The sequence below is a fragment of the Enterobacter cloacae complex sp. 370H10 genome (assembly GCF_050031535.1).
In the GTDB taxonomy this organism is placed as follows: Bacteria; Pseudomonadota; Gammaproteobacteria; order Enterobacterales; family Enterobacteriaceae; genus Enterobacter; species Enterobacter intestinihominis.
Map to the genome: position 1 here is coordinate 3,751,707 of NZ_JBLGWG010000001.1, position 57,671 is coordinate 3,809,377.

General features: G+C 56.0%; 44 protein-coding genes and 3 tRNA genes (2 of these 47 cut by a window edge). 17 read left to right on the forward strand and 30 right to left on the reverse strand.

Translation table 11 applies throughout. The features are described 5' to 3' along the window. Window positions 1-796: the 3' portion of an aminopeptidase gene (locus ACQG2Q_RS18485; protein WP_063849453.1), read on the forward strand. Its footprint begins 248 nt before the window's first position; 796 of the gene's 1,044 nt are visible here — the last part of the coding sequence; the start codon falls outside the window, past its left edge; its stop codon occupies window positions 794-796. A 93-nt stretch (window positions 797-889) separates the two neighbouring features. Here ACQG2Q_RS18485 and cysH read toward each other — a convergent pair whose 3' ends face one another. The 3 genes from cysH to cysJ all read right to left on the reverse strand — a co-directional run bounded on the left by cysH (window position 890) and on the right by cysJ (window position 5,241). After that, the gene (cysH, locus tag ACQG2Q_RS18490; protein ID WP_023298485.1) at window positions 890-1,624 is read right to left on the reverse strand and encodes a phosphoadenosine phosphosulfate reductase; all 735 of its coding nucleotides are present in this window, start codon (window positions 1,622-1,624) and stop codon (window positions 890-892) included. Window positions 1,625-1,723: 99 nt separating this feature from the next. Continuing rightward, on the reverse strand, window positions 1,724-3,436 hold the full coding sequence (gene cysI, locus ACQG2Q_RS18495) for an assimilatory sulfite reductase (NADPH) hemoprotein subunit (RefSeq protein WP_023306833.1): 1,713 nt from the start codon (window positions 3,434-3,436) through the stop codon (window positions 1,724-1,726). Beyond that, on the reverse strand, window positions 3,436-5,241 hold the full coding sequence (cysJ, locus tag ACQG2Q_RS18500; RefSeq protein ID WP_096216660.1) for an NADPH-dependent assimilatory sulfite reductase flavoprotein subunit: 1,806 nt from the start codon (window positions 5,239-5,241) through the stop codon (window positions 3,436-3,438). Before cysJ ends, cysI begins: the two co-directional genes overlap by 1 nt. Window positions 5,242-5,544: 303 nt before the next feature. Here cysJ and queD point away from each other — a divergent pair, with 303 nt between their 5' ends. Further along, window positions 5,545-5,910 (forward strand): 6-carboxytetrahydropterin synthase QueD, encoded by a 366-nt coding sequence (queD, locus tag ACQG2Q_RS18505; RefSeq protein ID WP_006811776.1) that lies wholly within the window; start codon window positions 5,545-5,547, stop codon window positions 5,908-5,910. On the opposite strand, the gene ACQG2Q_RS18510 is transcribed toward queD, so the two are convergent. Then, complete coding sequence (locus ACQG2Q_RS18510) at window positions 5,895-8,249, reverse strand: helix-turn-helix domain-containing protein (protein WP_426759254.1); 2,355 nt, start codon at window positions 8,247-8,249, stop codon at window positions 5,895-5,897. The two genes, queD and ACQG2Q_RS18510, sit on opposite strands and share 16 nt — an antisense overlap. 171 nt (window positions 8,250-8,420) lie before the next feature. Here ACQG2Q_RS18510 and ACQG2Q_RS18515 point away from each other — a divergent pair, with 171 nt between their 5' ends. After that, window positions 8,421-9,590: a M20 aminoacylase family protein gene (locus ACQG2Q_RS18515; RefSeq protein ID WP_063849456.1), complete on the forward strand. Its 1,170-nt coding sequence runs from the start codon at window positions 8,421-8,423 to the stop codon at window positions 9,588-9,590. 27 nt (window positions 9,591-9,617) lie between these two features. Beyond that, on the forward strand, window positions 9,618-11,015 hold the full coding sequence (locus ACQG2Q_RS18520) for an MFS transporter (RefSeq protein WP_032626005.1): 1,398 nt from the start codon (window positions 9,618-9,620) through the stop codon (window positions 11,013-11,015). Window positions 11,016-11,032: 17 nt separating this feature from the next. Here ACQG2Q_RS18520 and queE read toward each other — a convergent pair whose 3' ends face one another. From queE to ACQG2Q_RS18535, 3 genes are read right to left on the reverse strand one after another with little or no spacing between them, the layout of a single operon-like run. Further along, window positions 11,033-11,704 carry a 7-carboxy-7-deazaguanine synthase QueE gene (gene queE, locus ACQG2Q_RS18525; protein ID WP_006811780.1) on the reverse strand — a complete coding sequence of 224 codons (672 nt, stop codon included), beginning with the start codon at window positions 11,702-11,704 and terminating at the stop codon, window positions 11,033-11,035. Window positions 11,705-11,758: 54 nt separating this feature from the next. Continuing rightward, a complete protein-coding gene (locus tag ACQG2Q_RS18530; protein ID WP_063849457.1) occupies window positions 11,759-12,466 on the reverse strand; it encodes an N-acetylmannosamine-6-phosphate 2-epimerase in 708 nt (235 codons plus the stop codon). Next, a complete protein-coding gene (locus ACQG2Q_RS18535) occupies window positions 12,466-14,025 on the reverse strand; it encodes a maltose/glucose-specific PTS transporter subunit IIC (RefSeq protein WP_063849478.1) in 1,560 nt (519 codons plus the stop codon). The genes ACQG2Q_RS18530 and ACQG2Q_RS18535 overlap by 1 nt, the downstream gene beginning before the upstream one ends. 166 nt (window positions 14,026-14,191) lie before the next feature. Between ACQG2Q_RS18535 and ACQG2Q_RS18540 the strand changes: the two genes are divergently transcribed. Further along, window positions 14,192-15,016 carry a MurR/RpiR family transcriptional regulator gene (locus ACQG2Q_RS18540; protein WP_015571725.1) on the forward strand — a complete coding sequence of 275 codons (825 nt, stop codon included), beginning with the start codon at window positions 14,192-14,194 and terminating at the stop codon, window positions 15,014-15,016. 52 nt (window positions 15,017-15,068) lie between these two features. On the opposite strand, the gene eno is transcribed toward ACQG2Q_RS18540, so the two are convergent. The 5 genes from eno to rlmD all read right to left on the reverse strand — a co-directional run bounded on the left by eno (window position 15,069) and on the right by rlmD (window position 22,750). Next, window positions 15,069-16,367: a phosphopyruvate hydratase gene (eno, locus tag ACQG2Q_RS18545; RefSeq protein WP_022649201.1), complete on the reverse strand. Its 1,299-nt coding sequence runs from the start codon at window positions 16,365-16,367 to the stop codon at window positions 15,069-15,071. An 82-nt stretch (window positions 16,368-16,449) separates the two neighbouring features. After that, window positions 16,450-18,087, reverse strand: a complete 1,638-nt coding sequence (gene pyrG / locus ACQG2Q_RS18550) for a glutamine hydrolyzing CTP synthase (RefSeq protein ID WP_022649202.1) — start codon at window positions 18,085-18,087, stop codon at window positions 16,450-16,452. 223 nt (window positions 18,088-18,310) lie between these two features. After that, window positions 18,311-19,102, reverse strand: a complete 792-nt coding sequence (mazG, locus tag ACQG2Q_RS18555; protein ID WP_022649203.1) for a nucleoside triphosphate pyrophosphohydrolase — start codon at window positions 19,100-19,102, stop codon at window positions 18,311-18,313. A gap of 66 nt (window positions 19,103-19,168) precedes the next feature. Continuing rightward, complete coding sequence (relA, locus tag ACQG2Q_RS18560; RefSeq protein ID WP_063849458.1) at window positions 19,169-21,400, reverse strand: GTP diphosphokinase; 2,232 nt, start codon at window positions 21,398-21,400, stop codon at window positions 19,169-19,171. 51 nt (window positions 21,401-21,451) lie between these two features. Then, entirely contained in the window at window positions 21,452-22,750 is a 1,299-nt protein-coding gene (rlmD, locus tag ACQG2Q_RS18565; RefSeq protein WP_022649205.1) for a 23S rRNA (uracil(1939)-C(5))-methyltransferase RlmD, read from the reverse strand. A 57-nt stretch (window positions 22,751-22,807) separates the two neighbouring features. Here rlmD and barA point away from each other — a divergent pair, with 57 nt between their 5' ends. Beyond that, window positions 22,808-25,567 carry a two-component sensor histidine kinase BarA gene (gene barA / locus ACQG2Q_RS18570; RefSeq protein WP_032626010.1) on the forward strand — a complete coding sequence of 920 codons (2,760 nt, stop codon included), beginning with the start codon at window positions 22,808-22,810 and terminating at the stop codon, window positions 25,565-25,567. A 49-nt stretch (window positions 25,568-25,616) separates the two neighbouring features. Here the strand turns inward: barA and ACQG2Q_RS18575 are convergent, their stop codons facing one another. The 8 genes from ACQG2Q_RS18575 to syd form a co-directional block, all read right to left on the reverse strand. Then, entirely contained in the window at window positions 25,617-26,762 is a 1,146-nt protein-coding gene (locus ACQG2Q_RS18575; RefSeq protein WP_032626012.1) for a glycerate kinase, read from the reverse strand. Window positions 26,763-26,839: 77 nt separating this feature from the next. Next, window positions 26,840-28,177 carry a glucarate dehydratase gene (gene gudD, locus ACQG2Q_RS18580; protein ID WP_046618678.1) on the reverse strand — a complete coding sequence of 446 codons (1,338 nt, stop codon included), beginning with the start codon at window positions 28,175-28,177 and terminating at the stop codon, window positions 26,840-26,842. Window positions 28,178-28,192: 15 nt separating this feature from the next. Then, complete coding sequence (locus tag ACQG2Q_RS18585; RefSeq protein ID WP_023298498.1) at window positions 28,193-29,533, reverse strand: enolase C-terminal domain-like protein; 1,341 nt, start codon at window positions 29,531-29,533, stop codon at window positions 28,193-28,195. Next, a complete protein-coding gene (gene gudP / locus ACQG2Q_RS18590; RefSeq protein WP_003862734.1) occupies window positions 29,533-30,888 on the reverse strand; it encodes a galactarate/glucarate/glycerate transporter GudP in 1,356 nt (451 codons plus the stop codon). The genes ACQG2Q_RS18585 and gudP overlap by 1 nt, the downstream gene beginning before the upstream one ends. Window positions 30,889-31,196: 308 nt before the next feature. Continuing rightward, a complete protein-coding gene (locus ACQG2Q_RS18595; RefSeq protein ID WP_022649212.1) occupies window positions 31,197-31,646 on the reverse strand; it encodes a flavodoxin in 450 nt (149 codons plus the stop codon). Between the two features lie 15 nt (window positions 31,647-31,661). Next, a complete protein-coding gene (truC, locus tag ACQG2Q_RS18600) occupies window positions 31,662-32,447 on the reverse strand; it encodes a tRNA pseudouridine(65) synthase TruC (protein WP_058646255.1) in 786 nt (261 codons plus the stop codon). Beyond that, window positions 32,444-32,773: a YqcC family protein gene (locus tag ACQG2Q_RS18605; RefSeq protein ID WP_032626018.1), complete on the reverse strand. Its 330-nt coding sequence runs from the start codon at window positions 32,771-32,773 to the stop codon at window positions 32,444-32,446. The genes truC and ACQG2Q_RS18605 overlap by 4 nt, the downstream gene beginning before the upstream one ends. Before the next feature lie 622 nt (window positions 32,774-33,395). Continuing rightward, complete coding sequence (gene syd / locus ACQG2Q_RS18610) at window positions 33,396-33,941, reverse strand: SecY-interacting protein (protein WP_022649215.1); 546 nt, start codon at window positions 33,939-33,941, stop codon at window positions 33,396-33,398. A 69-nt stretch (window positions 33,942-34,010) separates the two neighbouring features. Between syd and queF the strand changes: the two genes are divergently transcribed. The 5 genes from queF (at window position 34,011) to xni (ending at window position 40,426) form a co-directional block, all read left to right on the forward strand. Continuing rightward, a complete protein-coding gene (queF, locus tag ACQG2Q_RS18615) occupies window positions 34,011-34,853 on the forward strand; it encodes an NADPH-dependent 7-cyano-7-deazaguanine reductase QueF (RefSeq protein WP_023298501.1) in 843 nt (280 codons plus the stop codon). Window positions 34,854-34,969: 116 nt separating this feature from the next. Beyond that, window positions 34,970-36,334: a nucleotide 5'-monophosphate nucleosidase PpnN gene (gene ppnN / locus ACQG2Q_RS18620; RefSeq protein ID WP_096216659.1), complete on the forward strand. Its 1,365-nt coding sequence runs from the start codon at window positions 34,970-34,972 to the stop codon at window positions 36,332-36,334. A 504-nt stretch (window positions 36,335-36,838) separates the two neighbouring features. Beyond that, window positions 36,839-38,128: an HAAAP family serine/threonine permease gene (locus tag ACQG2Q_RS18625; RefSeq protein ID WP_426759255.1), complete on the forward strand. Its 1,290-nt coding sequence runs from the start codon at window positions 36,839-36,841 to the stop codon at window positions 38,126-38,128. Between the two features lie 62 nt (window positions 38,129-38,190). Continuing rightward, a complete protein-coding gene (locus tag ACQG2Q_RS18630; protein WP_022649219.1) occupies window positions 38,191-39,558 on the forward strand; it encodes an L-serine ammonia-lyase in 1,368 nt (455 codons plus the stop codon). Between the two features lie 112 nt (window positions 39,559-39,670). Continuing rightward, window positions 39,671-40,426, forward strand: a complete 756-nt coding sequence (gene xni, locus ACQG2Q_RS18635; RefSeq protein ID WP_063147436.1) for a flap endonuclease Xni — start codon at window positions 39,671-39,673, stop codon at window positions 40,424-40,426. Window positions 40,427-40,483: 57 nt separating this feature from the next. Here xni and rlmM read toward each other — a convergent pair whose 3' ends face one another. The 4 genes from rlmM to ACQG2Q_RS18655 form a co-directional block, all read right to left on the reverse strand. Continuing rightward, a complete protein-coding gene (gene rlmM, locus ACQG2Q_RS18640; RefSeq protein WP_022649221.1) occupies window positions 40,484-41,584 on the reverse strand; it encodes a 23S rRNA (cytidine(2498)-2'-O)-methyltransferase RlmM in 1,101 nt (366 codons plus the stop codon). Continuing rightward, window positions 41,577-41,972 (reverse strand): DUF423 domain-containing protein, encoded by a 396-nt coding sequence (locus tag ACQG2Q_RS18645; RefSeq protein ID WP_003862756.1) that lies wholly within the window; start codon window positions 41,970-41,972, stop codon window positions 41,577-41,579. Before ACQG2Q_RS18645 ends, rlmM begins: the two co-directional genes overlap by 8 nt. A gap of 39 nt (window positions 41,973-42,011) precedes the next feature. After that, entirely contained in the window at window positions 42,012-42,929 is a 918-nt protein-coding gene (gene gcvA / locus ACQG2Q_RS18650) for a glycine cleavage system transcriptional regulator GcvA (RefSeq protein ID WP_022649222.1), read from the reverse strand. A gap of 350 nt (window positions 42,930-43,279) precedes the next feature. Next, complete coding sequence (locus ACQG2Q_RS18655; RefSeq protein WP_015571738.1) at window positions 43,280-43,507, reverse strand: YgdI/YgdR family lipoprotein; 228 nt, start codon at window positions 43,505-43,507, stop codon at window positions 43,280-43,282. Window positions 43,508-43,699: 192 nt separating this feature from the next. On the opposite strand from ACQG2Q_RS18655, the gene csdA reads away from it, so the two are divergent. Both csdA and csdE read left to right on the forward strand, forming a co-directional pair. Then, window positions 43,700-44,905 carry a cysteine desulfurase CsdA gene (csdA, locus tag ACQG2Q_RS18660; RefSeq protein ID WP_063849459.1) on the forward strand — a complete coding sequence of 402 codons (1,206 nt, stop codon included), beginning with the start codon at window positions 43,700-43,702 and terminating at the stop codon, window positions 44,903-44,905. Then, window positions 44,905-45,351, forward strand: coding sequence for a cysteine desulfurase sulfur acceptor subunit CsdE (csdE, locus tag ACQG2Q_RS18665; RefSeq protein ID WP_023298505.1), 447 nt, complete (start codon window positions 44,905-44,907; stop codon window positions 45,349-45,351). Before csdA ends, csdE begins: the two co-directional genes overlap by 1 nt. Here csdE and tcdA read toward each other — a convergent pair. Both tcdA and mltA read right to left on the reverse strand, forming a co-directional pair. Next, window positions 45,342-46,148 (reverse strand): tRNA cyclic N6-threonylcarbamoyladenosine(37) synthase TcdA, encoded by an 807-nt coding sequence (gene tcdA, locus ACQG2Q_RS18670; protein WP_006811804.1) that lies wholly within the window; start codon window positions 46,146-46,148, stop codon window positions 45,342-45,344. The two genes, csdE and tcdA, sit on opposite strands and share 10 nt — an antisense overlap. Before the next feature lie 75 nt (window positions 46,149-46,223). Then, window positions 46,224-47,321 carry a murein transglycosylase A gene (gene mltA / locus ACQG2Q_RS18675; RefSeq protein WP_022649225.1) on the reverse strand — a complete coding sequence of 366 codons (1,098 nt, stop codon included), beginning with the start codon at window positions 47,319-47,321 and terminating at the stop codon, window positions 46,224-46,226. 208 nt (window positions 47,322-47,529) lie between these two features. Between mltA and ACQG2Q_RS18680 the strand changes: the two genes are divergently transcribed. The 3 genes from ACQG2Q_RS18680 (at window position 47,530) to ACQG2Q_RS18690 (ending at window position 47,848) form a co-directional block, all read left to right on the forward strand. Continuing rightward, window positions 47,530-47,606, forward strand: a tRNA-Met gene (locus ACQG2Q_RS18680). Between the two features lie 44 nt (window positions 47,607-47,650). Continuing rightward, window positions 47,651-47,727: transfer RNA gene (locus ACQG2Q_RS18685), tRNA-Met, on the forward strand. 44 nt (window positions 47,728-47,771) lie between these two features. After that, window positions 47,772-47,848, forward strand: a tRNA-Met gene (locus ACQG2Q_RS18690). Between the two features lie 89 nt (window positions 47,849-47,937). Here ACQG2Q_RS18690 and amiC read toward each other — a convergent pair. Beyond that, entirely contained in the window at window positions 47,938-49,191 is a 1,254-nt protein-coding gene (gene amiC, locus ACQG2Q_RS18695) for an N-acetylmuramoyl-L-alanine amidase AmiC (protein WP_022649226.1), read from the reverse strand. Between the two features lie 227 nt (window positions 49,192-49,418). Here amiC and argA point away from each other — a divergent pair, with 227 nt between their 5' ends. Beyond that, window positions 49,419-50,750 (forward strand): amino-acid N-acetyltransferase, encoded by a 1,332-nt coding sequence (argA, locus tag ACQG2Q_RS18700; RefSeq protein WP_022649227.1) that lies wholly within the window; start codon window positions 49,419-49,421, stop codon window positions 50,748-50,750. Window positions 50,751-50,783: 33 nt separating this feature from the next. Here the strand turns inward: argA and recD are convergent, their stop codons facing one another. The 3 genes in view from recD to ptrA are tightly spaced (each overlapping or abutting the next) and all read right to left on the reverse strand, a layout consistent with a single transcriptional unit that may run on beyond the window. Beyond that, the gene (gene recD, locus ACQG2Q_RS18705; RefSeq protein ID WP_058646258.1) at window positions 50,784-52,604 is read right to left on the reverse strand and encodes an exodeoxyribonuclease V subunit alpha; all 1,821 of its coding nucleotides are present in this window, start codon (window positions 52,602-52,604) and stop codon (window positions 50,784-50,786) included. Continuing rightward, the gene (gene recB, locus ACQG2Q_RS18710) at window positions 52,601-56,143 is read right to left on the reverse strand and encodes an exodeoxyribonuclease V subunit beta (RefSeq protein ID WP_063849460.1); all 3,543 of its coding nucleotides are present in this window, start codon (window positions 56,141-56,143) and stop codon (window positions 52,601-52,603) included. The genes recD and recB overlap by 4 nt, the downstream gene beginning before the upstream one ends. Beyond that, a protein-coding gene (gene ptrA / locus ACQG2Q_RS18715) for a pitrilysin (protein WP_063849461.1) crosses the window boundary here: on the reverse strand, window positions 56,140-57,671 show its 3' portion. The gene runs 1,351 nt beyond the window's last position; only the last 1,532 of its 2,883 coding nucleotides appear in the window; its start codon lies off the right edge, out of view; its stop codon occupies window positions 56,140-56,142. The genes recB and ptrA overlap by 4 nt, the downstream gene beginning before the upstream one ends.

A 57,671-nucleotide genomic window follows, 5' to 3' on the forward strand; every position in this document is an offset into this window, starting at 1 on the left:
TACCACACGCAATAAAACGCAAAACTGGCATAACGTAACCGGCAGCACGGTTATTGCGGCGCACGAAGGAAAGGCGGCTGAGCAGATTATTATTATGGCGCACCTTGATACCTACACGCCATTGAGCGACGCCGATGTCGATAATAACCTCGGCGGGCTGACCCTTCAGGGACTGGATGATAATGCGGCAGGGTTGGGCGTGATGCTTGAGCTGGCCGAACGCCTGAAGAATATTCCGACGAAATACAGCATTCGCTTTGTTGCGACCAGCGGCGAAGAAGAAGGAAAACTCGGCGCTGAGAATCTCCTTAAGCGCATGAGCGCTGAGGAGAAGAAAAATACGTTGCTGGTGATTAACCTCGATAATCTGATCGTGGGAGATAAGCTCTATTTTAATAGCGGACAGAGCACGCCGAGCAGCGTACGTAAACTCACCCGCGACCGGGCGCTGGCGCTTGCCCGCACGCATGGTGTCTATGCCGCGACAAATCCGGGCGGTAACCCCGATTATCCCAAAGGCACGGGCTGCTGTAATGACGGTGAAGTGTTTGATAAGGCGGGCATTCCGGTGCTGTACGTCGAGGCAACTAACTGGGCGCTGGGCAAAAAAGATGGCTATCAGCAGCGCGCTAAATCGAAGGCGTTCCCAAACGGGACCAGCTGGCATGACGTGCGGCTGGATAATCAGCAGCACATTGATAAAACGCTGCCGCAGCGGATTGAGCACCGCAGCCGGGATGTCGTGAAAGTGATGCTGCCGCTGGTGAAGGAGCTGGCGAAAGCGGGGAAAGCCTGATGCAATTAAGCCCGGTTGCGCTGCGCTTACCGGGCCTACAACGGCACGAAACGTAGGCCCGGTAAGGCGTAGCCGCCACCGGGCGAAAAAACATTACCCTTCGTGCAGCCCGCACTCGCGCTTCAGCCCAAAGAATCGCGTCTCTTCTTCCGCCATTCCCGGTTCCCATTTACGCGTGGTATGGGTGTCGCCTACCGACAGGTAGCCCTGATCCCACAGCGGATGGTACTTCAGCCCGTGCTTTTGCAGATACTGGTACACCGTGCGGTTATCCCAGTCAATGATCGGCAGCACTTTGAACACGCCACGCTGCACCGCCAGCACCGGCAGCGTTGCCCGGCTCCCGGATTGCTCGCGGCGGAGCCCAGCAAACCACGTCTGCGCATGAAGATCTTTCAGCGCGCGGTTCATCGGCTCGACCTTGTTGATCTCATTGTATTTCTCGATGCCCTCAACGCCCTGCTCCCACAGCTTGCCGTAACGCGCCTCCTGCCAGGCCGCGCTTTCGGTTGCGCGATAAACCTTCAGGTTCAGCTTGAGCTTGTCCGTCAGCTCGTCGATAAACTGATAGGTCTCCGGGAACAGATAGCCGGTATCGGTGAGGATCACCGGAATGTCCGGACGGATCTGATTCACCAGATGCAGACTGACCGCCGCCTGAATGCCAAAGCTCGACGAAAGCACATAGTCTCCCGGCAGGTTTTCCAGCGCCCACGCCACGCGCCCTTCGGCGTCGAGCTTTTCCAGTTGGGCGTTAGTTTCTGCCAGGGCCAGAATGCGTTCAACTTTTGGCAGGTCATTAAGGGCGTTTAGATCGAGTACGGACATAAGAACCTCGTTTACCTGTTTCGCCGGGCGGCACTGCGTTTGCCCGGCCTACAAAACCCGTAGGCCCGGTAAGCGAAGCGCCACCGGGCAAAGGATGGATTACTCCCAGAAATCCCTTGCGGGATCGAGCACCGGGCGAATGATGCCCGCACGTACCGTAAAGTCGCCGAAGCCTTCACCCGCTTCGCGCTCTTTCGCCCAGCGTCCGATAAGCACGTCGAGGGAATCGAGAATTTCCGGCTCGGTGATGTTCTCGCGGAACATACGCGGAATACGTGTCCCGATACGGTTACCGCCCAGGTGCAGGTTATAGCGACCCGGCGCTTTCCCTACCAGACCGAGTTCGGCCAGCATCGCGCGGCCGCAGCCGTTCGGACAGCCCGTCACGCGCATAACAATATGCTCGTCCGGAATACCGTGTTTTTCCAGAATCGCCTCCACTTTATCAGTGAAGGACGGCAGGAATCGCTCGGCTTCGGCCATCGCCAGCGGACAGGTCGGGAACGACACGCAGGCCATTGAGTTTTCACGCTGCGCGCTCACCGCATTCATCAACCCGTGCTCGCGGGCCAGCTCTTCAATTCTCGCCTTATCGCTTTCCGGCACGCTGGCGACGATCAGGTTCTGGTTGGCGGTAATACGGAACTCGCCTTTGTGGATCTTTGCGATTTCCAGCAGGCCGGTTTTCAGCGGACGGCCCGGATAATCAAGAATACGGCCGTTTTCGATAAACAGCGTCAGGTGCCAGTTATTGTCGATGCCTTTCACCCAGCCGATGCGATCGCCGCGACCGGTGAATTCGTAAGGGCGGATCGGCTCAAACTTGATGCCCGCGCGACGCTCCACTTCTTCTTTGAACGTCTCGACGCCTACGCGCTCAAGGGTATATTTGGTTTTCGCGTTTTTACGATCGGTACGGTTACCCCAGTCGCGCTGGGTCGTAACCACCGCCTCTGCCACGGCCAGCGTGTGCTCCAGCGGCAGGAAGCCGAACTCGCTCGCGGTGCGGGCGTAAGTTTTCTTGTTACCGTGCTCAATGGACAAACCGCCGCCCACCAGCAGGTTAAAGCCGACCAGCTTGCCGTTTTCGGCAATCGCCACGAAGTTCATGTCGTTGGCGTGCAGGTCGATATCGTTCTGCGGCGGGATCACCACCGTGGTTTTAAACTTACGCGGCAGATAGGTCTGGCCAAGGATCGGTTCTTCATCGGTGGTGGCGACTTTCTCCTGATCGAGCCAGATCTCCGCATAGGCGCGGGTACGTGGCAGCAGATGTTCGGAGATTTTTTTCGCCCACTCGTACGCTTCGGCGTGCAGCTCAGATTCGTACGGGTTCGAGGTGCAGAGCACGTTACGGTTCATGTCGTTGGCAGTCGCCAGCGCGTCCAGACCCACGGAGTGCAGCATCTGGTGCACCGGCTTGACGTTCTTCTTCAGAATGCCGTGGAACTGGAAGGTCTGACGGTTGGTCAGACGAATGCTGCCGTAGATTGTGTTTTCACCGGCAAACTTGTCGATCGCCTGCCACTGTTTCGTAGTGATTACCCCGCCCGGCAGACGACAGCGCAGCAGCATCGCGTGACGCGGCTCCAGCTTCTGTTCGGCACGCTCGGCTCGGATATCGCGGTCGTCCTGCTGGTACATACCGTGGAAACGGATCAGCAGGAAGTTGTCGCCTTTGAAACCGCCGGTCAGGCCGTCATTTAAATCTTCGGCAATGGTACCGCGCAGGTAGTTGCTCTCTACCTTCATGCGCTCGGCATCAGTCAGTTTGCCTTCGACCACCAGTGGGCCAGGATGTTTTTCGCTCATTAGTAGACATCTCGCTGATAACGGCGCTCTACGCGCAGCTCACTTAAAAATTCATCCGCCGTTTCGGCATCCATACCGCCGAATTCGGCAATCACTTCCAGCAGTGCCTGCTCAACGTCTTTCGCCATACGATTGGCGTCGCCGCAGACATAAATGTGGGCGCCGTCATTGATCCAGCGCCACAGCTCTGCGCCCTGTTCGCGCAGTTTGTCTTGTACGTATACTTTTTCTTTCTGATCGCGGGACCAGGCCAGATCGATGCGGGTCAGCACGCCCTCTTTGACGTAGCGCTGCCACTCAACCTGGTAGAGGAAATCTTCAGTAAAGTGCGGGTTGCCGAAGAACAGCCAGTTTTTACCCGGCGCGTCGTCTGCTGCACGCTGCTGCATAAAGGCGCGGAATGGCGCAATACCGGTGCCCGGGCCAATCATAATCACCGGCGTTTCGGGGTTCGCCGGCAGGCGGAAGTTGTCGTTGTGCTCGATAAAGACGCGAACTTCACCCTCTTCTTCCACGCGGCCTGCCAGGAAGCCTGACGCCCCACCCGCGCGCGCGCGGCCTTCGATGTCGTAACGCACCACGCCAACGGTGATGTGGACTTCGTTTTCCACTTCCGCCTGCGAGGAGGCGATGGAGTACAGGCGCGGGGTCAGCGGACGCAGCAGGCCGACCAGCGCGTCAGCATCCAGCTGTGCCGGAGAGAAACGCACCATATCGACAATCGGCGTTGTCGCCGCGTATTGCTGTAACTTCGCCTTATCCCCGACCAGCGGAAGGAGCGATTCGCTGCGGGTTAAGGTGGCGTAGTTTTCAACGATGTTGGCGGTGTTCACCGTCAGTTCGAAATGCCACTGGAGCGCCTCGGAGATCGAGAGCGTTTTGCCATCCACGGTAACCGGTTCATCGCCTTTCAGCCACAGCAGCTCGACCAGCTCTTTCACCAGCGCCGGATCGTTCTGATACCAGACGCCCAGCGCATCGCCAGGCTGGTAACGCAGGCCAGAGTCACCGAGATCGATTTCGATATGGCGCACGTCTTTTTCTGAATCACGGCCCGTGATTTTCTGGTTTACCGACAGGCTCGCCGTCAGCGGCGCCTCTTTCGTGTAAGGGCTGGTGTGGATTTCGTTAACGGTGCCGGCTACGGTAACGGCGGCCTGCGCTGGCGTATCTTTCGGGACGCGGGCCTTCAGCACCTCAACGATGCGCGCCCGCCATTCGGCGGCGGCAGCCTGGTATTCCAAGTCAGCGTCTACGCGATCCAGCAGGCGCTCTGCGCCCAGCTCCGCCAGCTTGCTGTCGAAATCTTTACCGGACTGGCAGAAAAATTCATAGGACGTATCACCGAGGCCGAAGACGGCAAAGGCGGTGCCCTCGAGCTTTGGCGCTTTTTTCGAGAACAGGAACTTATGCAGCGCGACGGCTTCTTCAGCAGGCTCACCTTCCCCCTGCGTTGACGCCACCACCACCAGCAGTTTTTCTGACGCGATCTGTTTGAATTTATAATCCCCGGCGTTGACCAGGTTAACGTTCAGCTTCGCGGCGAGCAGGTCATCACGCAGCGCTTCGGCCACACGACGGGCATTACCCGTTTGCGAAGCGGAGATAAGCGTGATGGCAGGAATTTCAACGGCCGTTGGCGGTACGCCTGCCACAGCACCCGGCTGCTGGTTCAGCATTCCCCAGAAATAGCCGGAGACCCAGGCAAGCTGGGTGGGTGAAAAATCGGAAGTCGCGGCCTGGAGGCGCGCCAGTTGCTCCGGGTTAAGGGGAAGCAAATTTGAAGGTGGGGCCTGTGTTGTCATGCGTCGTTATGTTCCAGTAGCAAAGCGGACTTTAAGCGAATAAATCCAAACTGAAGATAAGGTTAACGGCGGGGATAATAACAATTAAAGAAGGGATGGAAATAATAAATAACCAAATGGACTAACCTGTTTTAGTTATCGTTCTTAACGATAAAAGCGATTAAATAACCATATGAAATAAAACAACAAAAGTCGATAAACACCATGAATACGAGGCGGTGACCGTTCAGAGCCGTTTTAGTTAATGATAAAAATTGTGCTTTCCGTTACTATGCGGCGGTTTTTTCCGCATTCCTGAGAGCTATGATGTCCACCACACTGTTTAAAGATTTCACCTTCGAAGCCGCACACCACCTTCCACACGTTCCTGCCGGGCACAAATGTGGCCGCCTGCATGGACACTCGTTTATGGTGCGTCTTGAAATCACCGGTGAAGTCGATCCCCATACGGGCTGGATCATGGACTTTGCCGAACTGAAGGCCGCGTTTAAGCCGACCTACGATCGTCTCGATCACTACTATCTGAATGATATTCCGGGCCTTGAAAACCCGACCAGCGAAGTGCTGGCGAAATGGATTTGGGATCAGATGAAACCGCTTGTGCCGCTGCTGAGCGCGGTGATGATCAAAGAGACCTGCACGGCAGGCTGCGTCTACCGCGGGGAGTGAATCTCCTCCGTTTCGGCCTCAAGAGGCACGAGCGGTGTAAACTCATAGAGCACCAGCGCATTACTCTCCAGTGATTCTGTCAGTTGCCAGCCGTCATCAACGCGTTCATCGTACAGGGAAAGCGTTGGACGCGCTTTGTGCGCTATCCAGCGCCACATCTCTTCGTCAGGGCCGCTTTCGCTGCCTACCCCTTCAAGCAACGGATAGAGCGCGCCGTTGTGCTGATCAAACAGATGGCATTTAATTCGCCATTTACCGCGCATTCCCTTCAGGTGTAAATGATACTGCTGGCGAAAACGCTGGATGAAGGCTTCTTCACTGGAAAGGAGCGGATTAAAAACCACCACATTACGCAGCAGCAACTGGTAACCATTGTGATGGCGCGTGAGCAGAACACGCCCGTCGTTTACCAGCACCTCGCCCCGCAGGCGTTGCCAGAGCCAGAGTACCCAATAAACCGGCCGTGGAAGACCATGGTTGTACTGTAGCGCAAGGCTTGACGTATCGATGGTATTGTTCGCACGAGCTTCACCCTGAAGGCCCGAATTGAGCCAAAATCCCCCTAGCCAGACCTGCTCCGATAGCCCGAGCAGGCTCTGCATCAGCAGCGCCCCACGAAAAAACCAGCCGTTTGTCGCCCGCGTGTTCCCGGTGAGGGTATTCCAGGAGAGAAGCCAGACGGGAAGCGAACATTTGCGCAGACGAAGGGCGGCGATAATCTGGCGGATCTTCTGTACCGGATAATTTTCTGTAGAAGAGAGTTGGGCTGGCTCCCGCTGCGCAGGATCGAGAAGTTCATTGGCATCGGCTGAACAGGCAAGAAAATCGGCCTGCATCAGGATGGCTGAGCTGAACAGGGTATTGTCGCTCACGCCCGCGCTGTCGGGTGAAAATCGATGCCATAAACCAAACTTTGCCTGTGGCAGATAGTTGCGTATGACGTTTTGTTGCGCCAGCCAGACCTGCTCCCGGGTCTCCTCACTCGCCTGTGTTGACCAGTGCATGACAAAGTGCCAGCCCGCGGTGATCTCGGGCGAAAAATGATTGACCGACCGTTGTAAAAAACGGGCAAGTAGATCGCGACGGGTCGTTACGCCGGTGTGCAGCAGCACCGTCCATTGCTTTTTTGCCAGCCAGGTGAAGAGCTGATGCAGATTGTACCAGCAGGCGTAGCCCGCCATCTGGGGGTCATCCCACCCGGTGGCAAACAGACGGCTGCTGAGAAAAGGTTCGGCGATATCAATTCCCTCTATGGGAATGGCCTCATTTATCGCTTCAAGATTCTGACGAACGTCCTCACGCAGTAAATCGTCGAGCTCACGCAGGGTAATGACCACCCGCATACGACGCAGCGAGGTGGAGAGAGGATTAAGCTGCTCAAGATCCAGTGTCTGCTCCTGCTGCGGGCGATCGATAAGCGGGGAGGCTCCCCAGCCGCGCGCCACCGGTTCATTGAGCAGGCTAAACAGTTTATCCATGGCCACCGGATAGCGCTGCTCACACCTGTCCGTACGAACACGTGTGGCCTCCGGGTGCTGGCGTCGGGACTTACGAAACTCACCCGGGGACATATTGTGAACACGCCGAAACCGATCGGTCATCATACGCGTGCTGGCGAAACCCTGCTCAAGCGCAATCTGATGCAGCGGTCGGTTCGTCAGACGGAGCGCGTCAGCCGCCTTTTCCAGCCGCAGGGTGGTGATGTACTGCATGAAACTGATCCCCACTTCCTTTCTAAAGAGACGAGAGAGCCAGGCTTCAGAGACATATTCACTCGCGGCGATTTCCGCAAGCGTAATACGGCGAGAATAACTGGCATTGATCCGCTCTATCACCCGGGCAATGCGTTTGCTGTGCGCTGGGGAAAGTTCACGGGACAAAAACCGGGCGGGCTGCTGAAAGCGGCTGGTCAGCAACAGCAATATCTCGCTCAGCCAGCGGTACGCCTCCAGCCGGTTGCGGTGTGGGTCGTTGATGAGGGTGACCACAAGAAGCTGGCGCAGCAGATCGCGAAGCGCATCGCATTGGGGCCAGACGCCTCCGGCTTCTGCCGGTATAGCGTAATCATGGACAAAAAAATCATTGCAGAGCTGGACCACCCAGCGCCCGGAAAGGGACACGCGCAGGGTGATATTTGCCGTTTCGCTCGTGAACTGCCAACGCCGATGACGGTTGATGATGGCAAGGGTATTGGCCTCCAGGATGTCACGTCCCACATCGGTATTCAGTTCAGCCCGCCCTTCCAGCACCCAGAGCAACGTTAGCGTATCGCCTTCATCCTCCACGCAGTGGCGAATGTCCTGGATCTCCACCCAAAATTCATCTCCCCGCTGATTCATCTTTCCCCTCATCAAAGACAAATAATGACCGACTCTTTTTTGTCATAACGGAATTGTATGAAAAACAATCAAAACAAAACCGTCGCTTTACAACAAAAAAATGCATTTTCTGGCAGTGCGATCGTCATAGACTCGAAATTATCACCGTTTGGCATAAAAAGGATAACAAAAATGACACATCCAATTATCGAAGCTCTGCGCGGCAAAGAGGCCCAGTTCACTGAATTACGTCGCTATTTTCATCAGCATCCTGAAATTGGTTTTGAGGAGCACAATACGAGCGATCGCGTTGCGGCGTTGCTTGAGGAATGGGGATATGAGGTTCATCGCGGCCTGGCGAAAACCGGTGTGGTCGGCACGCTGAAGGTGGGTAACGGGCCTAAATGCCTGGGTCTGCGCGCCGACATGGATGCGCTGCCTATGCAGGAAAACAGCGGCAAGGCCTGGAGCAGTACCGTTGAGGGTAAATTCCACGGCTGCGGTCATGACGGCCACACCACAACGCTCCTGTATGCAGCGGAGTACCTGGCACGCACCCGCAATTTTAACGGCACGCTGCACCTTATTTTTCAGCCCGCGGAAGAACTTCTGTATGGCGGACGCGTTATGGTAGAGGACGGTTTGTTTGACCTGTTCCCCTGCGACCACATTTTTGGTCTGCACAATATGCCGTCACAGCCCGTCGGAAAAATTGGTCTGCGCGATGGCGCCATGATGGCCTCTTCGGACACCCTTCATATTGAGGTTAACGGCGTGGGGGGTCACGGTGCGGTGCCAGAACATACCGTAGATGCCACACTCGTTGCCTGTCATATCACTATCGCTTTGCAGTCCATTGTTTCGCGCAATATCACCCCTTTTCAGCCTGCCGTCGTTACCGTAGGCAGCATTCAGGCTGGACATGCCCCCAACATCATCAACGACAAAGTATTGATGAAACTTACCGTGCGCACGCTGGATGAAAGCGTGCGGCAAACCGTGCTACAGCGCATCCATGATATCGCCGTTGCGCAGGCGGAAAGTTTCAATGCCACGGCTACCATTCGACACATTAATGGCAGCCCGGTACTGAAAAACAATCCGCAAGCCAATGAGATGGTGCGCAACGTCGCCACCGATCTGTTCGGTCAGGATTCCGTCGCGGAGGTGAATGCGTTTATGGGCAGCGAGGACTTTGCGTTCATGCTCGAGAAAAATCCCAATGGCTGTTATTTCACCCTTGGCGCTGGCGATGAGCCTGACCGCTGCATGGTGCATAACCCGGGCTACGACTTTAACGACACTATTCTCCTCACCGGCGCGGCGCTGTGGGCCGCACTGACCGAACACTATCTGCGCTGATTCGCACCTTCCCGGGAGGGCTGCATTATGAGTACCGTTTCCCTGACAGACGCATCCGCCTACGCCGGTAACGATCGGCTGCTGGCGGGTATCGTCATGAGCGTTCTGACCTTCTGGCTGTTTGCCCAGTCGGTTATCAACGTGGTTCCGGCCATGCAGAATAGCCTCGACATTGCCCTCGAAACCCTTACGCTGGCCGTCAGCCTGAGCGCGTTGTTTAGCGGCTGTTTTGTCGTAGCCTGCGGTGGGTTTGCCGATAAGTTTGGGCGCATGCGCCTGACCATGACAGGCCTGATTTTGAGCATGATCGGAAGCGGTCTGCTGTTCATTTCATGGGAGCCCGTCCTGTTTCTGTTGGGAAGAGCGATACAGGGGCTATCCGCGGCCTGCATCATGCCCGCCACGCTGGCGCTGATTAAGACCTGGTATGAAGGTAAAGCACGCCAGCGCGCAATCAGCTTCTGGGTTATTGGTTCATGGGGCGGGAGTGGCCTGAGTTCGTTTGTGGGAGGCGCCATCGCCACCACGCTGGGCTGGCGCTGGATTTTTATTTTGTCGATAGTGGTGGCTCTGGTCGCGCTATTGCTTATCCGCGCCACGCCGGAAAGCCGCAGCCCTGATGCGTGTCGACACAAACTGGATATCAGCGGCCTGGTGAGTTTTGTCCTTATGCTGGTGCTGTTCAATCTGTTTATCAGCAAAGGACACAGCTGGGGCTGGAGCAGCAGTTTATCGCTTCTTGTACTGTGTGGAGCCGTGATTGCACTGATGTGCTTTGTCGTTACCGGGCGGCGGAAGGGCGATGCGGCATTGATCGATTTCGCCCTGTTTAAAAACCGTGCCTATAGCGCCTCGGTATTCTCAAATTTCCTGCTCAACGGCTGCATTGGCACCATGATGATCGCCAGCATCTGGTTGCAGCAAGGCCATCATCTGTCACCGCTACAGACCGGTATGATGACGCTGGGGTATCTGGTTACCGTACTGGCGATGATCCGGGTGGGTGAAAAACTGCTTCAGCGCTATGGCGCCAGGCTGCCGATGATGACCGGCCCGCTGCTGACCGCAACAGGTATTACGCTGATTTCATGCACCTTCTTAAGCAAAGAGGTCTATATTGTCACCGTCTTTCTGAGCAATATTTTATTCGGGCTGGGGCTCGGATGTTACGCCACGCCCTCAACGGACACGGCGGTAATGAATGCCCCTGAAAACAAAGTGGGGGTGGCTTCAGGGATCTATAAGATGGGCAGTTCCCTGGGCGGCGCAATGGGGATCGCGGTCACCGCATCGCTATACGCCCTATGGCTGCCGATGGGAACGGCCAGTGCCGCGCAGTATGCCTTGCTGTTCAACAGTGCGATTTGCCTTGGGTCGGCAGTCGTGACCTGGGCTTTACTGCCAACAACAAAAGCCCCGCGTTAAGCGGGGCCACACAAGTATCAGGCAATGTTCAGATATTTGTGCGTCTGCATCGACAGGCGCCAGTTGCGGGCGATACAGGTTTCAATGCACAGACGGGTTGCATCGTCTTTCTGGCTGATAGGCTGTAGCGCGATAACGCGCTGCTTCTCATCCGTCAGCGTCGCCAGCAGTTCGTCCAGCGCTTCGATGTCACGCACGCGCCCCACCGGATGTTTGATCTCATCCGCACGCTCAAGCGCCTGCGACAGTACGTCATAACCGCCGCGCATATTCACTTTCGGTGAAACCGTTACCCACGTTGAATGGGAGCAGCGCACTTCATGGGTACCGCTGGTTTCGATCTGACAGCTATAGCCATTCTTCTCGAGCAGTTCGGTGAGGGGCATCAAATCGTGAATGCAGGGTTCCCCGCCGGTGATCACCACATGCCGCGCCGTCCAGCCCTGACGACCAATAATGGCAAGCAGATCTTCCGCGCTGCCCGCGCCCCATTTATCGCTCTCTTTGGTTTTCGCCAGAATGCTGAACAGCGACACTTCCCGATCTGCGAGCTTATCCCACGTATGTTTGGTATCACACCAGGCGCAGCCAACCGGGCATCCCTGTAAACGAATAAAGATAGCGGGAACGCCGGTAAAGTAACCCTCGCCTTGCAGGGTCTGGAACATCTCGTTAATCGGGTACTGCATAGTCAACTCTGTTAAGGGAATAAACGATAAGTATCGCAGATCCCCGTCAGATGATCATGCTCCATCGGTGCTTTGCGCGCCAATTGCCGCCATAAACCGTTCCGTAATTTGCTGCGGTCGGGTGATCGCCCCGCCGACGACAACCGTATGCGCCCCCAACTCCAGACACCTGGCCGCACGATCGGGGGTATCCACGTTACCTTCGGCAATCACGGGGATCGTGGCGGCAGACAGCACCTCTTTCAAAAACGCGCAGTCATTTTCCGGTAGCGAATGGCCCGCGGTCTCTGCCGTATAACCGTAAAGGGTGGTTCCGACACAATCAAACCCCAGCGCCTGCGCGGTCACGGCCTCCTGCACGGTGGCAATATCCGCCATCAGCAGCAGCGAAGGGTAACGGGTGCGGATCTGCGCGATCAGCATGTCCAGCGATACGCCACCGGGCCGTTTCCGGGCGGTCGCATCCAGCGCAACGATGTCCGGGGCGACCGCCATCAGCTCATCCACTTCTTTGAGCGTCGCGGTGATAAACACCTCGCTATCCGGATAGTCCCGTTTGATGATGCCGATGACCGGCAGTGAGACCAGCCCTTTGATAGCCTTGATATCCACCACGCTATTGGCGCGGATCGCAGCGGCACCGCCCTGGGCTGCCGCCAGCGCCATTCGCGACATAATAAACGGGCTGTGCAGCGGTTCATTTTCCAGCGCCTGGCAGGAGACGACCAGTTTTCCTTTCAGGTTATCCAGTACAGTTTTCATTACGATAAGATCTCTTCCACTTCGTTTTTGATAATGGTGACGTGCGGGCCATAGATGACCTGGACACCGTTGCCGCGGACGATAACGCCGCGCGCGCCGGTCGCTTTCAGTGCTGCTTCATTGACTTTGCTACCGTCTTTCACCGTGACGCGAAGACGCGTGGCGCAGCAGTCAACGTCATCCAGATTGTCTCTTCCACCCAATCCGGCGATCACCGCCGCGGCACGCTCGCTTTGCGGCAGGGTAGCCTCGTCAGCCAACGCCTCCTTTTCACGGCCCGGCGTGGCAAAATCAAAACGTTTAATCAGATAGCGGAAAGTACAGTAGTAAAGGAAGAACCACGGTACGCCTACCAGCGGGACGAACATCCAGTTAGTTTTCGCTTCACCCTGCAAAATGCCGAACAGCACGAAATCAATAAACCCGCCGGAGAAAGTTTGCCCGATGGTGATATGCAGCATGTGCGCGAGCATAAACGCCAGCCCGTCAAACAGCGCATGAATGACGTACAGCACCGGCGCAATAAACAGGAATGAGAACTCGATGGGCTCGGTAATGCCCGTCAGGAAAGAGGTTAACGCCGCTGACAGCAGCAGCCCGGCTACGCGCTTCTTGTTCTCGGGTTTAGCCGTGTGGTACATCGCCAGGCAGGCGCCGAGCAGGCCAAACATCATCGTGATAAAGCGCCCGGACATGAAGCGCGACGTGCCCTCATAGAAGTGCTGGGTGTTCGGGTCCGCGAGCTGAGCGAAGAAGATCCGCTGCGTGCCCTCAACCAGGTGACCGTTAACAATTTCACTGCCGCCAAGCGCGGTAGTCCAGAACGGCAGATAAAAGATGTGGTGCAGGCCAAACGGGCCAAGCATGCGCAGGATAAAACCGTACAGCAATGTCCCCAGATAGCCGGTGGCATCCACCAACCCGCCAAGGCCAAAGATCAGCTTCTGAAAATGCGGCCAGACCACGGTCATCAGCGCGCCGACAAGTATCGCCGCCAGTGAGCTGATAATGGGTACGAAGCGTGAGCCGCCAAAAAAGCCAAGGAATTGCGGAAGCGCGATTTTATTAAACCGATGATGCAGTGCGCAGGTCACAAGCCCAATAACGACCCCACCAAACACGCCCGTTTCCAGCGTCTGAATACCCAGCGTCATGCCCTGCCCTACGGCGCCCGGGTTCTCATGCGCCAGTTTTCCGGTCAGGATCAGCAGCGCATTGATAGTGGCATTCATCACCAGATAAGCGAGTAATGCCGCCAGCCCTGCCGTACCTTTATCATTTTTTGCCAGCCCAACGGCGACCCCAACAGCAAACAGTACCGACAGGTTTGCGAACACAATCGAGCCTGCACTGCTCATGATGGTAAAGATGGCCTGTAGCCAGCCAACGTCTAAAAATGGATACGCGGTAAGCGTATTCGGATTCGATAGCGCCCCGCCGATCCCCAACAACAGACCTGCTGCGGGCAGTATGGCGATAGGTAACATAAAGGATTTGCCAAAGCGCTGCGCTTTTTCAAACCATCCGCCGGAAGACGCTCCGCTGAACATTTGCATCATATTTTTATCCCCCTGGTTGTTGATGAAAATTTTTACCATATATAATTTTAATTGTGAAAATTACCACCAAAAACCAGGACGCCGATCATACTTTTTCGAAATGACTGGCATCTCTCCCCCGCTTTCCGCCACACTAGTTGGCAGAGAAACGCATTAAGGATCTAGCATGTCGGACCATGAAAACCTGCTGCTGAAGCTACGCCAGGAGGCTTCCGGGTATAGCCCAACGCAACAAAAACTGGGGGAGTTTGTTCTCAACGATCCTGCCAGGGTGCTCTACCTGACGATCACCGAGCTGGCGCGTGAAAGCGGCACCAGCGAGGCCAGCGTCACACGCCTTTGCCGCACGCTGGGCTGTAAGGGATATAACGAATTTAAAATGGCGCTTGCGCTGGATATTCAGCAGGGTTTGCCAGAGCGTCAGGCAGGAGATGCGATAGATAACGTGGTGGATGAGTCTGTCCAGGCGCTGCAAGATACCGCAAAACTCCTCGACCGGGCCCAGCTTGAACAGGCGACACTGGCCCTGCATCAGGCGCAATCAGTGCAAATTTACGGGGTGGCGGCCAGCGCGATTCTGGGGGAGTATTTGCATTACAAGCTGCTGCGACTCGGCAAACCTGCACAGCTGTTTAGCGATATGCATCGCGCCGCCATGAATGCGACGACGCTCTCGAAAGAGACGCTGGTGGTGGCCATCTCAAGTTCTGGCTCTACACGGGATCTGCTTCACGTGGTGAAACTCGCCCGCAAGCGTGGCGTTAAGGTACTGGCGCTCAGCAATACACCCCGCAGCCCGCTGGCCTCCCTGAGCGATTTACAGCTGGTTGCAGCCAAGCCCGAGGGACCGCTGAGCGCGGGTGCGCTCAATGCCAAGGTTGGCGTGATGCTGCTGGTTGAACTGCTTACCACTTCCCTTATCGCAGTAGACAGCCATTACGGTGACGTAAGCCAGCAAACGGCCAGCGCCACGCTGCCGCTTCTGCTATAGAAAACAAAAAACCCGCCGAAGCGGGTTTTTTCATAAGAACGAAAGTTCAGGCTTATGCCTGGCCTTTGATCTCTTTACGACCGTTGTAAGGTGCTTTTTCGCCCAGCGCTTCTTCGATACGAATCAGCTGGTTGTATTTAGCAACACGGTCAGAACGGCTCATAGAACCGGTTTTGATCTGGCCAGCAGCGGTACCCACAGCCAGGTCAGCGATGGTAGCGTCTTCAGTTTCGCCAGAACGGTGAGAGATAACAGCGGTGTAGCCAGCGTCTTTCGCCATTTTGATCGCAGCCAGCGTTTCGGTCAGAGAACCGATCTGGTTGAATTTGATCAGGATGGAGTTAACGATGCCTTTCTCGATGCCTTCTTTCAGGATCTTGGTGTTGGTTACGAACAGATCGTCACCAACCAGCTGGATTTTGTCGCCCAGTACTTTGGTCTGGTATGCGAAACCATCCCAGTCAGACTCGTCCAGACCGTCTTCGATAGAAACGATTGGGTACTGTTTGGTCAGGTCTTCCAGGAAGTGGGTGAACTCTTCGGAGGTGAATGCTTTGTTGCCTTCGCCAGCCAGAACGTATTTACCGTCTTTGTAGAATTCAGATGCTGCACAGTCCATCGCCAGGGTGATGTCTTTGCCCAGCTCGTAGCCTGCTGCTTTAACCGCTTCAGCGATAACAGCCAGCGCTTCTGCGTTAGAACCCAGGTTTGGCGCGTAGCCACCTTCGTCACCAACAGCAGTGTTCATACCTTTAGCTTTCAGAACTTTAGCCAGGTTGTGGAACACTTCAGAACCCATACGCACCGCTTCTTTCAGGGATTTCGCGCCAACAGGCTGAATCATGAATTCCTGAATATCAACGTTGTTGTCTGCGTGCTCACCACCGTTGATGATGTTCATCATTGGTACAGGCATGGAGTATTTGCCTGGGGTGCCGTTCAGTTCAGCGATGTGCTCGAACAGTGGCATACCTTTAGCAGCAGCGGCTGCTTTGGCGTTCGCCAGGGAAACTGCCAGGATTGCGTTCGCACCGAAGTTAGATTTGTTTTCAGTACCGTCCAGATCGATCATGATCTTGTCGATGCCAGCCTGATCTTTGGCATCTTTGCCAACGATAGCCTGAGCAATAGGACCGTTAACAGCGCCAACCGCTTTCAGTACGCCTTTGCCCATGAAACGGGATTTGTCGCCATCACGCAGTTCCAGCGCTTCGCGGGAACCTGTAGATGCGCCTGATGGAGCAGCAGCCATACCGACGAAACCACCTTCCAGATGAACTTCGGCTTCAACGGTCGGGTTACCACGGGAGTCGATGATTTCACGACCGATGACTTTAACGATTTTGGACATTAGATTTTCCTCAGTACAAGTTAAACTAAAACTCCAGACAAACAACGCGTACCAGGGGTACGCGTTGCCGTTCTAACTTTTTTTACTTCGCCTGACGCTTCTGGTACTCGCTGGCGGCTTTCACGAAGCCTGCAAACAGCGGATGCCCGTCACGCGGCGTTGAAGTAAATTCCGGGTGGAATTGGCAGGCCACGAACCACGGATGGTTTGGCACTTCGATGATCTCGACTAACTGATCATCCCCGGAACGGCCCGCAACACGCAGACCCGCAGCTTCAATTTGTTTCAACAACATGTTGTTGACTTCATAGCGGTGACGATGGCGCTCGGTAATCACCGGCTCGCCGTACAGCTTGCGAACCACGCTATCGTCTGACAGCTGGCAGGCCTGTGCGCCAAGACGCATGGTGCCACCCAGATCGCTCTTCTCGGTACGGACTTCGACGTTACCGTCTTCGTCGCGCCATTCCGTAATCAGCGCCACGACAGGGTACTTACAGTCTGGCACAAATTCCGTAGAGTTCGCGTTTTCCATTCCCGCTACGTTGCGCGCAAATTCAATCAGCGCAACCTGCATACCCAGGCAGATGCCGAGGTATGGAATATTGTTTTCACGCGCATAGCGTGCAGTGGCGATCTTGCCTTCAACACCACGGTAGCCGAAGCCGCCAGGGATGAGAATCGCATCCAGATCTTTGAGAATTTCAACGCCGCGCGTTTCAACATCCTGCGAATCAATCAGCTTGATGTTGACGGAGACGCGATTCTTCAGACCACCGTGCTTCAGCGCCTCGATAACTGACTTATAGGCATCCGGCAGTTCAATATACTTGCCGACCATACCGATAGTCACTTCGCCGCCCGGATTGGCTTCTTCGTAGATCACCTGCTCCCATTCAGACAGGTTAGCTTCCGGACAGTTCAAGCTGAATCGTTTACAAATATAATCGTCCAGACCCTGTGATTTCAACAGGCCCGGGATTTTATAAATGGAATCGACGTCTTTCATTGAAATAACGGCTTTTTCAGGCACGTTACAGAACAATGCAATTTTCGCGCGTTCGTTCGCCGGAATCGCACGATCGGAACGGCAAACCAGGATATCAGGCTGAATACCGATGGAGAGCAACTCTTTAACGGAGTGCTGAGTCGGTTTGGTTTTCACTTCACCTGCTGCCGCCATGTAAGGCACCAGCGTCAGGTGCATGAACAGCGCGTTCTCACGACCAATATCTACCGCCAGTTGACGAATCGCTTCGAGGAACGGCAGGGATTCGATATCCCCTACGGTACCGCCGATTTCAACCAGCACAACGTCATGCCCTTCGCCACCGGCAAGGACACGCTCTTTAATGGCGTTAGTGATGTGTGGGATGACCTGCACGGTCGCGCCCAGGTAGTCACCACGGCGCTCTTTACGCAGAACGTCAGAGTAGATACGGCCAGTCGTAAAGTTGTTACGACGGGTCATTTTGGTACGGATGAAACGCTCGTAGTGGCCAAGATCCAGATCGGTTTCAGCGCCGTCTTCAGTAACGAACACTTCCCCGTGTTGGGTTGGGCTCATGGTGCCTGGATCGACGTTGATGTACGGATCCAGTTTCATCATGGTCACATTGAGGCCACGGGCTTCAAGAATGGCTGCGAGGGAGGCTGCGGCAATGCCTTTACCCAGAGAGGATACGACCCCGCCGGTCACAAAAATATAGTTCGTTGTCATGCTGAACCTGAGAAGTTAGGGTGAAACGATGGAATAACCAGGACGGGAAAGTAGTATACCCGAACACGACGAGCGCCACAAACTTTCATTCTCCGTCTCCTTCCCAGGCCATGACAAACATAAGGAGTGAGAAAATAGCCCCTTTTGGGTAAATGTTTTTGACACAAATCAAGCGCTTGTCATTTAAAAAATCACACAAATTGCGCTTGATCGCAAAATTTCGTTAGAGATCATGTTCCTGGCGTTTTACTTCCTGCCAGACTTCTTCCATCGCCTCGAGGTCAATGCCGCTCATTTCCAGGCCGCGCGAGGCCACAATGCGCTCAACTTCGCGGAAGCGACGTTCGAATTTAATGTTCGCTTTTTGCAGGGCGGTTTCCGCTTTTACACCGAGGTGGCGAGAAAGGTTGACGGTCGCGAACAGCAGATCGCCCATCTCCTCTTCCAGCTTTGCTTCATCCACAACGGCCTGCTGCGCTTCATGCATCACTTCGTCGATCTCTTCGTGCACTTTTTCCAGCACCGGGCCGAGAGAGGTCCAGTCAAACCCTACCGCCGAGCAGCGCTTTTGAATTTTGTGCGCGCGCATCAGCGCAGGAAGGTTCAGGGGAATGTCGTCCAGCGCCGAGTGCTGGGATTTTTCAGCGCGTTCGGCGCTTTTGATCTGCTCCCAGCGCGCCAGCACTTCCGCACTGTTGCCTGCGGAGGCATCGCCAAAGATATGCGGATGACGGCGCTCCAGCTTGTCGCTGATAGCGGCGCAGATGTCGTCAAAGTTAAAGCGCCCCTCTTCCTGCGCCATCTGTGCGTAGAACACCACCTGGAACAGCAGGTCGCCCAGCTCACCGCGCAGGTCGTCGAAATCTTCGCGCGAAATCGCATCCAGCACTTCGTAGGTCTCTTCCAGCGTGTAAGGCGCAATGGTGGCGAAAGTCTGCTCTTTATCCCACGGGCAGCCGTTTTCCGGGTCGCGCAGGCGTTTCATGATGCCAAGCAGGCGGTCGATTTGAGTCATAGTTCTGTCCTGATGTCAAAATGCCGGGTGGCAGCGTTGCCTTACCCGGCCTACAGAAGAGGATGTTTAGCCGCCGTGCAGACGACGCGCGTCAATCACATCCGGCACCTGGTTCAGTTTACCGAGCACCCGGCCCAGCACCTGCAGGTTATAGATTTCGATGGTCATATCGATGGTGGCAAGCTGCTCGCGGGTATCGCTGCGGCTGGCAACGCCCAGCACGTTGACCTTCTCGTTGGCGAGAATCGTGGTGATGTCGCGCAGCAGGCCACTGCGGTCGTTGGCAGTGACGCGCACCACCAGCGAGTAGCCAGCGGAGTAGCTTTCACCCCAGACGGCTTCCACGATACGTTCCGGCGCATGCGATTGCAGCTCAGCAAGCTGATCACAGTCGGAGCGGTGAATTGAGATCCCGCGCCCCTGGGTGATAAAGCCGACAATATCGTCACCCGGTATCGGCTGGCAGCAGCGGGCAATATGGTGCATGAGGTTACCCACCCCTTCAACCACCACGCGGCCATTGTCCTTGCTGCGCTGCTGCGGAGCGTAGGTTTTCTGCTGGAGCTGTTTCAGCGCTGCCGCATCCTGCTCTGCCGGGCTTGGCTTGTTGAACTGCGCTTGCAGGAAGTTCACCATCTGGTTCAGGCGGATATCGCCGCCGCCAATCGCCGCTAACAGTTCGTCGAGCTCGTTGAAGTTGTAGCGCGGCAGCAGGAACTTCTCCGCCTCTTTCAGGTTTATCCCGATATGCTCCAGCTCGTCGTCAAGGATCTGACGACCGGCAAGGATATTCTTGTCACGATCCTGCTTGCGGAACCAGGCGTGAATTTTAGAGCGCCCGCGGCTGGTGGTCACGTAACCGAGGTTTGGATTCAGCCAGTCGCGGCTTGGGTTTGGCTGCTTCTGGGTGATGATTTCAATCTGGTCACCCATCTGTAGCTGATAGGTAAACGGTACGATACGTCCGCCGATCTTCGCCCCGATGCAACGGTGCCCCACGTCGCTGTGAATGTGGTAGGCGAAATCGAGCGGCGTAGAGCCTGCCGGCAGATCAACCACATCCCCTTTCGGGGTAAAGACGTAGACGCGATCGTCGAAGACCTGACTGCGCACTTCGTCGAGCATTTCGCCGGAGTCGGCCATCTCCTCCTGCCACGCAATCAGCTTACGCAGCCAGGCGATACGGTCCTCGTGACCGGAGCGCGCGCCGCCGGAAGTGCCTTCTTTGTACTTCCAGTGCGCGGCGACGCCCAGCTCGGCGTCTTCGTGCATCTGTTTAGTACGGATCTGAATTTCCACAGTTTTGCCGCCGGGGCCGAGCACCACAGTGTGGATGGACTGATAGCCATTCGGTTTGGGGTTCGCGACGTAGTCATCGAACTCATCCGGCAGATGGCGGAAGTGAGTATGTACTATCCCCAGCGCGGCGTAGCAGTCCTGGAGACGCTCCGCCACGATACGCACGGCGCGCACGTCAAACAGCTCGTCAAAGGCGAGGTGTTTCTTCTGCATTTTGCGCCAGATGCTGTAGATGTGCTTCGGACGCCCGTAGACCTCGGCGCGCACATTCTCCTCTTTCATCGACTGGCGCAGCCCGCTGACAAATTCCTCGATATAGTGCTCGCGGTCGATGCGGCGTTCGTGCAGCAATTTTGCAATGCGTTTGTATTCCGCCGGATGCAGATAGCGGAAGCAGTAATCTTCCAGCTCCCACTTCAGTTGCCCGATACCCAGACGGTTCGCCAGCGGCGCATAGATATTCGTACACTCTTTGGCGGCCAGGACGCGCTCGTCTTCCGGGGCATCCTTCACTTCGCGCAGATGGGCAACCCGTTCGGCCAGCTTGATAACCACGCAGCGAAAATCATCCACCATCGCCAGCAGCATGCGGCGGACGTTATCCACCTGCTCGGAAGAGACAGAATCCGTTTGCGCGGCTTTCAGTTGACGGATGGCGGCCATATCACGCACGCCGTGGATGAGCGCCACGACGGACTGGCCGACGCTTTCACGCAGCACGTCTTCCGTCACCACGTTAGCATCTGCCAGTGGGAACAGCAGCGCGGCCTGTAGCGTTTCGATATCCATGTTAAGCATGGAGAGAATTTCAACCATCTCCACGCCGCGCCACAACAGCAGTTCAGCGTCCGGATGCCCCTGCGTTGTGCGTAAACAATAGGCCCAGGTTTCGGTTAAGCGTTCACACGACTGCTGGCTGGAAATCCCCAGACTTGCGATCCATTTTTGAGGGTCAAACTCACCAGCTTTATTTAAATGTGCACTTCTTACCGCAACCATCGTCCTCTCCTTTAGGGACAAGGGCCTGTCGAAGTCGACAAGCCAAACTCATTAGATGTGCTCGAACAACACCATTGATTCCAGATGTCCAGTGTGCGGGAACATGTCCAGCATTGCCAGACGCCGAATCTGGTAACCCCCGCTCAATAATGCTTCGCTGTCACGGGCCAGCGTCGCCGGGTTACAGGAAACATAGACCACGCGTTCAGGCGCGAGTTTAATTATATGCTGCATCACGCCCGGCGCACCTGCGCGCGCCGGATCGAGCAGGATCTTATCAAAGCCCTGCTTAGCCCACGGTTGCTGAGTAACATCATCCTCAAGATTTTGATGAAAGAATGTCACATTTTGCAAGCCGTTCTGTTGGGCGTTCTCCTGGCCTTTCGCCACCAACGCCTCAACGCCTTCCACCCCGACCACGCTTGCGGCTTTGCGGGCCAGCGGCAGGGTAAAGTTACCCATACCGCAGAACAGATCGAGCACCCGATCGGTGGGCTGGACGTCAAGCCACGCCAGCGCGTTCGCCACCATCTGCTGGTTCACGCCGTCATTGACCTGGATAAAATCCCGCGGGCTGAACGTTAAGCGTAGCCCGTCTGACGCATACCAGGGCGCGTCTCCGCTAACCTGCTCAAGTATCTCGCTTTGCGGCGCGAGGAAAAGCGCAAGCTCATGAGAATGCGAAAAGCGTTCCAGTTTTTCGCGATCTGCCCTGGACAGCGGTGCGGTGTGGCGCAGCACCATCAGCGGGCCGCCGTTGGCCAGCACCAGTTCGACATGGCCCAGCGAACGCACACCATCCAGCGATGCAAGACAGTGGTGCACGGCCGGGAGCAGTGCCTCAAGTTGGGGCACCAAAACAGGGCATTGCGTGATGGAGACGATATCGCTGGAGCTGGCTTTGCGAAAACCCATCTCCAGCCTTTCAGTTTTTGGCTGGTAGCTTAGACTCAGGCGAGCGCGGCGACGGTAGCCCCACGGCTGGTCAGCAACGATGTCACTGACGTCATGTTTTAGCAGGCGGGCCAGCGCGTTGCTTTTACTTTTTTGCTGTAATTCTGTGCTGGCATGCTGTTGCTGACAGCCTCCGCAAACGCCAAAATGGGGGCAGCGAGGCGTCACGCGCTCCGGGCTATCATTAAGACGGCGCTTGACCTGGCCGCGCGCATACTGGCGTTTGTCTTCCGTCAGCGTAATATCTGCGCGTTCTCCTGGCAGCAAACCTGTGATAAACAGTGTCTTACCCTTGTGACGCGCTACCCCCTGTCCAAAAGGATCGAGGTCAGAGGCTTCAACAGTTATGATCTGACGCGTCGTCACGCGTCGTTTTGCAGAGTAGAATTGCGCCATCGCCGAGATTGTTCTCAAATAAACATAATTAGCCTGATTGTCCCATAACGGAACTCCATGACCAACTACAGCCTGCGCGCGCGCATGATGATTTTGATCCTCGCTCCTACCGTTCTCATCGGTTTGCTGCTGAGCATTTTCTTTGTGGTGCATCGCTATAACGATTTGCAGAGACAGCTTGAAGATGCCGGGGCCAGCATTATCGAACCGCTGGCCGTCTCCAGCGAGTACGGTATGAACCTGCAAAACCGTGAATCCATTGGTCAGTTAATCAGCGTGCTGCACCGCCGTCATTCAGAGATTGTGCGCGCCATTTCCGTTTACGATGAGCATAACCGTCTTTTCGTCACCTCGAATTTCCATCTGGATCCCACGTCGCTGAAAATCCCGGAAGGTACCCCTTTCCCGCGTCATCTCACGGTCCTGCGGCGCGGCGATATCATGATCCTGCGCACGCCGATTATCTCAGAAAGCTATTCACCCGACGAATCCGCCCAGTCCGATGCGAAGTCCAGCAATAATATGCTGGGATATGTGGCGCTGGAGCTGGATCTCAAGTCGGTGCGGCTCCAGCAGTACAAAGAAATATTCATCTCCGGCGTGATGATGCTGTTCTGTATCGGCATCGCGTTGATCTTCGGCTGGCGGCTGATGCGCGACGTCACGGGGCCTATCCGTAACATGGTGAATACCGTTGACCGGATCCGCCGGGGTCAGCTGGACAGCCGCGTGGAAGGCTTCATGCTCGGCGAGCTGGATATGCTGAAAAACGGCATCAACTCAATGGCGATGTCGCTGGCGGCTTATCACGAAGAGATGCAGCACAACGTTGACCAAGCCACCTCTGACCTGCGCGAAACGCTGGAGCAGATGGAGATCCAGAACGTGGAGCTGGATCTGGCGAAAAAACGCGCTCAGGAGGCGGCCCGTATTAAGTCTGAGTTTCTGGCGAACATGTCGCATGAGCTGCGCACGCCGCTGAACGGGGTGATTGGCTTCACCCGTCTGACGCTCAAAAGCGAGCTCAATCCGACCCAGCGTGACCACCTGCATACCATTGAACGCTCAGCCAACAACCTGCTGACCATTATTAACGACGTACTGGACTTCTCGAAGTTGGAAGCGGGCAAGCTGATTCTGGAGAGTATCCCCTTCCCGCTGCGCAGCACACTGGATGACGTGGTCACGCTTCTCGCCCACTCCTCGCATGATAAGGGGCTGGAACTGACGCTCAATATCAAAAATGACGTACCGGATAATGTCATTGGCGACCCGCTGCGCCTGCAACAGGTCATCACCAATCTGGTGGGCAACGCGATTAAGTTCACCGAGAGCGGCAACATCGACATTCTGGTCGAAAAAAGGGCGCTCAGTAATAATAAGGTCCAGATTGAAGTTCAGATCCGGGATACCGGCATCGGCATTCCGGAGCGCGATCAGTCGCGTCTGTTCCAGGCGTTCCGCCAGGCCGATGCGAGCATTTCCCGTCGGCACGGCGGAACGGGCCTGGGTCTGGTGATCACCCAAAAGCTGGTGAAAGAGATGGGAGGCGATATCTCCTTCCACAGCCAGCCTAACCGGGGCTCGACCTTCTGGTTCCATATCAATCTTGATCTTAATCCGAACGTGCAAACCGACGGTCCGGTCACCGACTGCCTGAAAGGGATGCGTCTGGCCTATGTGGAACCGAACGCCGCCGCGGCGCAGTGTACGCTGGATGTATTAAGCAGCACGCCGCTGGAGGTGGTCTACAGCCCGACCTTCTCCGCGCTGGCGAACGATCATTACGATATTCTTTTGCTGGGGATTCCGGTGACGTTTACCGGAGAACTGACCATGCAGCAGGAACGGCTGGCGAAGGCGGCCTCAATGACGGACTACCTGCTGCTGGCTCTGCCGTGCCACGCCCAAATCAACGCCGAAGAGCTTAAAAACGACGGGGCGGCGGCATGTCTGCTGAAACCCCTCACCGCCACACGGCTGTTACCTGCGTTGACCGAATATTGCCGTCTGACGCATCAGTCCCTGCCGCTGGAAAACGACGAACATAAGCTGCCGATGACAGTGATGGCCGTGGATGATAACCCGGCAAACCTTAAGCTGATTGGCGTGCTGCTTGAGGATCAGGTTCAGCACGTTGAGCTGTGTACCAGCGGCGCCGAAGCCGTAGAACAAGCCAAACAGATGCAGTTTGACCTGATCCTGATGGATATTCAGATGCCGGGCATGGATGGCATCCGCGCCTGCGAATTAATTCGTCAGCTTCCGCACCAGCAGCAGACGCCCGTGATTGCCGTGACGGCGCACGCGATGGCGGGACAAAAAGAGAAACTGCTGGGTGCGGGCATGAACGATTATCTGGCGAAACCGATTGATGAAGAGAAGCTGCACAGCCTGCTGCTGCGCTACAAACCGGGGCACATTGGCGGGACGTACACCATTTCAGCTGAATCGCCGGAAATCAGCGTTAACCAGAATGCCACGTTTGACTGGCAACTGGCGCTGCGCCAGGCAGCAGGCAAAGCCGATCTGGCCCGCGATATGCTGCAAATGCTGGTGGACTTCCTGCCTGAGATCCGTAACAAGGTTGAAGAACAGCTGGTGGGCGAAAACCCTGATGGGCTGCTGGAGGCCATCCATAAACTGCACGGTAGCTGCGGCTACAGCGGCGTGCCGCGGTTGAAAAATCTCTGCCAGTTGCTTGAACAGCAGCTCCGCGCGGGTACGCCAGAATCCGATCTTGAGCCGGAGTTTCTGGAGCTGCTGGACGAGATGGACAACGTGACGCGGGAAGCGATGAAGGTGTTGGGAAGCTAAGAAAAAGCCCGGTGGCGCTTCGCTTACCGGGCCTACAGGAGCACGAACGTTAACGCGACATCCCCTGTCCCACCTTTATGGCCGCCGCAATATTCCTTGCGGCCATCTGTACATTCTGTTGCGCATTTTCCAGCGCATCCTCCAGCGAGCAGATGGTGTAAATCACGCTGAATACCGCATCCAGTCCGTGCTCGTGCACCACGCCAACATCCGCCGTCAGGCTGCCGGCAATGCCGATAACCGGTTTGTTATAGCGTTTCGCGACTCTCGCCACGCCAACGGGCACTTTGCCGTGGATCGTCTGGCTGTCGATACGCCCTTCGCCCGTGATCACCAGATCGGCGTCCGCGACCTGTTCATCGAGATGCAGGGCATCGGTGACAATCTCAATCCCCCGACGAAGCTGTGCCCCGCAAAATGCATACAGCGCCGCCCCCATTCCGCCAGCTGCTCCGCCCCCCGCCAGGTTTAAGACGTCAATGTCCAGGTCCCTGGCGATAATGTTTGCGTAATGCGCAAGCGCGTTGTCCAGCGTCCTGACCATCTCCGGCGTCGCCCCTTTCTGCGGACCGAATACCGCAGAAGCGCCAGTCTCGCCAATCAGGGGGTTGGTCACATCGCAGGCCACTTCAATTCGACAGTCTGCCAGCCGCTCATCCAGCCCACTAAGATCGATATGCGCAAGGCTTGCCAGTTCGCCGCCGCCCGGCCCAACGGGCTGTGCTTTCGCATCCAGCAGTTTTACGCCCAGCGCCTGCACCATGCCTGCGCCACCGTCATTGGTCGCGCTTCCTCCAATGCCAATAATGATATGCTTAACGCCCGCATCCAGCGCATGACGGATCAGTTCCCCGGTTCCCCACGAGGTGGTGATTAACGGGTTACGCTTTGCAGGAGCAACAAGCTCCAGACCACTCGCGGCCGCCATCTCGATAAACGCGCTTTTCCCGTCTCCGGATAACCCGAAAAACCCTTCCACGCGTTCTCCCAAAGGCCCGGTAACGGGAACATGGACAAGACGCCCATGGGTGGCTGCCACCATCGCTTCCACCGTCCCTTCGCCACCATCGGCAACCGGTAATTTGACGTACTCCGCTGAGGGGAAAATTTCGCGAAAACCGACCTCTATCGCTGTCGCCACCTCCAGCGCGCTCAAGCTTTCCTTATACGAGTCCGGAGCGATAACAATTTTCATAAGCCATCCTTACGCATGTTAGTTACGTTAAGCATACACCACGTAAGGGACCACTCATGGGAGCGGTCCCAGTTGGCTTATCGTACCATGCACGGACGTTTATTGTCGAATGACCACTCTGGGATCAGGTACTGCATCGCCAGCGCATCATCACGTGCGCCCAGCCCGTGTTTCTGGTAAAGCTCGTGCGCTTTCATGACCTGATCCATATCCAGTTCAACGCCCAGCCCCGGCGTAGCTGGAACCTGCACCATCCCCCCCTTGATCTCAAACGGCTGTTTGGTCAGGCGCTGATTGCCCTCCTGCCAGATCCAGTGGGTGTCGATAGCGGTAATGTTGCCCGGCGCAGCAGCCGCTACGTGGGTGAACATCGCCAGCGAGATGTCGAAGTGGTTGTTGGAGTGCGAGCCCCAGGTCAGGCCGAACTCATGGCACATCTGCGCCACGCGAACCGAGCCCTGCATCGTCCAGAAGTGCGGGTCTGCCAGCGGAATGTCCACCGATTGCAGCGAGAGCGTGTGCCCCATCTGGCGCCAGTCGGTCGCGATCATGTTGGTGGCGGTTGGCAGCCCGGTGGCGCGACGGAACTCCGCCATCACTTCACGTCCAGAGAACCCCTGCTCTGCGCCGCACGGATCTTCCGCGTAGGCCAGCACGCCTTTGAGCTGCTTACCAATTTTGATCGCCTCTTCAAGCGACCAGGCACCGTTCGGATCCAGCGTGACGCGCGCCTGCGGGAAGCGCTTCGCCAGCGCGGCAATCGCCTCAGCTTCTTCTTCACCCGCCAGTACGCCGCCTTTCAGCTTGAAGTCATTAAAGCCATATTTTTCATACGCGGCTTCAGCCAGGCGCACCACCGCATCCGGGGTCATCGCTTCATCGTGACGCACACGATACCAGTCGCATTTTTCGTCCGGCTGGCTCTGGTACGGCAGCGGGGTGAGTTTGCGGTTGCCGATAAAGAACAGGTAGCCGAGCATTTCCACTTCGCTGCGCTGCTGGCCGTCGCCCAGCAGGGAGGCGACATTGACGCCCAGATGCTGGCCTAGCAGATCCAGCATCGCGGCTTCAATGCCCGTGACCACATGGATAGTGGTACGCAGATCAAACGTTTGCAGACCACGGCCACCCGCATCACGATCGGCAAAGGTCGTACGCACGCTGGTCAGCACATTTTTGTACTCGCCCAGCGTTTTACCCACCACCAGCGGAATGGCGTCCTCCAGCGTTTTACGGATCTTCTCCCCGCCCGGGATTTCACCGACACCGGTATGCCCTGAGTTGTCCTTGATCACCACAATATTACGGGTGAAGAACGGCGCATGGGCGCCGCTCAGGTTCATCAGCATGCTGTCATGTCCCGCGACAGGAATGATCTGCATGGAGGTGACTACAGGGGTAGAAAATGTGCTCATCGTTCGATCCTTTTATCAGTGACGTCCAAATACAGGGCGCTTACGGTCAAATGTCCAGCCGGGGATAAGGTACTGCATCGGGCCTGCGTCGTTGCGCGCGCCGCCCGGCAGTTTTTTATACGCTTCATGCGCCTTGTGGATCTGATCCCAGTCAAGCTCCACGCCCAGCCCCGGGGCATCCGGTACGGCAATGGTGCCGTTTTTGATTTCAAGTGGATTTTTGGTCAGGCGCGCTTCGCCTTCCTGCCAGATCCAGTGCGTATCGATGGCGGTCGGGTTACCCGGCGCCGCCGCGCCAACGTGGGTAAACATCGCCAGCGAAATGTCGAAATGGTTATTGGAGTGGCAGCCCCAGGTGAGCCCCCAGTCATCGCACAGCTGCGCCACGCGCACCGCGCCGGAAAGGGTCCAGAAGTGCGGATCAGCCAGCGGTATGTCCACCGCATTCAGCATCACCGCGTGGCCCATTTCGCGCCAGTTAGTGGCGATCATGTTGGTCGCAACCGGCAGCCCGGTAGCGCGGCGGAATTCGGCCATCACCTCGCGGCCAGAAAAGCCCTGCTCGGCGCCGCACGGATCTTCCGCGTAGGTCAGCACGTCGCCCAGTCCTTTGCACAGCGCGATAGCTTCATCCAGCCGCCAGGCGCCGTTCGGATCGACGGTGATGCGTGCCTCCGGGAAGCGTTTTTTCAACGCGCGCACGCTGTCAATCTCCTGTTCGCCCGGCAGAACGCCGCCTTTCAGCTTGAAGTCTTTAAAGCCGTAGCGATCCTGCGCCGCCTCTGCCAGGCGTACCACCGCCTCGCCAGAGAGCGCTTCCTGATGACGCAGGTGATACCACGCGTGGCTGCCCGGCGAGCGTTCCAGATACGGCAGATCGGTTTTCGTCCGGTCGCCAACGTAGAACAGATAGCCCAGCACCGTTACCGCATCACGCTGTTTGCCTGGCCCCAGCAGTTCGCAGACCGGCACATTCAGCGCCTTGCCCAGTAAATCAAGGAGAGCCGCCTCCAGCGCCGCCACCGCGTTAACGCGCAGTTCAAACGTCCAGGCGCCTTTGCCGAAGGTATCAAAATCAGCCGACTGGTTGCCCTTATGCACCCGCTGAACCACCTTGTTCAGGCGGGCGACCTCCTGCCCAACCACCTGCGGGATGGCGTCGACCAGCGTCTGGTAAATCACCTCTCCGCCAGGCGCTTCCCCGACGCCGGTATTCCCTGCGCTGTCGGTCAGCACCACGATGTTGCGGGTGAACCAGGCGTTATGCGCGCCGCCAATGTTGAGCAGCATGCTGTCCTGACCCGCCACCGGGATGACTTTCATCTCCGTCACGATCGGGCTTGATTGCGTTGTCATCATCCGCGCTCCCCAACAGGTTTCAGTTCGATTCGTTTGATGTCCCCCACCAGCACCAGGTAACTGAGTACCGCCACCAGCGCATGGACGCCTACATAAATCAGCGCACCATTGAAGGAGCCGGTGGTGCCGACGATGTAACCGATAGCGATTGGGGTGACAATGCCGGAAATGTTGCCAAACATGTTGAACAGACCGCCGCTCAGGCCGCTGATCTCTTTCGGCGCGGTATCTGCCATCACCGCCCAGCCCAGCGCGCCAATGCCTTTACCGAAGAAGGCCATCGCCATAAAGCCGATAATCATCCACTCCGCGCTGACGTAGTTACAGAACACCATGGTCATGGAGAGCAGCATGCCGAGCACGATTGGCGTTTTACGCGCAATATTCAGCGAACCGGTGCGACGCATCAGCCAGTCGGAGATGACCCCGCCGAGCACCCCGCCCACGAAGCCGCAGATGGCTGGCACAGAGGCGACAAAACCCGCCTTCAGAATCGACATCCCGCGCGCCTGCACCAGGTAAACCGGGAACCAGGTGATGAAGAAGTAGGTTAAGGCGTTAATGCAGTACTGGCCGAGATAGATACCGATCATCATCCGTGAGCCGACGAGCTGTTTGATCTGCCCCCATTTCTGGCTGAACGGGACTTTTGCTTTCTGGGTTTTCTGATCCATGTTGATCAGCGCCCCGCCTTCAGCAATGTAGTCCAGCTCTTTCTTGTTCACGCCCGGGTGCTGGTTTGGTTCGTGGATCACTTTCAGCCAGATAAAGCTGATGACGATCCCCAGCCCGCCCATGAAGAAGAAGACGTGCGACCAGCCCACTTCGTGCGTCAGCCAGCCCATAATTGGCGCGAAAATAACCGTCGCAAAGTATTGCGCCGAGTTAAAGATTGCTACCGCCGTTCCCCTCTCCTGCGCCGGGAACCAGGCGGCCACAATGCGGCTGTTGCCCGGGAAAGATGGCGCTTCCGCTAAACCCACCAGGAAGCGGAGGGTAAAGAGCGCAATGATAATGCCGAAGCCGCTGAAGATATCCACGAAGCCCTGTAACAGGGTAAACATCGACCAGATGAAAATGGACCAGAAATAGACCCGTTTTGAGCCAAAGCGGTCCAGCAGCCAGCCGCCAGGGATTTGGCCGATTACGTAGGCCCATGAAAATGCGGAGAAAACATAACCCATACCCACCGGATCAAGTCCGATGTCCTTTGCCATCTCAGAGCCGGCAATGGATAACGTGGCACGGTCGCCGTAGTTGAAAGAGGTGACGATAAACAGCATCACCACTATCCAGTATCGGGCGTTGGTGCGCTTCTCAGCGCTGCTCGCCGCGTGGCTTAATGTACTCATTGTTGCACTCCTGAAACATAGCTTTCGCCTGGTTCATTCTGTACAGCACCTGTAGGGTAATCAGAATGAGAGATTTGTGTTTGGTTTTGGTACGGCCCGAAGCCGTTTTATAGTGACGGGAAAAGTATATGAAGGAGTGACCGGTTCTCTCACCGTGCAGGAACACAACATTGACGGGCGTGGGGAACGTGGTTTGGGGCATAAGCCCAAAGTGGTGGAAGATACTTCACGGAATTGAGGATATGGTGCAGCTTCGTTGCCGGGTGGCGGCTACGCCCTACCCGGCCTATAGCTCGTATAGTACAGGGTTAGTTCAGGAGCGTGGCCCAATGTTCAACCCAGGGATTTGACTCGCTTTCCGGTTCGGGGTGCTCGCCAGCATCAATCAGTAACATCTCGCCGACCCGCTGAGCGTGCTGTTCCTGCAACAGCGCGTCGAACTGCTTACCGCCGCCGCAGAAATTGGCGTAAGAGCTATCGCCTAGGGCGATGATGCCATAGTGAACATCTGGCTGATAGCCAAGCTGGTCTTTAATGCCCTGGAAAAGCGGGACGATGCTGTCCGGGAGATCGCCCTGCCCGGTGGTGGAGGTCACCACCAGAATGTATTTATCTTTATACTTTTCCCAGTCCGCCAGCTCCGGGTCTTCATAGACCGTTGCTTTATGGCCCTGATTGACGAGGATTGCTTCTGCTTCCTCCGCAACCAGCAGCGAGTTGCCGTACATCGTGCCGACAAAAATACCTACTTCAGCCATGCTTTGCTCCCGTAATTATTGCGCTTGCTGTTCATCCTGAACGTTGCCTGCGGCAAACTCAACCCTTTCATTTTCGGGGAGTTGTCCCAGCCAGCCAAACTGTGACAGCGCCTGCATCCAGACCTCGTCCAGCCCCGCGCGAATAGTCAGCGGTTCGCCGGTAAACGGGTGCGTCAGGCTTAGCTCGCTGGCGTGCAGCATCAGTCGGTTACAGCCAAAGTGCTCTGCCGCGCTGCGGTTCTGCCGCAGATCGCCGTGCTTGCTGTCGCCGATAATTGGGTGGCGCAGATGTGCAAGGTGGCGGCGAAGCTGGTGCTTGCGCCCGGTTTTGGGCAAAAGCTCAACCAGACTGTATCGCGTGGTCGAAAATTTGCTGGTCGCCACCGGCAGTTCTGTGGTCGCCATACCGCGATAGTCGGTCACCGCAGGCTGCGGACCTTTATCTTCGCGGGCAAATTTATCGGCGATTTTATCCAGTTCCTCCACCAGCGGATAATCCAGCGTGGCGGAATCCGTCAGCCAGCCGCGCACAATGGCGTGGTAGCGCTTCTGGATCTGGTGCTGTTCAAACTGCTGCGACAGCAGGCGCCCGGCCTCACTGGAAAGCCCCATCAGCAGAACGCCAGAGGTTGGCCGATCCAGACGGTGGGCAGTAAAGACGTGCTGACCGATTTGGTCGCGCACGGTTTGCATAACAACCACTTTCTCATCGCGATCGAGCCAGCTTCGGTGTACCAGCCAGCCGGACGGTTTATTCACCGCCACCAGCCACTCATCCTGATACAGGATCTCAAGCGTCATGCATCGTCACCGGCGAAAAGCCCATCCAGCTTTTCCAGCTCAACCAGCATAACGTCGCGCGCCGGGTGGGTCGCCTCCAGCGCCATTTCGTAATAGGGAGAGACGGCAAACGCCTGGGGCAACGCGTGTCCCCCTTCCAGCAGCGCGTGCATGCGCGGAATTAATACCCACTGGAGCCATTCGAATGGAGACAGCGTATCCAGACAAAACGGCTGGGTGCTGGCGAACGCGTCTGGCTGCGGCGCACTTTCCTGCCACAGCTGATGCTGGCGCATAAGGGCTTCGATGGCGTGCAACTGCGCACGAACGCTATCGTGATGCGTCATAGTAACCTCAACTGAAAAACGGAATGGCGCGAAGCATAGCATTGCGGAAGACAGAAATAAAAAAAGGGAGCACTGTAAAAACAGTGCTCCCGGTTCGTTTCGCAGCATTCCAGCTACAATACGTGCTCCCTGCTCATCCGTGACAACTTTTCCTGATGCCCGAAGGCCTGGTCATCCCTTTACCTTTTGCTTCCTGCTCACATCATCCTGACGTGTAGGTTTCGTCCTGGCCATCCTGACCCACCGACCATCCTGACCGGCTCACGTTCTCCTTCCTGGAGGTGTCCCTTACGCATCCTGCGTGATCCACTTTGCTTCATCCTGAAGCCTTCCTGCGGCGTCGTCCTGACGTGTTCCTGGTGAGAAACGCCATCATCCTGATGTTCGTTTCTCGCGTCGGCATCCTGTCGACACAGATAGAATCCGCTATTCTGCCTCGTCTTACAACCCACCCTGTGAGCAAGGTAAGCCTGGCGAAACGGGGATAATCGTTTCAGGAAATCGCTAACCTGTTGAAAGGGAAGTTAATATTAATCTGAAATCCCTAAGACAAAGCTAATTGTTTCGGCGATGTCTCACAGTGCGTGTAAGAGATCTCTCACACGTCCAGTAGCATCATGGATTACAGAAGCGGCTCAAGTCGGGTAAGAAAATCCGCAAGAGAAGGCGCGAGAACGTCGCGATTGCGGGTGCCGAGCGTCTCTTTAATGACCTCGCCAGACAGGTTGCAGACTGAAATGACGTCCAGTTCACTGTCGAGCGTCGCAATAAAGAGAGTCGGGGAGAGCTTAAGGCGTTTTTGCGTGACCAGGTGACCAATGAGGTTTTCCTGAACGCGTTGAAGATCGTCTTCGCTCCAGGTTTGCAGCAGCGTCAGCGGCTGTCCTGCAAAACATGCAGTCATATCCCCGGCAAACTGCGTGGTATAAATTGCATGAAGCGCAGGTTGTATCACAATGTCCATTGCGCGTTCAACCGCATTTACATTCTGCTCGCCCGTGAACGGTTTCGGTTGCCAGATAACGTAATCATCCTGCGAAGCGATAATGCACGGTGACGGCACGCCATATAAGTCAGTACTTTGCGGCCACGTCCCCCGCTTTTCATGCCAGGCATCGCAATAGCGGGTCGTGAAGGACGTCAGGGCATTTGCAGTTTCGATATCCACCGATTTCTCTCTTCTTGTAAGACAGGATAAACTCAGCCCCTAAGTGTACCTGTAAAGTGGCTATGAAACATGTCTTACGAAAATCATCAGGCGTTAACGGGCTTAACGCTGGGTAAATCGACCGATTACCGCGACACCTACGACGCAAGCCTGCTTCAGGGTGTGCCGCGCAGCCTGAACCGCGATCCGCTTGGCCTTCATGCCGACGCGCTGCCGTTCGTCGGCGGTGACATCTGGACGCTGTACGAACTCTCCTGGCTGAATGCGCGCGGTCTGCCGCAGGTGGCCGTGGGCCATGTCGAGCTGGATTACGCCAGCGTAAACCTGGTCGAATCCAAGAGCTTTAAGCTCTATCTCAACAGCTTTAACCAGACCAAATTTAACAGCTGGGACGAGGTACAACAGACGCTTGAACGTGATTTAAGCGCGTGCGCGCAGGGGAACGTAACCGTCTCGTTATACCGTCTGCATGAGCTGGAAGGTCAGCCCATCGCCCATTTCCACGGCACCTGCATCGACGATCAGGACATTGATGTGGAGAGCTACGAATTTAGCACCGACTATCTGGAAAACGCGGCGGGCGGAAAAGTGGTCGACGAAACGCTGGTCAGCCATCTGCTGAAATCCAACTGCCTTATCACCCATCAGCCGGACTGGGGCTCGGTACAGATCCAGTATCGCGGCCCGCAGATTGACCGGGAAAAGCTGCTTCGTTACCTGGTGTCATTCCGTCATCACAACGAATTCCACGAGCAGTGCGTGGAACGCATCTTCAATGACATCCAGCGTTTCTGCCAGCCCGAAAAGCTGAGCGTTTATGCCCGCTATACCCGTCGCGGCGGCCTGGACATTAACCCATGGCGCACCAATACCGATTTTGTGCCTGCCACCGGACGGCTGGTGCGCCAGTAAGATAAATATTTTCACAATATGCGGGCGGTATTCCGCCCGAAGTGTTGTGAAACGTCATAAGCCAGGGCTATTGTAATCAACAGGGAAAGACGATAATCGTCCCATAAGGAGCTCACTTGATTACACATATTAGCCCGCTTGGCTCTATGGATATGTTGTCGCAACTGGAAGTGGACATGCTTAAACGCACCGCCAGTAGCGACCTGTATCAACTGTTTCGTAACTGTTCACTTGCTGTACTGAACTCCGGAAGCCTGACCGACAACAGTAAAGAGCTGCTGTCCCGCTTCGAAAGTTTTGATATCAATGTGCTGCGCCGCGAGCGCGGGGTGAAGCTGGAAGTGATCAACCCGCCGGAAGAGGCGTTTGTCGATGGGCGTATTATTCGCTCACTTCAGGCCAACCTTTTTGCCGTGCTGCGCGACATCCTGTTTGTTAACGGACAGATCAGCAACGCCGGTCGTTTCCAGCATCTCGATCTGGAAAGCTCCGTTCATATCACCAACCTGGTTTTCTCCATTCTGCGTAACGCCCGCGCCCTGCACGTTGGCGAAGCGCCGAACATGGTCGTCTGCTGGGGTGGTCACTCTATTAACGAAACCGAATACCTGTACGCCCGCCGCGTGGGTAATCAGCTCGGCCTGCGCGAGCTGAACATCTGTACCGGCTGCGGTCCTGGCGCGATGGAAGCGCCGATGAAAGGCGCGGCAGTAGGACACGCGCAGCAACGCTATAAAGAAGGCCGTTTTATCGGCATGACCGAGCCGTCAATCATCGCCGCTGAGCCGCCTAACCCGCTGGTTAACGAACTGATTATTATGCCTGATATCGAAAAACGTCTTGAGGCGTTTGTCCGTATCGCGCACGGTATTATCATCTTCCCTGGCGGCGTAGGTACGGCGGAAGAGCTGCTTTATCTGCTCGGGATCCTGATGAACCCGGCCAACAAAAATCAGGTTCTGCCGCTGATCCTGACCGGCCCGAAAGAGAGCGCCGTCTACTTCCGCGTGCTGGACGAATTTATCGTGCATACGCTGGGGGAAGACGCGCGCCGTCACTACCGCATTATTATTGACGATGCCGCAGAAGTGGCCCGTCAGATGAAAAAAGCGATGCCGCTGGTGAAAGAGAACCGTCGTGATACCGGGGATGCCTACAGCTTTAACTGGTCCATCCGTATCGCACCGGATCTCCAGATCCCCTTCGAGCCGTCGCATGAGAACATGGCGAACCTCAAACTCTATCCGGATCAGCCGGTGGAAGTACTGGCAGCTGACCTGCGTCGCGCCTTCTCTGGCATCGTGGCGGGGAACGTGAAGGAGGTGGGGATCCGCGCGATTGAGGAGTTCGGGCCGTATAAAATCCACGGTGACCCGGAGATGATGCGCCGCATGGATGACATGCTGCAGGGCTTTGTGGCTCAGCACCGCATGAAACTTCCGGGTTCTGCCTATATTCCCTGTTACGAAATCATCAAATAAAGCGTCCTTTCCCTCCTCTCAAGCCGGATTGTCATCCGGCTTTTTTATTAGTGATGTAATTCATAGCGATCTTCAATGTTATTAACAAATCTGGCGCCCGCGCAAACGATTACCTCATTTTTGAAACCGTAAATAATCAGCCTTAATCGAAATTACCTGCCAGAAAATCCTAAAATCCTATTTCTTTACAGCGAAAGACACCTATCTCGCGGGTCAGCCTTTTCGAAAACATGTCGTTAATGGTAGCCTTCGCGCCCGTAAATCCTCTTTGATGTTTTTTTAACAGATAAATGGTCTAAATATGCCCACATCATAAGTGGATTATTGCATTTGGGATCGCGATCACTGATAGATTCATAACGAGAATGTATCTTTCCGCCCGCCAATAGTTACGGGCAAAAATTATTAAAAAACCGTCACTGAACGAATTTCATATTACCGTCAGGCACTTTTTCATCGGATTTGACTAAAAACCTGACAATTTGCTTCCTCCAGGAGATACAGATGGAAACCACTCAAACCAGCACCGTTGCTTCGATTGAATCCCGAAGCGGTTGGCGCAAAACGGATACCATGTGGATGCTTGGCCTGTACGGCACGGCAATCGGCGCTGGTGTACTGTTCCTTCCTATCAACGCAGGTGTCGGCGGTCTGATCCCGCTGATCATCATGGCCATCATCGCCTTTCCGATGACCTTCTTTGCACACCGCGGCCTGACCCGCTTCGTGCTGTCCGGTAAAAACCCGGGCGAAGACATTACTGAAGTCGTTGAAGAACACTTCGGCGTCGGCGCAAGTAAGCTGATTACCCTGCTCTACTTCTTCGCGATTTACCCGATTCTGCTGGTGTATAGCGTTGCTATCACCAACACCGTTGAAAGCTTCATGATGCACCAGCTGCAGATGACCCCGCCGCCGCGTGCGATCCTGTCCCTGATCCTGATCGTCGGTATGATGACCATCGTGCGCTTTGGCGAGCAGATGATTGTCAAAGCGATGAGCGTGCTGGTATTCCCGTTTGTTGCAGCCCTGATGGTGCTGGCGCTGTACCTGATCCCACAGTGGAACGGCGCTGCGCTGGAAACTCTGTCTCTGAGCAGCGCATCCGCAACCGGTAACGGCCTGCTACTGACCCTGTGGCTGGCGATCCCGGTAATGGTGTTCTCCTTCAACCACTCGCCAATCATCTCCTCCTTCGCGGTGGCGAAGCGTGAAGAGTACGGCAATGGAGCAGAGAAGAAGTGCTCCAGCATCCTGGCTCGCGCACACATCATGATGGTACTGACAGTTATGTTCTTCGTGTTCAGCTGCGTGCTGAGCCTCTCCCCGGCGGATCTGGCGGCGGCGAAAGAGCAGAACATCTCTATTCTGTCCTATCTGGCAAACCACTTTAACGCACCGCTGATTGCGTGGATGGCACCGATCATCGCGATTATCGCCATCACCAAATCCTTCCTGGGCCACTACCTGGGCGCACGTGAAGGCTTCAACGGTATGGTGATTAAATCTCTGCGCGGTAAAGGCAAGAGCATTGAAATCAACCGTCTGAACAAAATCACCGCGCTGTTCATGCTGGTGACCACCTGGGCGGTAGCCACCCTGAACCCAAGCATTCTGGGCATGATTGAAACCCTGGGCGGCCCGATTATCGCGATGATTCTGTTCCTGATGCCGATGTACGCGATTCAGAAAGTGCCAGCGATGCGTAAATACAGCGGCCATATCAGCAACGTGTTCGTTGTTGTGATGGGTCTGATTGCCATCTCCGCTATTTTCTACTCGCTGTTCAGCTAATACCTCCTGCGCCGTCTTCGGATGGCGCACTCCTCCCCTCTGACTGAAGCAATGGACGCATCATGATTAGCGTATTCGATATCTTCAAAATCGGTATTGGTCCTTCCAGCTCTCACACCGTCGGACCAATGAAAGCCGGTAAACAATTCACGGATGACTTGATTGCACGCGGCATTTTGCACGACATCACCCGCGTGGTTGTCGATGTATACGGTTCCCTTTCCCTGACCGGTAAAGGCCACCATACCGATATTGCCATTATCATGGGGCTGGCGGGTAACCTGCCGGATACCGTTGATATTGACTCCATTCCTGGCTTTATCCAGGACGTGAACACCCATGGTCGTTTGCTGCTGGCCAACGGCGAGCATGAGGTTGAATTTCCGGTTGACCACTGCATGAATTTCCATGCGGATAACCTGTCGCTGCACGAAAACGGCATGCGCATTACCGCGCTGGTCGGCGATAAAGCGGTTTACAGCCAGACGTATTACTCCATCGGCGGCGGGTTTATCGTCGACGAAGACCATTTTGGTCAAACCAACGGCTCCGCCGTTGAGGTGCCGTACCCGTACAAAAACGCGGCCGATTTACAGCGTCACTGCCAGGAGACAGGCCTATCTCTCTCCGGCCTGATGATGAAAAATGAGCTGGCCCTGCACAGCAAAGAGGAGCTGGAACAGCACTTCGCAAACGTCTGGGAAGTGATGCGCAGCGGCATTGAGCGCGGGATCACCACCGAAGGCGTGCTGCCGGGTAAACTGCGTGTTCCACGTCGTGCGGCTGCGCTGCGCCGCATGCTGGTCAGCACCGACAAAACCACCACCGACCCGATGGCCGTTGTCGACTGGATCAACATGTTCGCGCTGGCGGTGAACGAAGAGAACGCCGCGGGTGGCCGCGTCGTCACCGCGCCAACCAACGGGGCGTGCGGCATTGTTCCGGCGGTCCTGGCGTATTACGACAAGTTTATCCGTGAAGTGAATGCAAACTCACTCGCGCGGTATATGCTGGTCGCCAGTGCGATTGGCTCACTGTACAAGATGAACGCCTCGATTTCCGGCGCGGAAGTGGGCTGTCAGGGTGAAGTGGGCGTAGCCTGCTCTATGGCGGCGGCGGGTCTGGCCGAACTGCTTGGCGCAAGTCCTGCGCAGGTTTGTATTGCGGCGGAAATCGGCATGGAACATAACCTGGGGCTGACCTGCGATCCGGTCGGCGGACAGGTCCAGGTGCCATGCATTGAGCGTAACGCCATCGCCTCTGTGAAAGCGGTGAACGCGGCCCGTATGGCGCTGCGCCGCACCAGTGAACCGCGCGTGTGTCTCGACAAGGTTATCGAAACCATGTACGAAACCGGTAAAGATATGAACGCCAAATACCGCGAAACCTCCCGCGGTGGCCTGGCGATGAAGATCGTTACCTGCGATTAAGCCTCTCAGGAAGCCTCGTTTTGCGAGGCTTCTTCCTGTTTTCCCCACCATTCATAGTTTCATGCTGCGCTCAGTGTTACCCTTCCCCCATTAGACAGAAGGGAGATTATCTGTGGCCGTTCATTTGCTTATCGTCGATGCACTTAACCTGATTCGCCGTATTCACGCGGTACAGGGCACCCCCTGCAAGGACACCTGTTTACACGCGCTGGAGCAGCTCATTCGCCATAGCGAACCCACCCACGCTGTTGCCGTATTCGACGATGAAGCACGCAATACCGGCTGGCGGCACCAGCGCCTGCCGGACTACAAAGCCGGGCGTGCGCCGATGCCGGACGATCTGCACGCCGAAATGCCCGTTATACGCACGGCCTTTGAACAGCGCGGCGTTCCGTGCTGGGGCGCACACGGTAATGAGGCTGACGATTTAGCCGCAACGCTGGCGGTTAAAGTCGCGAGCGCCGGGCATCAGGCGACTATCGTTTCAACCGACAAAGGCTACTGCCAGCTGCTCTCTCCAACGGTCCGCATCCGCGACTACTTTCAAAAACGCTGGCTGGACGCACCATTTATTGCCAGCGAGTTTGGCGTATCGCCTGAGCAATTGCCGGATTACTGGGGGCTGGCGGGGATCAGCAGCTCCAGAGTGCCGGGTGTCGCCGGTATTGGACCCAAAAGTGCCGCACAGCTGCTGACGGAGTTTCAGAATCTGGAAGGGATTTACGCAAGGCTTGAGGAAGTGCCGGAAAAATGGCGCAAGAAGCTGGAGGCGAATAAAGAGATGGCGTTTATCTGCCGGGAAATCGCAACGCTACAGACGGATTTACAGCTGGACGGGAATTTACAGCAGTTAAGGTTAGAACGTTAAAACAACTACACGATTTTGTAGGCCCGGTAAGCACAGCGCCACCGGGCGTTACAAACGTTATCGCTCGTCGCGACGCCCACCCACGGCCGCCCACCAGCGACGGATATGCACCGTCACTTCTTCACGGTCGTGATACAGCTGACGCGCCTGGATTTCCGCGTTAATCCCGTGTTCGTCCAGTTGCTGCTGAATATAAGCCAGGTTCTGCGACACCTCTTCGTAACGCTTTTTCATCGGCAGCTTGAGGTTGAAAATCGTCTCACGACACCAGCCGTTCACCAGCCAGGAGGCCATCAGCGCCGCGACTTTCGCCGGTTTTTCTACCATGTCGCACACCATCCAGGAGATGTTGTTACGGGTAGGACGGTAGCGGAAACCATCTTCACGCAGCCAGGTGACCTGCCCGGTGTCCATCAGGCTTTGCGCCATCGGGCCGTTATCCACAGACGAAACCCACATGTTGCGTTTCACCAGCTGATAGGTCCAGCCGCCCGGGCACGCGCCAAGATCGACGGCATACATGCCGTTTGCCAGACGTTCGTCCCACTCGTCCGCCGGGATAAAGACGTGGAACGCCTCTTCCAGCTTCAGGGTTGAACGGCTCGGCGCGTCTGACGGGAAGCGCAGACGCGGGATCCCCATAAAGAACGGCGAGTTATTGGTGGTATACGAGTAGCCGGTGTAGCAACATCCTGGCGCTATAAAGAAGATATGCACGACTGGACGCTTTGGCGTTTCGTAGTTTGTCAGCACACCCGCATCACGCAGTGCCGCGCGGAGCGGCACGGTAAACTTACGGCAGAACTTCATCAGCTCTTTGCTTTCATTGGTGTCAGCCACTTCCACGCGCAAATCGCCGCCCTTCTCCACCACGCCCTGCAACAGGCCAACAATCGGCGTGATGCGATCTTCCGGCGGAAGATCTTTCAGCAGTTCGCCCGCGACAAACATCTGACGGGCGAAAATCAGCGAGCTGAACGGCAGTTCGCGCGCCAGCTTGTCGGCATCATCAGGCTGATAGCATTCAAATACCACATAGCCCGCGTTCTCTTTGACGCGAGCGAATCCGAAGACTTCACGCTTCGCCGCTTTATCGGTGATTTCCGCGGCGCACTCTTTCTCAAACCCCGGGCGACAATATAAAACAACCTTATTCATGAACAACGCCCTTGCGTTTCAGACGGATAGCTCCGATAAACATTAAAACCCAACCCGCCAGGAAGCTGACGCCGCCGACAGGTGTAACAAACGCCCACAGGCGTAAATGCGACAGCGCCAGACAGTAGAGACTGCCGCTGAACAGTACGGTACCCAGCGCCAGAAAGACGCTGCTCCAGTAAAACCAAATGCTGATACGGCGCTGCATCGCCACCGCCAGCCCAAAAATTGCCAGCGTGTGGAACGCCTGATATTCAAGGCCGGTCTGGATCCAGCCCATCTCCACAACGCCCAAAGACTTGCTTAAGACATGCGCGCCAAACGCGCCCAGAGCTACAAAAATAAAGCCACTCACCGCGGCGAAAATCAGCATGAATCGGCTGGTCATGTTTAAGTCCTGAATTAATGCGTGCCCGGCACACAAACGTTATTGTTCATACCTGAAGCGGAATTTTTCTTGCTCGCTTGCCGCTTTCGCCAGTATCCACTGCCGGAAAGCGGCTATTTTACCCAGTTCTGCCTGACTGTCATGACAAACCAGATAAAATGCATTCTTGCTGACCAGTACATCGTTAAATGGGCAAACCAGACGGCCTGCCTCAATTTCGGACTGCGCCATGACGTTATTCGCTAATGCCACGCCCTGCCCGTGAATGGCAGCCTGTAACACCATCGCGCTGTGGCTAAAAATGGGCCCCTGCTGCACGTTTATATGATTAAGACCTAACTGGCGGGTATAAGTTTGCCAGTCGCGACGCGACGCATCGTGCAAAAGCGTGTGTTGCGCCAGATCGGCGGGCGTTTTGAGCGCTTTCTCCCCCGTCAGCAGCAGTGGTGAACAGACCGGCAGCAGATATTCTGCGTATAATTTTTCAACACGCAAGCCCGGCCAGTTACCACGACCGTAAAAAATCGCCACATCCACATCGTCTGCAAGCTTGTCTTCCTGACGGTCCACCGCCTGGATTCGGACATCGATTCCCGGATAAGTTGAGTTAAAGCTTGAGAGTCGCGGCACCAGCCACTGAATGGCAAAACTGGGCAATAAACTCACAGTCAGGGCGCCTTTTGCGCTCCGTGCCTGAAGCTTACGGGTGGCTTCCGTCAGCTGGGAGAAAATCTCTTTAATATCCTGAAAATAGCTCTGCCCTTCTTCGGTCAACAGCAACGAACGGTTGCGTCGACGGAACAGCTTAAGCCCCAGAAAATCCTCCAGAGACTTGATTTGATGACTTACTGCGGCCTGTGTCACAAAAAGCTCATCGGCTGCGCGGGTGAAGCTGAGGTGGCGTGCTGCTGCATCAAAAACACGTAATGCATTTAGGGGTGGCAATCGCTTGGACATGGTTATCTGGCTTAGATGTTAACGAGATTTAACATATAGGAAACAACGTTTAACCTATTAGTTTTTTTTATCTGAGCCATTATAATTTGTCCGTTGAGGAACTACCAGCAAATACCTATAGTGGCGGCACTTCCTGAGCCGGAACGAAAAGCTTTTTTTGGAATGCGTGTTCTGAAGGGCTTTTGGCTTACGGTTGTGATGTTGTGTTGTTGTGTTTGCAATTGGTCTGCGATTCAGACCACGGTAGCAACGCTACCAATTTTTCACTTCCTGTACATTTACCCTGTCTGTCCATAGTGATTAATGTAGCACCGCCAACTTGCGGTGCTTTTTTTTCGCTTATCTAACTGTTAATGCTCGATTTCTTTCATCTCTTTCACGTCACTGCGATTGATCTGCTGTTTGTTCCCGTTAGCATCTTTGTATGAAATCATCCCGGTATCATTATCGGTTGTCGGTTTCCCTTCAGAGACGATAGATCGACCATCGTTGGTATGCATTACGTAGTTATTTCCAGAACATGCGCTCAGGGCAAAGGTCAACGCACAGGCAGAAATGATTGCAGCTGTCTTTTTCATGATTATTCTCCTTTAGCAATTAATGCTATTCAAACCTCGATTTATAACAGGCTAAAACATCCGCCTAACACTATTTAGCATAACCTGCTTTTTCAGACTCGCCAGGATAAGCAGACAAATCTGATAGATATCAACTTCCTTGCCCTGCCGATAAATTTGCGCGACGATCGTAGAATCGATATGAGGAATTCCATGAACGCTTTCAGTCCTGCGCAGTTTCGCGCACAGTTTCCTGCGCTGGCCGATGCCGGCATTTATCTTGATAGCGCCGCCACGGCCCTTAAGCCGCAAGCGGTGATTGAGGCAACCCGCCAGTTTTACAGCCTGAGTGCCGGGAACGTGCATCGCAGCCAGTATGCCGACGCGCAGCGCTTAACGGCGCAATACGAAGCCGCACGGGATCAGGTCGCGCGCCTGATCAATGCTGACAGCGGTAAGAACATCGTCTGGACGCGGGGCACTACCGAGGCCATTAACATGGTGGCGCAATGTTACGCGCGTCCGCTGTTGCAGCCCGGGGATGAGATGATCGTCAGCGAGGCGGAACACCACGCCAACCTGGTGCCCTGGCTGATGGTGGCCGAACAAACCGGGGCACGGGTTGTAAAACTCCCGTTGGGTACAGACTTCCTGCCTGACGTGGCGCGTCTGCCTGAGCTGATTACGCCGCGCAGCCGTATTCTGGCGCTGGGGCAGATGTCCAACGTCACCGGCGGCTGTCCGGATCTGGCGCGCGCCATTGAGATTGCCCATGCCAGCGGCGTGGTGGTAATGGTCGACGGTGCGCAGGGTGTGGTGCATTTTCCGGCTGACGTTCAGGCGCTGGATATCGACTTCTATGCCTTCTCAGGGCATAAATTGTACGGGCCAACCGGTATCGGCGCGCTGTACGGCAAACCTGAACTGCTGGCCCGGATGACGCCGTGGCTCGGCGGCGGCAAGATGATTACCGAAGTCACCTTCGACGGTTTCAAAACGCAGGATGTGCCTTACCGCCTGGAAGCCGGTACGCCGAACGTGGCAGGGGTTATCGGTCTGAGCGCAGCGCTCGAATTTCTCGCAGATACGGACGTGGCTCAGGCTGAAAGCTGGAGCCGGGGCCTGGCGACGCTGGCAGAAGAAGAGCTTAAGAAACGCCCCGGGTTTCGCTCGTTCCGCGTCCAGGACTCCAGCCTGCTCGCCTTTGATTTTGCGGGTGTACACCATAGCGACATGGTGACGCTGCTTGCCGGATACGGCATTGCCCTGCGCGCAGGACAGCACTGCGCCCAGCCGCTGCTGGCGGCCATGGGGGTGAGCGGTACCCTGCGCGCCTCGTTTGCACCGTACAACACAAAAAGTGACGTCGACGCGCTGGTTTCCGCCGTCGACCGCGCCCTGGAATTACTGGTGGATTAATGACAAGTTCAGCCTTAGCCGGGCATCCGTTCGGCACCGTTATCACTGAAGAGACGTTAAAACAGACCTTCGTCCCGCTCACGCAGTGGGAAGATAAATATCGTCAGTTGATCCTGCTGGGCAAACAGTTGCCCACGCTGTCAGACGAACTGAAATCGCAGGCGAAGGAGATAGCTGGCTGCGAGAACCGCGTCTGGCTTGGGTTTAGCATATCCGGTGAGAAACTGCATTTCTTCGGCGACAGCGAGGGACGCATTGTTCGCGGTCTGCTGGCGGTGCTGTTGACCGCAATCGAAGGGAAAAGCGCCGCAGAGCTGCTGGTGCATTCTCCGCTGGCGCTGTTTGATGAGCTGGGACTTCGCACGCAGCTTAGCGCCTCGCGCGGTCAGGGACTGATTGCGCTAAACGACGCGGTGCTGGATGCCGCCCGTCAGGCTCAGGCCTGACGTTCCGCCTTCGCCATCATCTTCTTCAGGGCGTGAGAGACCGCCACAAAGCCGAAGGAGGCGGTCACCATGGTGGCCGCTCCAAACCCTGAGGCACAATCCATCCGCTTTGGCCCTTCCGCTGTGCTTTTCATTGCACAGACCGAACCATCCGCCTGCGGATAAACCAGCGCTTCTGTCGAGAACACACAGTCCACGCCCAGCTTGCCTTTACTGTTCTTCACCACGTTGAAGTCGCTTTTTAAGCGCTCGCGCAGCTTAGCAGCCAGTGGATCCTGAATGGTTTTCGCCAGATCTGCCACCTGGATCTGCGTCGGATCAATTTGTCCACCCGCGCCGCCCGTTGTCACCAGCGGCACCTTGTAACGACGACAGTAAGCGATCAGCGCCGCTTTTGGCCTCACGCTGTCGATGGCGTCAATCACATAGCTGTAGCCTTTGCTCATGTACTCCGCGACGTTATCTGCCGTCACAAAGTCGTCAATCACCGTTACGCGGCACTCCGGGTTGATGAGACGAATACGCTCCGCCATCACCTCGGACTTCGCCAGACCGACGTTATCACGCAGGGCGTGGATCTGACGGTTAGTGTTAGTGACGCAGACGTCATCCATATCAATCAACGTAATTGCGCCAATGCCGGTTCTCGCCAGCGCTTCTGCCGCCCACGAACCCACGCCACCAATGCCCACCACGCAGACATGCGCATCCGCGAACAGTTGCAGAGCTTTTTCACCGTATAACCGTGCCGTGCCGCCGAAACGCTGGCGCCAGGCATCGCTGATTACCACAGACATAAAACCTCAGATGTAAAAAGGGTGAGTTATTCCTCACCCTGAACCGTAATCCGTCTTGCGCTCAGAATACCACACTCAGCCGCTAAATACGTTCCCGGTACCCGGCGCTGTCTTCAGCACCCACACGCGCCCGTAGTGGTTATACCAGCCTGCACGGTGGCCGGCATCCGGGCCGATGCCCTGATAAATGTCGAAGTGCTGACCTTTAATCGCCCCGCCCACGTCCAGCGCCACCATCAGGCGTAATTCATACTTGCCGTTGAATTTGCCGTTGTTGTCGAGGAGAGGAACTTCCGCCAGCAGCGTGGTACCCGCCGGGATAATCGAACGATCCGATGCCACAGAAGCGCGGCCAATCAGCGGGACGGCGCTCGCCCCTTTCACCGGCGCAAAGTTCTGCGGTTTGAAGAAGACAAACGATGGATTCTGCTCAAGCAGCTCACGCACTTCCGCTTCGCTGTGTTTTTCGCCCCACTCGCGGATCGCCTGCATCGACATATCTTCTCGTTTCACTTCACCACGGTCGATGAGCACCTTACCGATGCTGCGATAGGCATGGCCGTTTTTCCCGGCATAGCTAAAGAAGTTCAGCGGCGAGCCGTCGCCAAAATCAATATAGCCGCTGCCCTGCACGTCCATGATGAAGTTATCCATCAGCGAGTTGCTGTAGGCCAGCACGTAATTTTCGCTAAGCGCACCGGCATAGATTTCAGCGCGGGACGGGAGACGACCGCGTTTTGGCGGCATGCGGTAAATCGGATACTGGAATTCGCCCTGACGCGTGTGTCGTGCCTGGACAACCGGGGTGTAGTAGCCGGTAAACTGAACGTTACCGTAGTTATCCGCCCCTTCCATCTGCCACGCGTCAATACCAAACTGGCGCATATTGCGCGTATCACCGCCAGCACGCAGCCAGTCCTGCACTGCACTATAAACGTTGTTCTGTGAGCCATACAGGCGCGGCGACGCTTTGCGGATCTGGTACACCTGCTCGGAGAAATCCCCGGCATTGATTGGAGCACCCACGGCATCTGGCTGGTTAACTAAAGAGAAAGGCTGGGATAACTTCCCGTCTTTATACTGTTGACCGCGATCGGTCGGTTTGGAAGAGCAGGCCGCAAGAATCGCTACCATTGCGCCTGTCATCAGATACTTCACCCAACGTCCTTTCATTATTTCTCGTCTTTTAGTTGCCCAATTCCGCGTGATGAAGATAACAAACCCATCGTGGTAATGAAATGCGATCGCCTTCCCTTTGGCAAATTCTGGACAAAAAATAGTCCAAAGTGGCTATTCCCGTTCATTTTGCATACAAAATAATGAATTATGCGAAAAAGGGGTTGCATCACAAACCTATCCGAGTATAGTGCGCTTCCACGGACGCGGGGTGGAGCAGCCTGGTAGCTCGTCGGGCTCATAACCCGAAGGTCGTCGGTTCAAATCCGGCCCCCGCAACCAATTAAAATTTGATGAAGTATCTTCTACGACTGTAGAAAGACGGACGCGGGGTGGAGCAGCCTGGTAGCTCGTCGGGCTCATAACCCGAAGGTCGTCGGTTCAAATCCGGCCCCCGCAACCAATCAAATTTGAAGAAGTAAGTTTCTACAAGTGTAGAAAGACGGACGCGGGGTGGAGCAGCCTGGTAGCTCGTCGGGCTCATAACCCGAAGGTCGTCGGTTCAAATCCGGCCCCCGCAACCAACACTTCTTAAAACAATAAACACCCTTAAGGGTGTTTTTTTGTATCTGCCGTTTGTGAAAGTGCCGGGCGAGATACCCGGCGTAATACCCTATCCCCGCCGCGCCAGCGTTTCCCCGTCTGAGAAATAGGCCCGAATACCCGCCAGAATCGACTCCGCCACTTCCTGCTGGAATTTAGCCGTCTTGAGCTTGCGTTCCTCTTGCACGTTACTGATAAACGCGGTTTCGACCAGAATGGACGGAATATCTGGCGCTTTCAGTACCGCAAATCCGGCCTGCTCGACGCTGTTTTTGTGCAGCTTGTTGACCCGGCCCAGTTTGCCCAGCACCGCTTTACCAAACTTCAGACTGTCGGTAATGGTCAGCGACTGCACCATATCAAACAGCGTATGGTCGACGTAACGATCCCCGCTTTTGCTCACGCCACCGATTAAATCCGAGGCGTTCTGCGTGTCCGCCAGGTATCTCGCGGCGGTACTGGTCGCCCCTTTCGTTGACAGGGCAAACACCGACGATCCGCTCGGCTGGCGGCTGGTGAAGGCGTCCGCATGAATAGAGACAAACAGATCCGCGCGCTGCTTCTGCGCTTTCGCCACGCGGACCTTCAGCGGGATAAAGACATCTTCGTTGCGCGTCATGTAGGCGCGCATATTGCCCTCTTTGTCGATTAACGCCTTCAGACGACGGGCAATTTGCAGCACCACATCTTTTTCACGGGTGTGATATTTCCCAACGGCGCCGGAATCTTCTCCGCCGTGGCCAGGATCGAGCATGATCACAATCGGACGATCGCGCCCCGCCCTGCCCGGCTTAGGACCACTTTGCGCAGGTGGGACCTGCCGCTGGAGATCGCCTTTGTTGTAATCTTCAAGTAACGCCAGGAGCGGATCCTGAATATCCGTTGCATTCGCCGGATAGAGATCCATTACCAGGCGCTCCTTAAAGGCGGCAACAGGCGCAAGGGCAAAGAGCTGCGGTTTCACGTTCTGCTTCAGCTCAAACACCATGCGCACGGTTTGCGGATCGAACTGCCCGACACGCGCCGATTTGATAAAAGGATCGTCGCCACGGATCTGCGCCGCCATGCCTTTAAGCACGGAGTTGAGATTCACACCTTCGAGATCAACCACCACACGTTCAGGATTGCTGAGGGCAAATTGTTTGTATTTCAGCACGCGGTTGGACTCGACCGTCACGCGCGTATAGGTCGACGACGGCCAGACGCGCACCGCGACTACCTGGCTTGTGGCGGCAAGACCCACCTGGCTGACGCTAAGCAACCACATCGCCCCGGCCCCTTTTAACAGGCGGCGGCGGCTTATTGCTGAATTGGATCCCGACATGCTTCTCCCGAGCAAGAAATCTGATTGATGAACAAAACGCCCAAATTGACCGAAAACTTTAACGAATGACGCATAAACTGTCATCTATAAAAGGGTAAACAATCATACGTTAACGCACGGATTACTTATTATTTTCTGTGTGTCGCAGAAAATTTTGGCTTGCACACGCGGCCATAATCGAATAAAAATACATAAATAACGAATAAACATTCATTAAGAGTTGTGTCATGGTTAAGGAACGCAGAACCGAACTGGTCCAGGGATTCCGCCATTCTGTTCCCTATATCAACACCCATCGGGGCAAAACCTTTGTCATCATGCTTGGCGGTGAAGCCATTGAGCATGAGAACTTTTCCAGTATCGTCAATGATATCGGCCTGCTGCACAGCCTCGGCATCCGTCTGGTGGTGGTGTATGGCGCACGTCCGCAAATCGAAGCCAACCTGGCCGCCCATCACCATGAGCCGATCTACCACAAACATACCCGCGTGACGGATGCGAAAACCCTCGAACTGGTCAAACAGGCGGCGGGTCTGTTGCAGCTCGATATCACCGCCCGCCTGTCGATGAGCCTGAGTAATACGCCGCTGCAGGGCGCGCACATCAACGTGGTGAGCGGCAACTTTATCATCGCTCAGCCGCTCGGCGTGGACGATGGCGTGGATTACTGCCACAGCGGCCGCATCCGGCGCATTGATGAAGAAGCCATTCACCGCCAGTTAGACAATGGCGCGATCGTCCTGATGGGACCCGTTGCCGTTTCCGTAACGGGTGAAAGTTTTAATCTGACCTCGGAAGAGATTGCCACCCAGCTGGCCATCAAGCTGAAAGCGGAAAAAATGATCGGCTTTTGCTCCTCACAGGGTGTCGTGAACGATGAGGGCGTGATTGTGCCAGAACTTTTTCCGAATGAAGCCCAGGCGCGCGTCGAAGCGCTGGAAGCACAAGGCGATTACTATTCCGGTACCGTGCGTTTTCTGCGCGGCGCCGTCAAAGCGTGCCGCAGCGGGGTACGCCGCAGCCACCTGATCAGCTATCAGGAAGACGGCGCGCTGTTGCAGGAACTGTTCTCCCGGGACGGGATCGGTACGCAGATCGTAATGGAGAGCGCCGAGCAGATCCGCCGTGCCACCATCAATGACATCGGCGGCATTCTGGAGCTGATCCGTCCGCTGGAACAACAGGGCATTCTGGTTCGCCGCTCCCGCGAGCAGCTGGAGATGGAGATCGACAAGTTCACCATCATCCAGCGAGATAACCTGACCATTGCCTGTGCGGCGCTTTATCCGTTCCCGGAAGAGCAGATTGGCGAAATGGCGTGCGTTGCCGTGCACCCGGATTACCGTAGCTCCTCGCGGGGGGAACTGCTGCTTGAACGCGTGGCGGCACAGGCGCGCCAGATGGGTCTGAGCAAGCTGTTCGTGCTCACCACGCGCAGCATTCACTGGTTCCAGGAGCGCGGCTTCACGCCGGTGGATATTGATTCTCTGCCGGAAAGTAAGAAAGAGATGTACAACTACCAGCGCCGCTCGAAGGTGTTAATGGCGGACCTGGGATGACAATCACCCTCTCCTGTCGGAGAGGGTGATTACTCAGACAGATTCAAAAATCGCGCTTAATCCGCTTCTGCGCTCGGTGCGAGTGGCAATCGCCTGTCCCAGCACGCGTTCATCCGCATACAGCGAAAGACGCTGGCGCGCACGGGTAACGGCGGTGTAGACCAACTCACGGGTTACGACCGGCGAAAGCTGTGTCGGCAGGATCAGCGCCGCATGGTTGAACTCTGAGCCCTGAGACTTGTGTACCGTCATCGCCCATGCCGTTTCATGCTCTGGCAGACGGCTGGGCTGGACGGACTTCACGCTGCCGTCCGGTAGCTGGAACCAGACGCGCAAACCGTTACCGCGATCGAGCGCAATACCGATATCCCCGTTGAACAGCCCCAGCGTACTGTCGTTGCGGGAGATCATCACTGGCCGGCCTTCATACCATCGCGAATGCTGCTGACGGTTAATTTTGCGTTTCTGCACGAGCAGCTGCTCCAGCCTGTCGTTCAGGCCCGCAACGCCGAACGGCCCTTCCCGCAATGCGCACAGAAGCTGGTATTCGCCAAATGCGGCAATGACCTGCCCGGGCTGACTGCGCTGCTGCACGCAGCTCAGAAAACGCTGGTATCCATGGAGAGCCTCCTCAAGCATAGCCTGATACTCTTCCCCGCTTTGCAGCGATTTCTTTTCAATGTCAGTGAAAGAGCCGTCAAACACCGTGCGCGTGGCATGCCGATCGCCACGGTTGACCGCCGCAGCCAGCTGGCCGATGCCGGAGTCGCTACCGAAACGGTAGCTTTTTTGCAGCAGGCACAGGCTGTCACGCAGTGCGCCTGCGACCGGCGAGTGATCGGGTTCAAGCGAGCAGCCGGTCAGGCGGGCAAGCTCCTGCGCCCGCGCGGCGGTATAACCGTAGCTGGCGTAGGTACAGATATCCCCCAGTACCGCCCCGGCTTCCACGGAGGCGAGCTGGTCGCGATCGCCCAGGAAAACCACGCGCGCATGCGGCGGCAGAGCATCGATCAGGCGCGACATCATGGTCAGGTCAATCATGGAGGCTTCATCCACCACCAGCACGTCCAGATGCAGCGGATTACCCGCATGGTAGCGCAGCCGCTGGCTACCCGGCTGCGCGCCGAGCAGACGGTGCAGGGTACTCGCTTCACCCGGGAAAAGCGCAAGCTGCTCCTGAGTGAGCGGCAGCTGTTGCATCGCACCGCCCAGTGATTCGGTCAGTCGCGCCGCTGCTTTCCCGGTGGGCGCCGCCAGACGAATACGACATCGCTGCTCGCCTGATAGCTGGATCAGGGCTGCCAGCAGCTTTGCGACGGTCGTGGTTTTCCCGGTCCCCGGGCCACCTGAAATCACCGAAATCCGCCGCGTCAGGGCGACGGCCGCCGCCACTTTCTGCCAGTCTGTAGGCTCACCGGAGTCAAACAGCCTGTCCAGTGTCTGGCGAAGCTGCGCTTCGTCGCAGGGAAGCGGCGCGTTGGTCTCACTAAAGAAACGCGCTACCGTCAGTTCGTTTCGCCACAGACGGTTCAGATATAAGCGCTCCCCCGTCAGGATCAGCGGCGCCTGGTTTTCTCCCGGCCCGACGGCCGACGATTCGCGCAAAATTTTCTGCCAGTCCACCCTCTCCCCCAGCAGCGCAAAGCAGGACTGGAGGACAGGCGGCATTTTCTCGTCAACAACCAGACGCGAGAGCGGCAGACACACATGCCCCTCTCCGGCGTCTTTACTCAATAGGGCAGCGGCAAGCATCACGGCGGGCTGGTCAGCGGCAATCATCATGGCAAACTGCACATCCAGCTGACGCAGCACGCGTTGCTCTACCGCTTCCAGCAATAAGTCCTGCATCGTCATGCCATCTCCTCCGTGTTTGCTGCAAACAGGTTATCCATTTTATTAATCAATTCCGCATCCGGACGGGTGCTGAAGATCCCGGAGCGCGGATCGGCAGCGTCGACCCCGCGCAAGAAGAGGTAGATGACGCCACCAAAATGATCGTCGTAGCGGTAATCCGCAATACGGTGGCGCAAATAGCGGTGCAGCGCTAGCGTGTAGAGCTGATATTGCAGATCGTAGCGATGCATTTGCATGGCTGCCGCCATCGCCTGCTGGGTATAGGCTTCGCTGTTCTCGCCCAGCCAGTTCGATTTGTAATCCAGCAGGTAGTACCGTCCTTCGTGACGGAAGACCAGGTCGATAAAGCCTTTCAGCATGCCCTGCACTTGACGGAAGTTCAGCGGCGGGCAACCGGCTGAGAGCGGATCGTACTGACGGATAAGCGCATCGAGCGCGTCGGCCTTAAGCGGGCCTGCGACAGGCAGATAAAACTCCATCTCAACCTGTTTATTTCTGGCCGTTAGCTGACGAAGAGCGAAGCCCTGCTCAGTCAGCGGCGCCTGCAAAATGGCGTTGATCCAGTCAGTGAGAACGGGCTGCCAGTGCGCGTCATAGCCCCCGCTCTGTAACATCTTCAGCACCCACTCCTCACTGACAGGCTGAGTAAAATCAAGCTCTTCAAAGAGGCTGTGCAAAAAGGTGCCCGGCGACGCGCCGCGTGGGAACTGATGCGGAGTTAACGTCGGTTCAACCGGAATATCACCCACCCCTGCGGCATCCACGTCCAGCTTCGGCATGAGATCCAGCGCAATACTTTGCCCGTGCTGTTGCAGGCCAGAATAGCTGGTGACGCGCCAGTCGTCGGCAAGCACCCGCGTGATCTGGCGCGCATTAAGGTCGGTCGCGGGCTCTTGCGCCATTTGCCAGCGGCTATTGTCTGGCAGAGACGGGATATGCAGTGCGATATCGTCACCGCAGAGCGACTCAATGCAGAGGCGCAACCCCGCCGCATCTTTCGGCTCGCCACGCTGAATAAGCCGCCCTAACGCGCTTAAATGGAAATCGCTTTCCCCTGTTTTCTCCCCGCGACGGCGGAAAACCGGGGCGACGCCCAGGCTGCAATGCCAGACAGAACGGGTCAGCGCCACGTAAAGCAGGCGCAAATCCTCCGCCAGACGCTCCGCTTCTGCCAGTTCAACGCTGGTCTCCGCCTTGCTGAGATCGAGCACCGCATCGAAAGTCTCGCGGTCATGGTAAAAGGCCTGATCCTGAACCCGGTAGTTCGCGATGAAAGGCAGCCAGACCAGCGGATATTCGAGACCTTTGGATTTGTGAATGGTGACGATTTGCACCAGATGCTTATCGCTCTCAAGACGCATCTGCTGGCTTGAAGAGTTACTGTTTGGATCCGCGATTTGCTGCGCCAGCCAACGCACAAGGGCATGTTCACTTTCAAGCTGGGTACCCGCTTCCTGTAACAGTTCGCTGATGTGTAAAATATCGGTCAGACGCCTTTCACCGCCGGATGTCGCCAGCATATTTTCGGCAATCTGACGCCGTGTCATCAGCTCGCGCAGCATCGCCATGACGCCGCGCTTTTGCCAGCGTTCACGGTAATGGACAAACTCTTCTACCACCGCATCCCATGCGTTTTCGTCATGGTTGAGTTCATCAATATCCCGTGCGTTCAACCCCAGCATAGAACTGGCCAGCGCGCTTCGAAGCGTATTTTCGCGCTCCGGCGCCAACACCGCCTGAAGCAACCAGAGCATTTCCTGGGCTTCCAGCGTGTCGAACACGCTGTCGCGGTTAGAGAGATACACTGACGGAATATCCAGCAACGTTAGCGCATCGCGGATTAACGCCGCTTCCTGACGACTGCGCACCAGCACGGTAATATCAGAGGCTTTAACAGGATTTGCCTGTTCCCCCTTCCACAGCAGCGCCTCGCCGCGGTTGCCTGCGCTCAGCCAGTCACGGATTTGCGCGGCGCAGTGCTGGGCCATCGCCGCCTGATAGTCAGCAACGCCATAGCCTTCCCCTTCAAGCAGCCAGAAGGTCATGGCGGGCTGCTCCGCGCCACTGACTTCGAAGCGCAGGGATGCGTTTTTTGGGGCGGATTTCACCGGCAGGAAAGGGATTTCATTGAACATGAACGCCGTCTCCATACGGCTGAACAGCGCATTGACGCTCTCAACCATCCCCGGAGCGGAACGCCAGTTGGTGTCTAACGTGTAATGCGCGACAACCTCACTACGGGCTTTCATATAGGTGAAGATATCTGCCCCACGGAAGGCGTAAATGGCCTGTTTAGGGTCGCCTATCAGCAGCAGGGCAGTGTCGGGCTGCTGTCGCCAGATGCGGCGAAAAATGCGGTACTGCTGGGGGTCGGTGTCCTGAAATTCGTCAATCATCGCCACCGGAAAACGGGTACGGATCGCGCTGGCGAGCGCTTCACCATTCTCGCTGGACAGGGCTTCGTCCAGGCGGCTCAGCATGTCATCAAACCCCAGCTCGCCCCGGCGACGTTTTTCGCGCGCGACGGCCTGGCGGATCTCCGTCATGGCGCGGGTGATCATCAGATCATTGAGCGTTAATGGCTCCGCAAGCAGCGCTTCAATCGCCACAAACAGGGGATGCTCAGGCACAATGCCGTCGGCTTTGGTTCGCTCGGTCAAAAAGCGCTGCGAAAATTTTTCCAGTGCGTCCGGAAGCTGGTAGCCCCGCGTCTCCTCCTGGGCCCAGGCGCTGATCTTTTCGATCCACTTCCCCTGGTTCCCACGGTTGAACTTGCGTCTGTCAATGCCTGAGTTTTCGATGATTGCATCAATTTCACCAACCGACTCATTCCACTTCTGCTTAAGCGCGGTAATTTTGGCGACGATCTTTTCATGGCGCGAGGCCAGCGTTTCATCGGCAGGCGGAGGAGATTTAATGACCGGCGCTTCGCCTTGCAGGTAACGGTCGATGGCGCGAAGAAGCTCTTCCGGACCTTTCCACAGGGCGTGAACCGCTTCAGCAATGTCGCGCTGCAACGGATAACAGTGACGACGCCAGAAATCCGCACAGGCCTGATAGCGAAGCTCGGATTCATCTTCAATAAGCTGCTGCTCAAAGAGCATGCCGGATTCAAACGCATTCAGGCTCAGCATGCGCTGACAAAAACCGTGAATGGTGAAGACGGACGCTTCATCCATTTGCCGTTCGGCCAGCAGCAGCCATTGCGCAGCCTGTTGCTTATCCGCAATCTCGTCCAGCAGGCTCGCATAGAGGGGGTTATCCGTCGTCTGACGCAGACAGGCGATGCGCAGCTCATGAATGTTGCTGCGAATACGGCCACGCAGCTCGGCAGTGGCCGCTTCGGTGAAGGTTACCACCAGCAGCTCTTCCACGCTTAACGGGCGCGAAAAAGCGGCGTTGCCGCCGAGCCCCAACAGCAGACGCAGATAGAGCGCGGCGATGGTATAGGTTTTTCCCGTTCCCGCTGAGGCCTCAATCAGTCGCTCACCCTGTAGAGGTAAACTTAGGGGATCAAGCGGCTCAGCGGTATGGGTCATTCTTTCTTACTCCAGGGCATAGTTTGTTGCAGCGCGCTGACGCTCTTCCAGACGGTCCACTCTTTTGATTTTACGTAGTCCGTTTTCCCGTTCTGGCTGCCAGAAACCTGAGACAGGATGGCCATACCCTGCGGTTTAACTACCGCCTGATGGAAGAAATCGGCAACTTTTTGTGGCGTCAGCTGTTTTATTTCGGCCACTATTTTATCACGCGAATCAAATTTCATATTACCGCGATCAAAATCTTTGCTCAGCTGCGAGGCCTCTTCACCCAGCGTCTGCGGCGGTTGCATCACCTGGGCGATAACCGCCTGCTGGATCTGGGCAAACTCTTCCGGCTTCATGGCGCGCAGTTTTGCTTCCGCCTGCGGGAAGAATGCCTGATAACGTTGCCACAGGTAAGCAGGTTGTTTGTCGCTGCTTTGCAGAAGGAAGCCCAACCCCCACTGACGGCCCACATTCATCGAGAAAGCGAATACCGCATAACCCAGCTGCTCTTCGGTGCGCACCTGGTTGTAAAACCACGGCTGAATAATTTGACCGAGCACCGCACTCTGGGCAGAGCTGGTAAATTCGTCATATCCGACAGGGACAAACACCGCGGCCAGCGCGGAATCCGTGCTGCTTCCCGCTTTTTCGAAGATCGCATTCTGCTTTTTCTCTACCAGCACATCCTGGTTACGGCACCACTCATCGCCTTTTGAACCCAGTTGCGCACGCACGTTTTGTGCCAGCGTTTTAGCCTGATCTTCGCTCATGTTCCCTACAACCAGGAACTCCGGACGGGTATTGGTTTTCAGCGAATCACGGTAAGCCAGCACCTCTTTTAAGGTGACTGAGGGCAATAACGCGCGGCGATCTTCGCGCTGGAAATAAGGAATTTGGGACAACATCTGTGCTGGCATAATCGCCTGATCGTAGGCTTTACCCTTCTCGGCAGAATCCATCATCTGGGCATACCAGGACTTAGCCTGCTCGAGCTGTTCTTCCGTAGGCGTATAGCTGAAATAACCGTCCAGCAGCGCCTGGAACAGCTGCGGCAAACGCTGGGTATAGCCGTTGGCATTCACCATCAGACCGTTATTGGCATTGGTGGAGAAACTGATACCGCCAACGGCAGCCTGGTTGCTGAGCTGATCGAGGGCAATACCGGCCAGATAATCGTTAAGCGCAAACAGCACCTGGTTTCTGGCGCTGTCCATTGCTTTAGGATTACGCAGCACTACGCTGACATCCGCTTTTGGCTCGTCGCCGAAATAGCGGCTTGGGGTGTAGACCACGCGCAGCGTCGGCTCATCAACAATCAGCTCCGGATGCGGATAGGCCTTTGCGGGTTTGATCAGCGAGAAATCGTCCGGGATGTAGGGGTTAAGCTCCGGTAACTTCAGCGCAATTTCCCCCGCCTTTTTCTGCCAGCCCGCGAAGGTCTGTTCGCTGATTTTTTCAACCTGATACGGGGCATCAACGAAGTAGGCCATTTTGTTATGCGGTTCGTTCGGGCTGATATACCAGACGCGGGCATTCTGCG

Coding starts and splice junctions, on each gene's coding strand:
- tcdA (WP_006811804.1), bottom strand. CDS start 46,148: ATGTCTGTGGTAATCAGCGATGCCTGGCGCCAGCGTTTCGGCGGCACG.
- ACQG2Q_RS18655 (WP_015571738.1), bottom strand. CDS start 43,507: ATGAAAAAGACAGCTGCAATCATTTCTGCCTGTGCGTTGACCTTTGCC.
- queF (WP_023298501.1), top strand. CDS start 34,011: ATGTCTTACGAAAATCATCAGGCGTTAACGGGCTTAACGCTGGGTAAA.
- ACQG2Q_RS18645 (WP_003862756.1), bottom strand. CDS start 41,972: ATGACCAGCCGATTCATGCTGATTTTCGCCGCGGTGAGTGGCTTTATT.
- amiC (WP_022649226.1), bottom strand. CDS start 49,191: ATGTCGGGATCCAATTCAGCAATAAGCCGCCGCCGCCTGTTAAAAGGG.
- ACQG2Q_RS18595 (WP_022649212.1), bottom strand. CDS start 31,646: ATGGCTGAAGTAGGTATTTTTGTCGGCACGATGTACGGCAACTCGCTG.
- csdA (WP_063849459.1), top strand. CDS start 43,700: ATGAACGCTTTCAGTCCTGCGCAGTTTCGCGCACAGTTTCCTGCGCTG.
- ACQG2Q_RS18575 (WP_032626012.1), bottom strand. CDS start 26,762: ATGAAAATTGTTATCGCTCCGGACTCGTATAAGGAAAGCTTGAGCGCG.
- barA (WP_032626010.1), top strand. CDS start 22,808: ATGACCAACTACAGCCTGCGCGCGCGCATGATGATTTTGATCCTCGCT.
- gudP (WP_003862734.1), bottom strand. CDS start 30,888: ATGAGTACATTAAGCCACGCGGCGAGCAGCGCTGAGAAGCGCACCAAC.
- rlmD (WP_022649205.1), bottom strand. CDS start 22,750: ATGGCGCAATTCTACTCTGCAAAACGACGCGTGACGACGCGTCAGATC.
- mltA (WP_022649225.1), bottom strand. CDS start 47,321: ATGAAAGGACGTTGGGTGAAGTATCTGATGACAGGCGCAATGGTAGCG.
- ACQG2Q_RS18540 (WP_015571725.1), top strand. CDS start 14,192: ATGTCGGACCATGAAAACCTGCTGCTGAAGCTACGCCAGGAGGCTTCC.
- ACQG2Q_RS18530 (WP_063849457.1), bottom strand. CDS start 12,466: ATGAAAACTGTACTGGATAACCTGAAAGGAAAACTGGTCGTCTCCTGC.
- queD (WP_006811776.1), top strand. CDS start 5,545: ATGATGTCCACCACACTGTTTAAAGATTTCACCTTCGAAGCCGCACAC.
- csdE (WP_023298505.1), top strand. CDS start 44,905: ATGACAAGTTCAGCCTTAGCCGGGCATCCGTTCGGCACCGTTATCACT.
- cysJ (WP_096216660.1), bottom strand. CDS start 5,241: ATGACAACACAGGCCCCACCTTCAAATTTGCTTCCCCTTAACCCGGAG.
- queE (WP_006811780.1), bottom strand. CDS start 11,704: ATGCAGTACCCGATTAACGAGATGTTCCAGACCCTGCAAGGCGAGGGT.
- gcvA (WP_022649222.1), bottom strand. CDS start 42,929: ATGTCCAAGCGATTGCCACCCCTAAATGCATTACGTGTTTTTGATGCA.
- ACQG2Q_RS18605 (WP_032626018.1), bottom strand. CDS start 32,773: ATGACGCATCACGATAGCGTTCGTGCGCAGTTGCACGCCATCGAAGCC.
- ACQG2Q_RS18520 (WP_032626005.1), top strand. CDS start 9,618: ATGAGTACCGTTTCCCTGACAGACGCATCCGCCTACGCCGGTAACGAT.
- gudD (WP_046618678.1), bottom strand. CDS start 28,177: ATGAGCACATTTTCTACCCCTGTAGTCACCTCCATGCAGATCATTCCT.
- ACQG2Q_RS18535 (WP_063849478.1), bottom strand. CDS start 14,025: ATGATGCAAATGTTCAGCGGAGCGTCTTCCGGCGGATGGTTTGAAAAA.
- ACQG2Q_RS18515 (WP_063849456.1), top strand. CDS start 8,421: ATGACACATCCAATTATCGAAGCTCTGCGCGGCAAAGAGGCCCAGTTC.
- recB (WP_063849460.1), bottom strand. CDS start 56,143: ATGACCCATACCGCTGAGCCGCTTGATCCCCTAAGTTTACCTCTACAG.
- mazG (WP_022649203.1), bottom strand. CDS start 19,102: ATGACTCAAATCGACCGCCTGCTTGGCATCATGAAACGCCTGCGCGAC.
- cysI (WP_023306833.1), bottom strand. CDS start 3,436: ATGAGCGAAAAACATCCTGGCCCACTGGTGGTCGAAGGCAAACTGACT.
- cysH (WP_023298485.1), bottom strand. CDS start 1,624: ATGTCCGTACTCGATCTAAACGCCCTTAATGACCTGCCAAAAGTTGAA.
- truC (WP_058646255.1), bottom strand. CDS start 32,447: ATGACGCTTGAGATCCTGTATCAGGATGAGTGGCTGGTGGCGGTGAAT.
- ACQG2Q_RS18625 (WP_426759255.1), top strand. CDS start 36,839: ATGGAAACCACTCAAACCAGCACCGTTGCTTCGATTGAATCCCGAAGC.
- ACQG2Q_RS18630 (WP_022649219.1), top strand. CDS start 38,191: ATGATTAGCGTATTCGATATCTTCAAAATCGGTATTGGTCCTTCCAGC.
- argA (WP_022649227.1), top strand. CDS start 49,419: ATGGTTAAGGAACGCAGAACCGAACTGGTCCAGGGATTCCGCCATTCT.
- relA (WP_063849458.1), bottom strand. CDS start 21,400: ATGGTTGCGGTAAGAAGTGCACATTTAAATAAAGCTGGTGAGTTTGAC.
- rlmM (WP_022649221.1), bottom strand. CDS start 41,584: ATGAATAAGGTTGTTTTATATTGTCGCCCGGGGTTTGAGAAAGAGTGC.
- recD (WP_058646258.1), bottom strand. CDS start 52,604: ATGACGATGCAGGACTTATTGCTGGAAGCGGTAGAGCAACGCGTGCTG.
- ACQG2Q_RS18585 (WP_023298498.1), bottom strand. CDS start 29,533: ATGACAACGCAATCAAGCCCGATCGTGACGGAGATGAAAGTCATCCCG.
- eno (WP_022649201.1), bottom strand. CDS start 16,367: ATGTCCAAAATCGTTAAAGTCATCGGTCGTGAAATCATCGACTCCCGT.
- ACQG2Q_RS18510 (WP_426759254.1), bottom strand. CDS start 8,249: ATGAATCAGCGGGGAGATGAATTTTGGGTGGAGATCCAGGACATTCGC.
- pyrG (WP_022649202.1), bottom strand. CDS start 18,087: ATGACAACGAACTATATTTTTGTGACCGGCGGGGTCGTATCCTCTCTG.